The sequence below is a fragment of the Tenacibaculum ovolyticum DSM 18103 genome (genome assembly GCF_000430545.1).
GTDB classification, from domain to species: domain Bacteria; phylum Bacteroidota; class Bacteroidia; order Flavobacteriales; family Flavobacteriaceae; genus Polaribacter; species Polaribacter ovolyticus.
In genome coordinates this window covers 57,672-112,755 of sequence record NZ_AUMF01000017.1, presented here as the reverse complement: position 1 = coordinate 112,755, position 55,084 = coordinate 57,672, and the positions used below count along the sequence as shown (strand labels likewise).

Below are 55,084 nucleotides of genomic sequence, written 5' to 3'. Positions count from 1 at the left end.
CTGATCAAGGTTGGCAATATCAAATGAAACAGTATCAATATTTATTAAAAGAAAAAGGAATTAAACAAAGTATGTCAAGAAAAGGAAATTGTTTAGATAATGCAATTATTGAAAATTTCTTTGGAATACTAAAATCAGAATTATTCTATTTGAAAAAATACAAGTCAATTGAACAGTTAAAAAAAGAAATTAGTGAGTATATAATCTATTATAATAACGAAAGAATAAAATCTAATTTAAACAAAATGAGTCCGATAAAATATCGAACTCATCATTATCAAAATTAATTATAAATTTGTCTAAACTTTTGGGTGCACTCTATTTTGCTCAGGTTTTTTTTTATTTAAGAAATTGATTTATTAAATCAATTTTTATCCTTTTAAACTAGCTTTCATAAACTCGGTATTCATACGAGCAATGTTTTCTAATGAAATTCCTTTCGGGCATTCAACTTCACAAGCTCCTGTATTTGTACAGTTTCCAAAACCTTCAGCATCCATTTGAGCTACCATGTTTAAAACACGATCTGTAGCTTCAACTTGTCCTTGTGGTAATAAAGCATACTGAGATACTTTAGCTCCTACAAATAACATTGCAGAAGAATTTTTACAAGTAGCAACACAAGCACCACAACCAATACAAGTAGCAGCATCCATTGCTTTATCTGCAGCTTCTTTAGAAATAGGAATTGAGTTTGCATCTTGTGTATTACCTGAAGTATTTACAGAAATATATCCACCAGATTGTTGAATTCTTTCAAAAGAAGTTCTATCAACAACTAAATCTTTAATTACAGGAAATGCTGCTGCTCTAAATGGCTCAATCGTAATTGTATCACCATCTTTAAATGAACGCATGTGCAATTGACATGTTGTTACACCTCTATCTGGTCCGTGAGCTTCACCATTAATATACATTGAACACATACCGCAAATTCCTTCACGACAGTCATGATCAAAAGCAACAGGCTCATCACCTAAATTAATTATTTGCTCGTTAAGCACATCCATCATTTCTAAGAAAGACATATGCTCAGAAATGTCGGCTACTTGGTAATCGACCATTTTTCCTTTATCACTTGCGTTTTTTTGACGCCAAACTTTTAAAGTAAGATTCATAATACTTTCTTATTTATATGAACGTTGTTTCAATTCAATATCGTTAAACTCTAATTCTTCTTTATGTAAAACTGCATCTGCAGGTTCTCCTTTATATTCCCAAGCAGAAACATAAGCATAATCTTTATCATTACGTTTTGCTTCCCCTTTTTGAGGCCCATCTGTTTCTGCAGATTCTTCTCTAAAGTGACCACCACAAGATTCGTTTCTATCTAATGCATCCTTTGCAAATAATTCTCCTAATTCTAAGAAGTCAGCTACTCTTCCAGCTTTTTCTAATTCAGGGTTCATTTCGTTTGCATCACCAGGAACAGTTACGTTTTTCCAGAAATCTTCACGTAAAGCCTTAATTTCAGCCATAGCTTCTTTTAAACCTTGTTCGTTACGAGCCATTCCACATTTTTCCCACATGATTTTACCTAATTTCTTATGGTAAAAATCTACAGAATGTTCTCCTTTGTTATTAATGAAGAAATTGATACGTTCTGTAACTTCCTTTTCTGCTTCAGCAAACTCTTTAGTATCTGTAGGTATTTTACCTGTACGAATATCGTTAGATAAATAATCTCCAATAGTATAAGGTAATACGAAATATCCATCAGCTAATCCTTGCATTAAAGCAGAAGCTCCTAAACGGTTAGCACCATGATCAGAGAAGTTTGCTTCACCAATACAATACAATCCGTCAACTGTTGTCATTAAGTTATAATCAACCCAAACACCACCCATTGTATAGTGTGTTGCAGGATAAATCATCATTGGAGTTTCATATGGATTATCATCCACAATTTTCTCATACATCTGAAATAAGTTACCGTATTTAGCCTCTACAATAGCTTGCCCTAATTCATACACTTTTGCTTCAGAAGGGTTTGAAATATTCTGAATTTTTGCTTGTTCTGTACCGTAACGACTAATCGCAGATTTAAAATCTAAGTAAACAGCTTCACCAGTTGCATTCACTCCATAACCAGCATCACAACGTTCTTTTGCTGCACGAGAGGCAACATCACGAGGTACTAAGTTACCAAATGCAGGGTATCTTCTTTCTAAGTAATAATCTCTTTCATCTTCAGTCAATTCAGTTGGTTTTTTACGACCTTCACGAATTGCCATCACATCTTCCATGTTTTTTGGTACCCAAATACGACCATCGTTACGTAATGATTCAGACATTAACGTTAACTTAGATTGGTAATCACCTGAACGAGGAATACAAGTTGGGTGAATTTGTGTATAACAAGGATTTGCGAAAAATGCTCCTTTTTTATGAATTTTCCATGCGGCAGTAGCATTAGATCCCATTGCGTTGGTTGATAAGAAATATACATTCCCATAACCTCCTGTTGCAATTACAACAGCGTGCGCTGAATGACGTTCTATTTCACCAGTAATTAAATTACGGGCAATAATACCACGAGCTTTTCCATCTACTTTTACAACATCTAACATCTCATGACGATTGAACATTTCAATCTTACCACGAGCAATTTGACGGTTCATAGCAGAATATGCACCTAATAATAATTGTTGTCCTGTTTGTCCTTTTGCATAAAAAGTTCTAGAAACTAAAACTCCACCAAATGAACGGTTGTCTAATAAACCACCATAATCACGAGCAAAAGGAACTCCTTGTGCTACACATTGATCGATAATGTTTGCAGAAACCTCAGCTAAACGATAAACGTTTGCTTCACGAGAACGGTAATCTCCACCTTTTACGGTATCGTAAAATAATCGGTAAAAAGAATCACCATCACCTTGATAGTTTTTTGCTGCATTAATTCCTCCTTGTGCTGCAATTGAGTGTGCTCTACGAGGAGAATCTTGATAAGCAAATGCTTTAACATTGTATCCTAATTCAGCTAAAGTTGCTGAAGCAGAACCACCTGCTAAACCTGTTCCAACTACAATAACATCAATGTTACGTTTGTTGGCAGGATTTACTAAATCAATATGATTTTTATAATCTGTCCATTTATCTTTAATTGGACCCTTTGGTACTTTTGAATCTAAAGCCATACTTGTTTCGTATTAATGATTGAAATGGTGAAATAATGCAATAATGATAAATCCAATAGGTAAACCAATTGCATAAATCTTACTGAAAGTTTTCAATCCTTTAGTGTATTTGTTATTTGCTCCAACTGATTGGAACGCAGATGTAAAACCGTGTAATAAGTGCATTGCTAAAAATACAAATGCAATAATATAAGCTCCAACTCTAATTGGGTTTACAAACTTAAGTTGTAATTCATGGAAATATCTTAACTCACCGTTATGCATTCCACTCCAATCACCTTGAATAAATTTGGTGTTAATTTCTGGAAACCAAAAATCGATAAAGTGTAATAAAACAAATGCTAAAATTGCTGCACCAGACCAAATCATGTTTCTACTCATCCAAGTAGAATTTGCTGCTCCGTTGTTTTTAGCATAACTTACTTTCTGTGCACTTTTGTTTTTTAATTCTAAGACGAATCCCATTACAAAGTGAAAAACTACCCCAAAGATTAAGACAGGTTGCATAGCGTATTGTATTAACGGGTTGGTTCCCATAAAATGAGATAACTTGTTAAACGTTGCTCCATTGTCTGGAAAAAGTGAGGTGATGTTTATTGCAAAATGTTGTAATAAAAAGAACATCAAGAAGAAAGCCGAAAGTGCCATGGCGAATTTTCTTCCAATAGAAGATTTTAATAATCCCATTATTTTTTTGTTTATTAAAGTATAATAATACAAATTTAAGCGGTACGAGGTAGTTGCACAAACTTTAGGAATTTTTTTATTAAATATTTAGAATGGGTTTAAATAGGGGAGGCTAGCTTTAGGTAGTTTTTTTGTTTAAGAATGCGCCTCAAGAAGTATCAAATTATTCAAAAATAGAATAAGTATCGAACTCGAATTTTTGATTTTGCAATTGTATTTTTAAAAGGAATATCCAAAAATTGAATTATAAAGAATAACTGTTCCTTGTACCTTAGGGTAAAGTAACTTTTGTTGGTGTTTAATAATGGGGAGTTAGGCTACAACAAAAGTTACTTTTAATTTATGGGGATTAGGTAGTTGTTAAGTTTAAAACAAATGTTTTAGAATGATATTTTGTAACTTATATTAGGAATTAATAAAGCTTCTCTGTGTTCTTCTACTTTATTATTTTTAAGATTATAACGATGTCCTTGGTATTCTTTAAAGTTTGTTGCATTAAGAATTTTTAATGATAGTCTTTGTGTTGTTTTCTTTTTGTACCATTCATAATTAACAGTAAAATGTGATATGAATCCAGCGCTAGTTTGTTCAGTAAATGGTGTTGTTTCATTGTAAATGGCATCTTTTTTATCTAAAGAAGCGGCATTATCAATAATAGAATGTCTATCACCACCTTGATAACTTAATTTAAAATTTACACCAAGTAAATTTTGTTTATGCTTTCCGATTCTAAACTCTTTACCAACCAAAGCATTAAATAAGTAGTTTTTATTGTAACGAGTGTTATACCATTTTTCAGAATCCGTTTTGTATTTAGAATTAAAAACAGAACCAGATATTAAATAGTAAAAACCATTGTTAATATATTGTTCTAGCGTTAAATCTAGCCCGTAATTCTTCCCTTTTCCTGAATTAATATAAGTATCATTAATAAACCAATCGCTTTGTAAGTTTAAAAGTGAGGTTGTACTATTTTCAATAATAGGAATGTTATAGAGATGTTGATAATATGGTTCGATTTTTAAATGTAACTTTTCTGTAATGTTCCAATCGTATGCCAATACAAAATGATGTGCTTTTGAAAAATCTAAGTCTTTGTTAGCTTGTAAAGAGGTTGAGTTTATTGTATTTGCAAAATAGATATTCAAGGCTTCAATTCTACTGTGTAGTCCGTAACCAAAACTTAATTTATTATTTTCGTTTAATTGATAACTTAAACCAAGGCGAGGTTCAATTGTAAAATTATTATTTAACGTAAATAATTGCGTGTTTATACCAGCGTTTATTTTCCATTTTTTTAAGGAAAAAGAAGAGTTTGTATAGGCAGAGGCTAAAGAGGTAAAACCATTTTCTGAAACTATGGATTTTAGATTGTTTGTGCTATCATCAGTTTCTTTTAAATCTATATTATAACCTAAACCTCTTATGGTAACACCTGTTTTGTTTGTGTGTTTTGAACTAAATTTTTTATTAAGGAAAGATTTAAAAGTAATATTATAATTACTATTATCTATTTTGTTTTTGGGTTGTAATATTGATGCATTGTCAAGTCTATCGGTTTTTAAGTTTAGACCATTTGTTGATACTGCTAAAGTCGTATTTAAATAAGCCAAATTTTTAAATACAACTTTATGATTTATTCCAAACGCACCCATATATTGTTTTGCTTTTTGTTTTTCAATATCTGTATAATAGTTACGTTCATTTACTTTAGTTTTTGGTGAACTTCCCGATTTATCTAGCAAGCCAATTCCCCAAACAGAAAATTTACCAGATTTTTTGGTGTGAAAGTTTAATTTAAAAGATAAGTCTTGGTAGTTTGTTCCTTTGGCATCTTCTGGAAGTAGCGATGACATTAACGCTAGTGTAGAATATCTGTAATTTACTAAGTAAGAAGAGTTATTGCTTTTTGTTAAGGGGCCTTCTGATGCAAAATCGATTCCAATGGCACCAACCTCTATACTGTGTTCATGTTTTGAATTATTCCCTTTTCGCATTCTAATATCAAAAACACCAGATAACGCATTGTTGTATTCTGCAGGAAAAGCACCTGTGTAAAAATCAGAATTTGCTAACAAATTACTACTTAAAGCTGTTAGTCCACCACCACCAAAAACACCTAAGTTTGCAAAATGATTAGGGTTTGGTATTTCTATTCCTTCAATTTTCCATTGTAAAAATTTTGGAGCATTACCTCTTATTACAATAGCGTTATTACCAACGCTACTAGAAACACCCGGAAAAGAAGAGGCTAAGCGAGCAGGGTCGTCAAACCCTCCTGCGTATCTATTTGCTTCTTCAACACTTAGCATTCGAGCACTAACTGTTGCCATTTTATTAATTGGTTTTTCTTTAACAACTCTTGGCTTTAAGACTACCTCATCTAGTGAGTAGGCGTTTTCGGTAAGCCCAATTGATAATATAACCTCTTTAGATGATGTAACAACAACCTCTGGTTTTATAATTGCTTCATAGCCTATGTGAGATATTTCTAAATCATATCGACCAATGGGAACGTTTTTAATTGTAAAGTCTCCATCAAAATCAGAAACAACTCCTATGGCTGGATCTGTATTAAGAAGTACTATTGATACACCTGGAATTGGTTGTTGAGAAGAAGTGTCTACTATTTTTCCTTTAATATTTTGTGTTAAACTTTGGGCATTTAAAATAAGTGATAAAAACAAAAAGAAGGGCACTGAAATATACTTATGCATTCTGAGTCGTAATTTATGTGAGTTACAAAATTAGTACGACTGCTAGTTTTTTATGTTCTGAGTTATCTAATCGAACCAATTTTTAAATAAAACTCAAACGTTTGTTTTTAAGGTGTTTGTTGTTTGTTTATGGTGCGTGTTTATAAAGAAGAACTACTTTTTTTGAATTCAGAAGGTGTTTGAGCGCTAATTTTTTTAAAGGTAGTATTGAATGAAGTTTTAGAGTTGAAACCAGATTCATAAGCAATGCCAAGAATAGATATATGGTTGTAGTCTTTGTTTAAAAGCAGTTCTTTTACTCTTTGAACTCTGTATCTATTAACGAACCAAAAGAAATTTTCATTGAACCCTACGTTAATTACATATGAAAGTTGATGAGGAGTAATTTTTATCAATTTAGCTAAGCTTACCAGCGTTAATTCTGTATCGAGATAAGGTTTTTTATTTTCCATAACATCAATAAGTTTAGATTTGGTAAGTACTAAATTTTCATCTGAAATAATTTTCCTTTTTTTGGGTGTGGGTTGTTGTTCGGTTTTAATAATAAGATTTCTTTCTTTTTCATTTAAAAGAAAAATTTCTTTTTGCTTAAGTGTATTAGAGGCAACAAAAAATATAATTAGTATCGATACAATATTGGCCATTACATTTAAATATTCTCCATTAAAAGCTAAATTGTAAATCCCGATAAAAATACTAAGTAAAAATATAGCAATAATAATATACTCTATCCATTTAAGATCTACTTCGTTTGTATTAGATGAGAATAAGCGAATACTCTTTTTGTGATGTTGAATCTTTATGTAAGAATATATAGTGAAATATAGTGCCTGAATAATAATGAGTATACTTAATAAAGAAGGTATTAAGGTGTTGTGTTTGTTGTAATTTTGAAAAATTAAACCAATAAGGAATGTGAAAGGTAAGATAGTGTATATGAGTTCCTTTTTTTTGAATTTAAAATCTGGATTTGAATAATATTCGATGCTAAAATAAAAGACCAAAGGTGTTAGAAACTGAAAGAATCGAAGCGGTATTAAGGGTATATTATTAAGTGGATTAAAACTTGTTAGAATAAATATTTCCTCAAGCCAAAAAGTAGACCATAAAAAAAGAAATACGCCGAACCATAAATTTGCTTTTTTATTAACTTTTAATGGATTTATGATTAATAGAAATGAAAGCAAAATTAGAGCACCGTATATAATAATTAGTATGAATGAATTTATTCCGCTCATTAATATCTTTTGTTAGCTATGTTCTATGGTTTATGTAAGGAATAACGAAGTTATTAGAAAAAAATTGAAAATCAAATTAAACTTAGCAAGGTGGCAAGCTCTTTTGGTTTTTCTAGAGGAATCATATGTCCACAATTTTTAATAAAAAGATACTTTCCTTTGTGTATTTTATTAGCGAATTCTTTTAAAATTGTAGCAGAAGCAAATAGATCGTTTTCAGCAGCAATGAATACTATAGGTGTATGTAGTTCAGAAACTTGTTTAGCTATGTTTAATCTAGAAGATGTGGTTTTTAATTGACGAATTAAAACGGATTTACCTAAATCAGTATCCATTTTTTTTATAACTGATATAATTGTTTCGTTTTTGTGATTACGAGGGTGTAAAAATTGTTGAATTCTTTGTTTTGATATCCCTTTATAGGTGTGTTTTTCTAAAAAATCAATAGTGCTTTTTCGTAATTTAATTTCCTTTTCATTTAATCCGTTTACATTTGCGGCAATAATTACTAGTCTCTTTATCTTTTCGGGATAATGAACTGCAAAGTTTAATGCAGAAAACCCACCTAAAGAAAACCCTACAATTATAGCAGGGGCATTAATTTTGGAAAGAATTATTTTATTTATTTCATCAAAAGATGTTGCAGAAGTAATATCAATGTGAACAGGTGTTACGTTTTTTAAATTAGGAAAAACGAATTGCCATAAATCAATAGTGCACATGGTGCCAGAAATAAAATATACTTTTTGCATCTATTTTTTATAATTAGAATTTACTAAGCATTTATTATTTTCCCATTTTCCTTTTAAAGACTCTTGTAAGATGGGTGAGTTTTTACAAGTTAAGAAATTACCATTATTGTCTTTTTTAATTACTTTTAATTTCCCAGAATGAATAGCATTTATAACCTTGTAAATTAAACCATTTTTGGCTGCTTTAGTGTTTTTTCTACTTAAGGTGAGCCCAGCTTCGTTGTTAAACAAATCCATAGTTGTGGCTATTTTGTCAGGAACAGTACCGTCTTCCAATTTATTTTTTTTATAGGTTTTGTAATTTTCCTTCTCATGTGCTTTACCTAAAGAGCGAGCTGCGTTTTTACCTATTTCTTGCCGCAAGCTAGCCATCCAAAAGGCATGACGAAAAGCATCTACTTGACCGCCATTGCTATCACCATCTAATAAAGGAGAGTTTTTAATAGAGTCGGCGACTCTGTAGGCTTCTTCTGAAATAATTTGTGCTTTTTTCGCTTTTAAAGGATGAAATAACACCCACATTCTTTTAGATGGAGATAGTTTTTTAAATTTTTGCCAATTAGATTGAGAAAAGCACGAAGTACTTATGAGGATAAATAAGAGTACAAGTTTTTTTAACATGTAAGCACTAGTTTTTATTATTAACTTGCTCTTGTAATTCTACTAATTTACTTTCTAAGTCGTGTAGCCTATCATAAACGTCAACAGGTTCAGGCATTTGTTTAGAAGCAAACATAGTAACATACCAAACTTCCATAATTTCCTCAGCATTTATAGTATACATAGGGTAATTGCCATCTTTATTATCACTTTTTAAAATAAGTTTACCTCTTTCTTTAATTCTATTAATAACACGTTTTAGTACTATCCCGTCATTTTTAGTAACAATAATGTATACACGGCCATCTTTTATGTCGCTAAGGCTTTCTACGTATTTACCAAAAACAAGATCACCATCAAAAAAAGTGCGTACCATAGAGTTTCCTTGTACTTCAAAACAACGAAAAGTACCATTGTTTAAATGGGGCATGTTAAAAGATGGTAGCTGTTCTATGTAATTTGAATCTCCATAGCCAGTTAAATAACCAGCTCTAGCTTGTATAGGTACGTATATTATATTTTCATTCCCTGTGTTATTTACTGCAACAACTTGTGGGACTCCCGAATATGTTGGATTATTTTTTACGTCAGAAGTTAGCATTACTTCACTTTTTCCGAATAAATAATCAGGATTAATATTAAATTCATTAATAATAGCCGTAAGTACATCATACCCAGGTTTGGTCTTTTTTCTACTTCCGTCTGCCTGTGGTCTCCCGTTAATTATGCTGTCTACAGTGGTTCCTGTAACGCCAATTCGTTTTGAAAAAGAAAAATTATTTAAATTAAAAGTGTCTCTAATTGTTGTTATTTTTTCTGAGATTTCCATGCCTGCTATATTTCAAGATAAGTTAAACAATTTACAAAATAAATCAAACTTTTGTTTTGTTGTTTTTGTAAAATGTGTTATATTTGCAATGTAATTAATCGCAAATATACGTAAAAACTTTAAAAATCAAACATTTGTGTAGTTTTAGCGATTGTTTTTTAAGATTTCAACTTGATTTTCTTCACTTTTTTGAAATCTATACTCGTTTATTCAAACATTCTTTTGAATAAAATCCACATCAAGAAAAAAGAACTGTTAGGAAAGCAACTAAGCAGGGCTCTTTTTGAGCTTGATTAAAAATTAATTAAAAATTTTAAAAAATGAGTAAAAAACCAATCAAGTCAAACCTATTTAGGTTTGTAACATTACGTAGTCCACAATTAATTGAAGACAAAAAAATAGGGTTTGTTTCTTTTCCTGAAGGCCAAGGTTTAAATAACAAGGCGCTTGCAGCAGTTAAAGAAACAACAACGGTAGCGGCCAGAAATACAGCTTTAAAAGGTGCTTATCGTACAGGGTTTACTCCAGTGGCAGGTAGGAAAGAAATTAGAAACGAGCATAAACATTTGTATGAGTTTACAAGTTGGTTAATGCGTAATAAATCGTATTTATCTTATGCTAGTATAGAGGCTAATTTATTTGGAGCTAACGTACTTAGTGTAGAAGAAGAACTTGTTGTTTGGGATAATTTGTTTTACCAAACAATACATAAAAAATCAATATCAGTTCGAGAGCGATTAATTCAATTATTAATCACGAATCAATTTTTAAAAGCTTTTATTGCTTTTAGAGATAGTTTTTCTTCAGAACAGGGTGGGGAAATTGTGTTTACAGATGAAAATGAAAAAGAATTTGTACGTAGAGCTAATGCGAGTGTTATTATTCCTAAAGAGGTAATTATTTCTACGCAACAACAATCAAAAAAAGCTGTTGCAAAACCTTCTTTAGAGGCATCAAATTATATGCAGGCTAATTTAGAGGTAGCCTTAGCTAAAGATAGAATTAGGCAGCAAGAAGCATCGTTAAAAGAAATAGTACAAGTAGAAGTTGCTTATAAAAAAGCAGAAAAATTAAGATATGATGCAGCATTAAAGATTTATGAAACAACTATAGATCAAATTCAGCAAGATGCGGTGCCAGAAGTACAGACAATAGTAGATTCAAAAACAGGTTTTCAAAAGCGGTTAAAAACGTATCCAGAATTACAATTACCAAAATTTGAATTTGAAAAAGAGACAGAACTGGTTAAGAGTGATGGAGCAGTTTTTTCAGCAAAAACATTAGAATTGTTAAATTCTGATGAGCTGAAGGTGTATGATACTTTTTCAGAGGTAAAAGCGGTTTTGAAGAGTAATGTAAAGAAGGAATATCAATTAGTGTATCAAAAAACACCACAAGATATTAAGGAAGTCGCTGTAAGAGGAGCAAAAATACCTATTGATCCAATGAAAGGAGGGCAATTGTATTCTTTTACAGGTATGGTAATGCCTTTTAGAGTAGGGAATAAGAGTGCTATGTCTATGAGTTTAAATGCAGGCTATGCTAATGCGTCTGTTACAGGTGTTACTTACGAGCTGAAAAAAACAGATGGGACGTTAGTTGCTTCTGGTACCGAGGTTAGGGTATTTACAGGTTCAAGTAATTTAGTTAACCTAAGTTTTTTTTCCGATGGAGAAAATTTAACTTCAGGAATGCGTGTTTTTTCTGGTGAGCTAATGTTAAGTAATGGTGTAGCGTTAGAATTTAATGCAGTATTATTTGTAGATACGTTAGGTAATTCAAGATCTACTGAAGGTCGTGGGTTTATGGGAGATTACTCTGGTGTTGCTACAAAAGTTGTGGCTGGTGAAGGTGATGCGAGTACAGGTGGTGATATTCCTGCAGGTGATGCTTTAGAAGATGTAGGAGATGGTGTTTTATATGGTATATCGCAATTAGGGATTGCAGATTTTAGACGTGTAGAGCAAGAGGTGTGTTGTTATGTGCCAGGTGAAGTGTCGCATATCGAAAATATTATGGCGCGTGAGTATAAAGAACGCTCTACAAGAAATTTAACATCTGCTGAGCAAACTACAGAAAAGAGTTCAGAAAAGGAGGTTGAAAATTTAACCGATACTAGTTCTACTGAGCGTAACGAGCTGCAGAGCGAAACATCATCTATTGTAAATAGTGATAATGCAACTAGTTTCGGAGCAAATGCAAGTGTGACATCTGAGTTGGGTTTTGGTACGCTTAGTACAGGTGCTAATTTTAATTCATCATCATCTAATTCAGCCTCAAACTCTAATTTAGAAGCGCAAACCTATGCGCAAGAAGTTACAGAGCGTGCTTTAGAGCGTGTGGTACAAAAAGTAAGTACAAAGCGAACTTCTAGGGTTTTAAAAGAGTTTGAAGAAAATAATACACATGGTTTTGATAATCGTAAAGGAGATAAGCATGTTACGGGAGTATATCGTTGGGTTGATAAGATTTATAAAAATAAGTTAATTAACTACGGTAAGCGCTTAATGTATGAATTTGCACTACCTGAACCAGCTAAGTTTTTTATTAAATCATACTTAGATGTAGGTGGTAATGATGACAAAACTCCTGAAGGGTTGATTATTCCAAAAAAACCAATTCATCCTAGTAAGTTAACAACTGGGATAAAAAATGCTGGAGAGTTAAGAGAAAATAATTATCAAAGATTAGCAGCTGAATATAATGCAGAGGTACCTACTTTTTTAGAGGAGGATATAAAGGTAAATAAATCATTTAAGGTTAATTATAAAAAAACTACTGGAAGTGGTGCGCAAGAAGGAGATTCAATTAGCGATAAAATAGATTTACCTAAAGGATATGTTCTTGAAGAATATATAATTTCTGGAGGTTTTTTCTCTGATGGGGCAGGGGATGTGAATGGAGGTGAAGTATATATCTCTGTGGGAGGAGAAACGTATTATACAAAAGGAAATAAAGTTTTTAATTTTGAATCAAAAAAATACTCATTGTTCAGTAAGGGGATTAAAGATTCTTTAGCTGTGTCAGCTGCTACGTGGGATATGTTTTCTATTAGTTTTAATGTTGAGGCTAAATGTAAGGTTTCAGATGAGGCTAATCAACAATGGCAAAACGAAACTTATAAAGCGATTATAGATGCTTATAATGAGCGTTTACAAGAGTATAATGAGTTTATTGTAAATCAAAATATAGGAAAAGAGCCTAGTGAAAAGAAAAAGGAATTAAGCTCTCAAATTAATCGTGGTATTGAAAAACGTGAATTAAAACGTATTGCGATTGATTTAATAGCTAAAGCGCATAGTGTTGAGGTTTCTCGAGATAATTACAGAGATGATAAGGGTATTATAAGCAATAAGTATGTGGCTAGGTCTTCAGATTTTGATGAGCATGCCAGAACTGTGAAGTTCTTTGAGCAAGCGTTCGATTGGGAAATTATGGCGTATACATTCTATCCGTATTTTTATGGAGCAGAAGGTAATTGGGATGCTAATTTTGAATATAACGAAGGTAGCGACCCTATTTTTCAAGCTTTTTTACAAAGTGGTATGGCGCGTAGTGTGGTGCCAGTACGCCCTGGTTTTGAGGAAGCAGTAAACTGGTATATGAAAACTGGTGAAATTTGGAACGGACAAGGTATGGTTACCGATACCGATGATGATTTATATGTTTCAGTTGCTGAGGAAATGCAAACGATTGAAGGTGAAGTTGAAGGTGTTTGGGAAACACGTGTGCCTACTTCTTTAACTGTTTTGCAAGCAGATTCTGTTGCCTTAAACGAGGGAGGTTTACCATGTAATCCAGATTGTGGAGAAGGAGGTATGTTTGATTCTGTAAAAACATCACCCGACGGTGTTGATTTTGATATTGTTGGTCAAAATAACAATGTAGCATAAGTACAGAAAGAGGCTATCTGAATAATGAGTAACAAGAGTTCGGAATAAGAAAAAGGTGTCAGTTCGAGTGAAATTCTAGAAGAATTTGGTATCGAGAACAGCATTTTTTCGTTTTTAAATTATACATCTAGATACAGTTTTCTAAGGGAAACCACTCGAAGTGATAATTTAAAAATCAGAATTTTTATATCGAACTCACGTTAATCAGTAAGCGTTATTAAGAAAGAGGAATGATTGAAGTAATCTTATGATTAGATTTCTTTTAAAATGACAATATTTTAGATAGCCTTTTCTGTGTAAACAATCGCAAGCCCTACCTGTAAAAAAAATAACAAAACTTATAATGGTTATTAATTCCTTTCTCTCTTTGTAGAGAGGAAGGTTGGGTGTGGCTTGTTTTTTAATCGCAGGGCGATAACCAAGGGGTTAATTTCTGGAGGTTTGCCTCGAAATTGAAAAGATAAAATTCTTATAGATGCCTCGTGCCCTTGGGGCGAGGAAATTCATTAATAAAAAAAACAAAAAATATGCATGCTCATGAATATGGATCCAAGCATTTTAAACATAAAACCAATTTTAAAGATTTGGTGGTGTTTTCAGATGTTCAGCAAAATAAAATAAAAGAAACAACAGTACCAAGCCCTAGTATGTATGTTGAAATAGAAAAAGGAGTGAAAAGTCCAGGTGTGTGGTTTTTACACATTAATAGTACACTTTCGGGCGAATATGGCGATTTCTTTTTACAAGAAAATCCAACACCATTAGGTGAGGTAATGGGGAGTTTTGATTATGGTATAAGCCCAGAAAATACGGCTTTTATAGAGTCGTTTTATGATTTTACTTTAGGTAGTTTTTCATACTATAAAATAAATAAAAAATATTATATAAAAATTTGGGGAGATATAGTAAAAAGTGATGCCTTTTTTGATATTCAAAACAGCTCTAAATCAAAGTCAAAAGAAGAAATAAGTATCGAATACAATGCTTTTGCAACCGTGTTTATTTCTGAAGACGGAGCGCAGCTTTTGCAAGCTTATGAAGCTGTTAAAAAAGTAGCAGCGCACGAGGTAGTTATTTTTATAGAGCGCAGCTCGGGAAGTAATTTATTTGGTACCGTATTTAGAATAAAAAAAGGAAAAAATGTAAATACACTTTTAGAAACGAATAGAATTCGCATTGCGGAAATTGCCAGAGCGTATGGTGTGGATATTATTGCGAATAAGTTGAGTAAAATGATAGAGCAGGAGCTTAATAAAACCAAGGAAAGTAATTTTTACTTGGTGTTGGCTACTGGAGGAAGAATGGTGCGTTGGGGAGCTGATGTAACTTTTAGTAATTCGTCAAAATTCTTAAAAAGTACAGGAGAAGAAATTGGAAAATTAAAGCTGGGAGATAATTATTGGAAAACAGAAATAGAAGGGAAAGAAAACTCAAAGTACAATCCATTACTGCCAAAGCTTAAAATCAACGAAAGTTTTTCATCCGAAAAAATAGCAAATTCAATATACAAAACCTATGTAACTCCGTTAGAAGGAGTTGTTACATCGTTTGCAGAGCGTTTTAATAAGCATTGGTTGTTTAAAGAGTTGATGCCTTTTAAGGTAGATTATATTACCAAGTTGCTTCAATACATTCCTAGTGTGGTTAAGGAGTTTTTAGATGGAGTGAAAGAACATTTGCAAAACAACTACGATTTTATTAATGGCTTACTTGTGGGGCTTATTAATAGTATTATCGATTTTTTTAAATCTTTTTTTGATATTTTAGCTATCTTAATCGATGTTTTAAATGGTGTCGTTCAGGCAGGAAAGTTCTTTGAAAAACCAGGGCATTACCTACGTTTATTAGCAGAAGGTTTTGAAAATTTATTAGATTTAGTAGCAAGCGTTTTTACGGTAGAAAACTTAAAAGCACTAGGGCAATTTTTAATAAGTATGCCAATAGTAACAGCAAAGTTATTGCTTGGGTTGTTTACAAAAGCGTCAAATGCAAAAATAACAATAGATCCGGGTGCTATAGGATATTATCTAGGATTTTTAGTTGGTTTTATAGCTTCTGAAGTGGTAATGTTTTTTGCTACTGGTGGTACAGGTACTATCGCAAAAGGGGTAAAAGCAGTATTTAAATCGTATAAAGAATTGCTGAAGATGGCCACCAGAACTCTAGTAAAAACAGCTAAAATAACGGTTAATACGTTTTTAACGATAATTCAAAAACTAAAAGAGTTTATTAAAAACCTGCCAAAACACCTAAATACTCTAAAAGGATGGATTGATGAGTTTGTTGATAAATTGGTTAAAGTAACCAGAGCTTTTTCAGATGATGCTTATGTTCTTTTTGAAAAACTTGGTGTTACTGTAAAAAAAGTACCTCAGCAACCTGTTTTGGCAAGTGGAGTTCCTATTCCTATTGGAGATAATTTATATGCTTTAGTAAAAGATGGAAAAGAAATTTTTAGAGGTACAAAAAAAGAGGTAGATGAATTAGTTAAAAAACTAGACGAACTAAGTGATCTTGATGCTAAAAAGTATTTGGATGAGGTAAGTGGTTTAAAGAATTTAAGAAAAGTAGCTTTAGAAAAGTATCTTAATAAATTTGATATAAATTTGTTTAATCATATTTCAGGAGATGTTGCTATTGAAACAATAAAGATTGTGTTTAGAGATGTTTCTTATGTCGGGACAGCTGGTCAAGGGGGGCATTGGGTTAATAAATTCTTAGAGATAACAAAAGTAACTCATCCGTCTGGGGTTGTGAAATTAGCAGATTTACTAAATGATATTCCTTTTAAAGCAAAAATAAAGATAAAGAGTTTAAGGGGTAGGAAGTTTCCAAAACGAGCGGAATCAACTATGTTTCCAAAAAATTGGAATGAACAGAGAATAAAAGAAGAAATAGCTTATGTTTATGAAAATACATTTGTAAAAAGTTTGGGGAAGAAAGTAAGGTTAATTACTGATAAATTTGATAAGTTTGAAGGGGTTACGACTGCAGGGTTTAGTGTAAGGATAGAAGTAGATGGGCTTGGAAATGTTATGAATGCTTATCCATTAATTTAAAAAATAGAAGAATGAAATATAAATTTTATAAAGAAGAGATAGCGGGTTTAATCACATTGGGTGCATTACCTGAAGAAGAAAAATTTAATGCTATATTTAGATTGAGTAGTCATGATTGGACGCCAAAAAAAAACCAAGTTATAGTCGATGAAATAGAGAGGAGTAAGACGAAGAAAAAAGAGGAAGAATATATTTGGGCAAATGAAGATGTAACTTTATATGCAAATGAGCATGGTGTATTTTTAATTGATGAGATTGCTATAAGACATGGAGAGAAAAATTCTGAAAAATTAGGTTTAGAGCTAACGCATGAAGAATTTATAAGTTTCATGAACGATTTTAAGAAGTTTATTGAAGAAAATAAATAGTTGTTGAAAATAATAGAAGTGCTTTGATTTTAATTAAGCTATTGTATATTTTTTAATAAACATTATAAAAATATACAATTTAAAATCGCTCCTAATAAGAGCGATTTTTCTTTGTTAAAGAAGACCGTTGCAAAACCCGATAAAGGTTGATTTAGATCTAGATGATATTCCTTTAGTAAAAGAAAAAATAAGTTTAAATGAGATTTTTAAAATAAAATAATTACGAAGAAAAAAGCTTTAGAATTAGCAATAAGTGTTTTAAAAAAAAGAAATATAGAGTATTCTGGTATTGATGATGAAATTGGTGTAAGATTTAGGTCTAAAGATGAGATGTTGTACCCAGTACCTATAGGGAAATACAAGAAAAAAAAATTGATTTGTATATAGTTTCGTATGGTGAATATTGGGGGTTAGATGAGAGAAGTATGTTTATTGATATAAATGCTGAAACAGGAGAAGTTTTATATATTACGACACCTCATGATTTTTTAGAATTATAATGGAATGTGCTTTATAGTTTTTTTAATCATGAATTAAAAAGATCTGCTAACTAGGGTTTATAACTCATGACGAGGCGTGTAAAAAAGGCTGTTATTAAATCAATTCTTTGTTTTCTTGGATAAATTTGAAATTGGTACAGTGTTGGTGGTGGTGATAAATAACGAAATAGAATCACTAATGGAAAATAAAAATATTTTAATCATACCTATCTGGATCTTATATGATGAGGAATCAATAGGTAAAATTAAATTTGATGAAATACTAGCTGAAAATATAAAAGAATATAGTTTGAAAGATAGAAAAAATCTTTACGCTACAATAGAATCCATTGAGAAGGATTTTGATTTCGCTGAAGTTTTAAGAAATTCACCTAATAATAAAATAATAAAATTTTCAAATCAAGAAATTTTAGATTACTTATCACTATTTAAGGGGTTTATGGAGAATGATGAGTTTGGTTTGTTAACAGAAGAAAGTCTTCCTAGAGAGTATTGATTAAGAATAAAAAAATCGTCTAAAGTTACTTTAGGTGATTTTTTTTAAAGCAGCACTAAGCGTTTAAGTACTTTAAAAAGATGGTTCTTCTTGATGAGATTGAGGGATTGTTATTCAAAAATTCAGAAACAACCATTACTGTTCTTAAAGAGTTAGATCTTTTATCTATAGAATGGATCAGTTCAGCATTTGAAAAAGTGTCTTATGAATTACAGAGTAAAGATTTTATTAATTGTTTAGAAGAGTTATTAGAAAAATTCTCGCCAGATATTAATGGTTTTAAAAATGATGTTAAAGAAGCAAGAGAAGCTTATTATGGTAACTGACTTTAAAGAATTGTAACTTTATAATTGAATATTTATGGTAAGAATCGTCTAGAATTAATTTTCTAGGCGTTTTTTTTTGTTAAAAAAGGTTATGAGTTACAAAATTTATGTTTTTGACTTACAAATTCTAATGAAAAAGTAACGAATTCTTATTTTAATAAAAAAATGTAATTATTTAAAACATATGTTTGTGTTTTGTGTGAAAAAAATATGGGAATTACAAAGATAGACTATGAACGATTGTTTAAAATAACAAGAATACAAAATACGATTAGCCTGTCTGGCTCTATGTCGTTTGTAAATGGAGAATCCTCAGAAGAAAATTTCGAAAATGAGGTATTTCAGGTAACATTTTTCACTCACATACAAGGTGTGTTAAAGGAATTTAATTTGCTTGTTGTTGCTAATGAGTGTATTGGTAAAGGGGAAAAGGTGGGTTTGCACAGAAAGCTGGGTATTGCAATAGAAGGTGATGGAATGTGTTTTAAAATATGTGCTTACAAGCAAGCCTTTAATATGCAGTTTCATACCTTAAATAGCGCTTTTTTAAACACTCCTTCGGTTAAAAACGGACTAGTATTCTATGGTGAGAACAATTGCTTTAAACATTTTGCAAAATAAAATGTAATCTGTTTTGTTTTAACCTGTAATATGTTGTATATTTGTCTTGCTTTTCTAATAGTTCATTATTTATTAACCTTTAATGTTACGCAGAAACTAAAAAATGGGATTAAGCTATATCCGGTTAAGGAGAAAAAGAAAAAGAATCTAAAGTTTAATAGTTTTTATCTGCTAGCATTAACATAAAAAAACAAAAAAATGTATGAATAGTTTAATGTCAACAGCGTTATCGCAATACGGAGTAAAAGAAGTAAAAGGTGCTAAAGATCATCCTCAAATTATAAATTACTTCGTTTCATTAGGGTATGATCGATCAAAATTTAAAGATGAAACCGCTTGGTGTAGTGCCTTTGCAAATTGGGTAGCAAAACAAGCAGGTTATGAAAATTCAAACAGGTTAACAGCACGTAGCTGGTTAACAGTAGGTACCTCTACTATGGCTCCAGAACAAGGAGATTTAGTCGTGTTATGGAGAGATCATCCAAATAGTTGGAAAGGGCATGTAGGTTTTTTAGTTAAAGAAACTAATAGATATGTGTACTTGCTAGGAGGTAATCAAGGAGATAGTGTAAGTATAAAGGCATATCCAAAAAAAAGAGTATTAGATTTTAGAAAATTAAAAAAGAATGGATAAGTTTTCATATCTCATTTTTTGGCTTTTAGCTTTATTATCGCCTTTAAATGGAGTGTTAACTACCATGGTATTACTAATAATAGTTGATTTTATTACAGGATCGTATGCAGCAATTAAAAATAATTTTCCTATTCGTAGCATACGGTTTGGGCATACGGTTTCTAAGTTTTTTATATATAACCTAGTAATCATATCTGCTTATTTTTTAGAAAAACACATTGTAAACGAAGTGCCGTTTTTAAAAATAATAGCAGGCTTTATTGCTGTAACTGAAATTAAATCAATTTTAGAAAATTATAATAAAATTTATGGAGTAAACCCTTTTAAAGCATTGCATAATTTGTTAAAACAAACAGGTTTGCAAAGTACTTTAGAGCCATTATCTAAAAAACAAAAAAAGAAAGAAAAAGTTTAGTCGCTAACAATAGTTTTTAGCGCCTCTTTTTTATCAAAAAAATAATTTAAAACCGATAAAAAAGAACAAAATGAAACAAAACAAAGAAACATTAAAAGAATATTTTGAAACTGGTGATAAACCAACACAGCAACAATTTACTGATTTAATTGATAGTTTAAACACCCCTTTTATTGGAGAGATTAAAACGGTATCTTTTCAAGGTGTTCCAAATGGATGGGGAAAATGTGAAGGTCAATCACTAAATATTGTTGAATATCAAGAATTGTTTAATGTTATAGGGAAAACCTATGGAGGCGATGGGATTTTAACTTTTGCATTGCCAGATTTAAGAGGGCGAATTCCTTTAGGTGTAGGAAATAATACTGAATTATCAAACTATACATTAGGTCAAAAAGGAGGTGAGGAAACCCATGTTTTAACAGAGGGTGAAATGCCTTCGCATAATCACGGAATCACAAATACTGAACAGCATGTTCAATTAAGTACTGATTCAGCTGTTAGAGAAACTCCTGATATTGGAGATGTTTCTGCAGTTTGTAATTACGCAGATGGATTGGCTACAAAAAAAGTAAAAACTTTTGGTTTACCAACAAATCTTGTAGATGGACAAGCTGTAAATATCAATATGACAATTTTAAATAAAGGAGAAAATAACCCCCACAACAATATCCAGCCTTATTTAGCTGTAAATTATATTATTGCCTTAAAAGGAAGAGTTCCTTTTGTTAATAGCAATTAGAAACAAAAAGTTTAGTCGCTAGCAATAGTTTTTAGCGTCTCTTTTTTATGTAAATCAAAAAATACTGAAACAACAGAAATACAAAAGGAAATTGCACCTCATAAAAAGTTGTTTTTGGTAATATTAAAAATTATAGTAAAACATAAAAAAGTAAAATATGAAACAAAATAAAGAAACATTAAAAGAACATTTCGAAACTGGTGACAAGCCAACACAACAACAATTTGCTGATTTAATAGATAGCTATGTAGATAGCAAACAATCTAATGGGGAAGCGAACAGGAGATTTGTGATTGATGAAATGGGTGAAGTGAGTATTACTTCAGAAAAAATAGCACCAGTATATACTTTGTCAGATATTGTTGCTAATAAACTGTCATTATTAAAAGATGGTGAGGTGGTTAAAGAAATAGATTTAACAACATATGTTGATGATACTAATTTGTCAAGATTGGTTAGTGGTGTATATAATGCAACTACTAAATCAGCGACTTTTACTAGAGATGATAATACAACTTTTGATTTAGATTTAAGTTCTTTAGGGTTAGGGTTAACTTTTGCAGATGAAGAAGGTAATGTAAAATATTCATCAAGTATAGATAAAAGAACTGGTTATTATGATGTAATTAATAAAGTATACTACCCTGATATAATAGAAGTTCAAGCAAATAAAAAATACAGAATACAACAGCCAGTTGATAGTCATTTTTTTGTATCAACAAATAACATAGCTATAAAATTACCGTCGAATATAGGGGTTATTTCTTTTGATATTGATATTTACAACAGAACAGGTATAGCTAATCAGGAAGAGTCGGTAAAAGTACATATCAAAGGTGAGATACAAAACAATACTTGGATTACCTATAATAACCCATCCGTAAATGCTATTAAGCAAAATTATAATTATAATTTTCATTTTTGTAGGAAAAACGGTGAGTTTTATGTTTTTGTAGAAAGCTTAAATAGTAACATAAGTTTAGTTGAATGCTATGTTAGTAATTTATTTGTTTATAATAGATTTTTATCACTAACAAACCCTTTAGATTGGTATTCTGGATGGAATTTTGATATTAGTAATTTATCAACATATATTATAGATTACACGATAAGTAATGTTGATTCTATACCCGTGGGTAAAATAGATATTTATGATTCAGTAGGAGCGTTACAAGACGCCACCAATGAAATTCATATAGGAGAGAACTTAAAATATAATAAAACTACTAAAACTTTAGATCAAGTTTACTTACCTGCAATAGTTAATATAGGAAATAAATTCTTAAGGTATGGTGAAGACCCTACAAGCATAGGTGCAAATGCCTTTCACTTAGCCTTCAATAGTATAGGGGCTGGAGCAACAGGGCAGTTTTCTTTTACTACAGGGTTTAACGCTCAGGCAGGAGGAAGAGGGGCTATTGCTATGGGAGAAAGTGTGAATGCATTAAGGAAAAATTCAGTAGTTATAGCTTCAAGTAGTGAAGCTTATGCTGATTATGCAGTTTCTTTAGCAGTAGGAGGTAAGCCTTACGCTTTTGGTAGTATTTATGTAGGATGTTATCCAACAGTTGATATCACACAAAATAAAGATATAGTAGATTTAAATAACGTTGCTCTTAAGGTAGGAGCAGGAACAGATTCATCTAATAGAAAAGATTGTTTAACAGTATTTAAAAATGGAGCTGTAAAGTATGAACCTGTTATAATAAGTACAATAATAGCACCAGAAGAGGGGATGATTGCTTTTAATGATGCTACAAAAAAACACCAAGGTTATGATGGAACTCAATGGAATGATTTGTATTAATAGTACAGATACTTTTTATTAGGAAGTTATTTAATAATCGCTTTTTCCTATTTAAAAAACATTGTGTTTTGTATCATTCTGATGATGTAATAATAGAAAGTGTATACTTGTTTACCACATTTTTGGAATGACAAACACTTTTTAAACCTAAAAAACAACGTGAATTTTATTATAATACTTTTATGTATCGACCTGTTCTCAAAAAAACAAATAAAACAACGATTGTAAAAGACATTATTTTTTATAAAAAATTATAGAGTTAGTATTGATGACTCGGAAAACATTGTAACGTCCCATATCATATAAAAATAGTCCTTATTAGTTAGGTAAAAAGTTTAGTCGCTAGCAATAGTTTTTAGCGACTCTTTTTTATCAAAAAAAAAAATTAAAACCGATAAAAAAGAACAAAAATGAAACAAAATAAAGAAACATTAAAAAAACATTTCGAAACTGGTGATAAGCCAACTCAAGAACAATACTCAGATTTAATTGATAGTTATGTAGATAGTAAACAATCTGAGGGAGAAGCAAATCGTAGGTTTGTAATTGATGAAAAGGGTGAAGTGAGTGTGGCTTTAGAAAAAACAACACCAGTATATACTTTGTCAGATATTGTTGCTAATAAACTGTCATTATTAAAAGACGGAGAGGTTGTTAAAGAAGTTAGTTTAATTTCATCATCAAATGAGCCTTTAATAACAAAAGAGTATGCTGATGCTAACTATTCAAGAAAAATAATAACTGAAAAGGTAACAATAACTAATCCTGTATTCACTGCAGGAGTTTCAAAGAATACATTAATATTAGCTAAAGGAGTTAACAAATTAATATATTGTCATAATATTGTTATAAGAGGTAATGTAACGGTTGCATATGATTCTACTTCAGAATTTTCTTTTAATTTAAAACCTGTTGGAGGTAGTGAACAAATGATTAACACAGATGTTGTTTCTGATAAAATATATGCAGGTAGAGGTATATACTTTGACACAGAATTATCTGTTGTAGAGAATCAACCATTTGAAGTTACAATAAATCATGGTTATGGAACACAGCCAACAACTGGTGCTGGTGTATTTACATTTTGGGTTACTTATGAAATTTTAAATTTATAAAACAATATTATGATATAGTAACAAAGTTGGAAGGCTGTAGTTGAATTTCCGTTTTGAATGAATTAGCGTATGCTTTTGTAATAAACTTTAAATTTTAACCGCTAACAATAGCTTTTAGTCCCCTACTTCCCCCTTTAGTACTTCGTGTTTTTTTGTCATTCTGATGAGGTTCTATACTTGTTTACCACATTTTTGGAATGACAAACACTTTTTAAACCTAAAAAACAACATGAATTTTTTAAATAATAAAACCGATAGATTTCTATTGGGTGTCATTATAGTGCTTTTATGTATCAATCTATTTTCAAAAAGAACAAATAAAACAGCGATTGAAAAACCTAAAATCACGGTAATAAAAGATACTATCTGGCAAACTAAAATAGATACATTTAAAATACAAACAGTAAAATATAAAAAAGTATATGTTCATAAAAACGATGTAACTAAGATAATAAAAGACACCCTTTTTATAAAAGATACCACAAATTTTATAGCAGCCAAAATATACCGAGATACTCTAAATAATACCGATGTAGAAATTTATAGTTACAATTTGGTAAAAGGGAAATTACTAGGTAGCCAATTAGCCTATAAATTGAAAGTACCTAGAGAAATTACCATTACTAAAACTATTGAACACCCTAAGACGTATCGTAGCGGACTATATCTGTTTTCTGAAGTTGGTGGCAATACTCAAACATTCGATAACCTAACCTTTGGGCTGCAATACAATCGAAAAGGAAAGTGGTTTGCGAGCTATGGAGTAAACTTTGCAAATAGACAACTTACACATAATGTAGGAATAGGGTGGAGATTGTTTGATTAAAAAAAGAAAAAGAAATGATTACAAGGATTAACGATTTAATAAAATATTTAAGTATTCCCAGTTTCAAGGGAAAAGAAAGCAGCGAAGTTGAGGTAAGAAAAATTACGCAAGAAGGGGTTGCTGAAGCAGAAACAATCTCTAAAACTACCTTGTCTCAGCAATATAGAGAAATAGAGCTAAACGCTACATTATTTTTAAATAGTAGTGGGCAAGCATATTATTTAGGCTTTAGTAATAACAATATTAACTACTATAAGCCTATAGTGTATGAAGGGGGTGATACCTATATTCTAGAAGATTATTTGCCAGAGCCAATAGTGAAAATAGTATTGCCAAACGAAATACATAATAATGTAGCCTATAGTTTTTATATAAACCAGCAAAATCAATTAATAACTTCCATAGAGTTTACCGTTACAAATAATAGTATAAACTATATTAATTATAATTACAATGATTTCAATTACTTAAAAGTTACACAGCCAAAACTAAAATATTATTACAATAATGTATACGGAACCACCTCTAATGAAGAAATTTTAATACAAAATACAGCCGTTACCGATACTGTACATCGCTTTCCGAGACTCCATAAATTATGGGGAGGCGATTATAAATATTCGTTATCATATTATTATATAAAGCACGATAAAGAAGCCATTAATGCAACTCCTACAAGTGATGATGCTAAGTTTATAGCGATACGAATTTACTTTAAAAAATTAAGTACAGTACTTAGCTTTTTAAACCAAACTATTTTTAACTATTACAGTGATTATAACGCCTTTTTATCGAGTTGGCGCTACCGTTTTTTAGAAAGTGTAACAAACAATACAATTAACTATTACAATAGTAGCTCAAGTAACTCGCATAGGTTATCCGTTATTTACCATATGCCTACACCGTTATATATTATGATAGATAATGGTAGACCAAACGGAAACTCGTTATGGGTTATGTTAGTTGATTTAGCGAAAGGGAATGTAGCCAATGCAGGAGGTATTAATGAAGAAGATCTTATTTTAAAGCTATTAAAAATTATTTATCATAAGCAGAATAATAGGTTAAAAGGATTTCTTGTAGAAAAAGGAGAGAGACAAGAGGAAGTATATGTGGGAAGTATAAAAAACAACAATACTTTTATTACAAGATTAATTACCGAAAAAGCAGGCGGAGAAATTTTATTACATAAACTAATAAAGGGTTTAGATGGTAAGCAATTTAAAGATGTTGTATACTTTATATGGAATATATGGAAAAACAGTGACTATAGTAAAATAGATCCAGAACAAAACAAATTAATAAAGGAAGCTGTAGAGAAAAACCAAAAAGAACTAAGCCCTTTACTGATAGATTACCGCTCTGATCAAAAACTAGGTTTTTATACAGATAATGCTACCATAAACTGGGAAGGGAAACAACCTATTATTGATGTTTCTGTTAGTGTAAAAACAGGAGAGTTTGAAGAAATAATTACAAGAACAGCCGATGGGAATGAAAAAAAATTGATAGAAAAACAAGAAGAGCACAACTATCAATACCATCCCTTTGCCCCAATAGTTTTAATTGATAGCGATAACCCGAAATTTATATTAAAAGATGAAGACAATACCAATCAGTTATTTACTGTGCTTCCTGCATTTATGCTGTATGCAAATAATGAAACCGCGTTTTGGAAAAATATTATTACAGCGGGTGAATATGCAGTAGATATTGTTACGACCATTTCTGGAGTAGGAAATATTTTAAAAGCAGGGCGTTTATTTAAAATTTTAAAAGGAGGAAAAACCATATTCTTTAAAACACGTAAAGCAGTAAAAGTAATTGCTACGGCAAAAGCAGTTTTAGGAGGGATGGAAGTTAGTGAAGCCTCAGTAAATGCTTTAATAAAATTAACCAACAATGCCGATACTGACTTAGGACGTACAATCACAAAGTACCTTTTTTGGTTAGAAATGGCAAGTTTAAGTATTGATGTAAGCGATTTACTAGCTACTAAAATTAGAAAAACAGCAAAAGAAATAATAACTCATGAAGATGTTTTAAAAAAACAATTAAGAAAAGACACAGGAGATAACATTTCAAAACTTAATCATAAAGATAAAAACTACAAACAAAATGTTAAAAATCTTATAGAGCAAGAAAGAAAAGTACTAAAAGAGATAAAGAAAATTGCACAAGTAGAAACAAATCAAATACATTTAGATGATTTTATACAATTCAGGGCAAAATACTTTAATACTCCAACGAAGCAATTTAGTCAGTTATTTAAACAATCTATACAATCAATTCCTATTCAAAAAATGGAGTTACTAAATTTATTCAAGAAACGTTTAGATGATTACCCTGGTTTAGTAAGAGGACATAACCAAGCAGAATTTAAAATTAATTTTTTACATGATGGTAAAGTTTTTGATAAGGTGGAAGAGTTTTCTTTGTCAGGGGATATAGATAAAATTATTAAAACATTTGGTAAACCACCTAAGCTCCCAGAGAACACTATTGATATTTTTAAAAATTATGATGAATATGAGAAATTTGCAACAGGAGCATTTGATTTACACGGGCGTTCTAGAAAATATGATAGTGAAATAAAATTCATTTATAATTTCTTAAAAAACCATATTGATAAAGCAGATGAATTTATTATTGAAACATCTAACATTTTTAAAACCTGCGGTAGCTGCGAAAAAGAATTTGTACTTTTAAAACAAATGCTAGAAGCAAGAGGAAAGAAGATTAAATTTGTAGTGAAAACAGATGTTGAAGTAAAAGGTTTTAAGGAATTGACAAAGAAATACCCTGATTTAAAGGAAATAAAAAAGAGATACGAAAAGTTATATAGAAAACAAAAAGGAAATAATAATGGAAATTAAGTATATGAAAAAACTTGAAGCTGAAAAACAAGTAGGAAAGATAGCTCCAAGAGAACCAATGGAATTAAAAGAAATAAAACAAGTGGAAGAAAAATTTAATTCTGGTAAAATTTTTCCTCTCGCATTTAGAGAGTATCTTTTCCTAGCAGGAAAATGGGGAGGAGAAGGAATTGTTGACCCTGATTTTGATGACGTCCGAGAAGATTGTGAAGAAGATTTAGAATATTGTGGGTACAGTATGGAGCGTCCATATTTTGTTTTTGATATATTAGACGGGCAATCAAGTATTTTTTATTTAGATGAAGAAGATGAAGACCCACAAATTCATATACTAGATCCCTATGGTAAAAAAAGAGGAGAATTTCCTTTAGTTCGTCCAAACTTTATGGGTACATTTTCAAAACTAATTAATGAAGCGATACATAGAATTAAAAAAGATATTTCTTTTTAAAACAGAATAACCAGTATTATAGTATCAAAACCACCTTTCTGGAAAGGTGGTTTTTTTATGGTAGTTAGTGTACAAATTTATTTATGATTTACATGGAGGTTCTAGAAAATATGATAGTGAAATAAAATTCATTTATAATTACTTATTGAAATGGCTAATGTTTTCAGTTTTTATGTCAGTAATTTTAATTTTTTCGACCAAGAATAAAACTATGTAAGAAATGGCTATTCAAGATATAAAAACTTATAAATACCAAGATGTTTTTTCGTTGCAAACTGTACAGTTTGAAAAGGCATGCGTAGTAAATAAGCCAGAACAAATAGATACTTATAAAATTTTTTGGATAAAAGAAGGTAAGGGAACTTATCATATCGATTTTGAAAGCTACTCATTTAATGGTGGAATTTTGTTTTTTTTATCACCAGGGCAAATTTTTTCTGTAGACTCTGAAAAAATTAAAGAAGCATATCAATTAAGCTTTGTACAAGATTTTTATTGCATACAGGCTCATGATGCTGAGGTTGCTTGTAACGGAGTTTTGTTTAACAATATTTATGAGACTCCATTTGTAAAACCATGTGAAAAAGATATTCAGAAACTAAGTTTTATAATTGAAAGTTTAGTAGATGAATTCGAAAATACAGAAACTGCTCAATATGATATGTTACAAGCCTATTTAAAACAGTTTATTATACATGCAGTTCGTATAAAAAAAGAACACCACGTTATAAAAGAGGCGGTTGAAACGAAACTATTTAAAGATTTTAGTTTATTAGTGGAGTTAAACTTTAAAAAACTACACAGTGTTACTGATTATGCAGGTCGTTTAGGAATTTCACCCAAGTCATTAACAAAACATTTTAATAAAATAGGCGTTAAAAGTCCGAGTGATTTTATTAAAAATAGAATTATAATAGAAGCCAAACGTAAATTATTGTACTCTACAAAAACGATAAAATATATTGCGTTTGATTTAGGATTTAATGATCCTGCTTACTTTTCTCGCTTTTTTACAAAAGCAACAGGGCATTCGCCAAAACAATTTCAAAAAGAACAAAGAGAGTTCTAATGCTAATTCGGATATAAAGTAAATGTATTTTACCGATTATGTTATGTCCGAATTGGTATAATTCTTTTAAGAGTAAAAAAAACTCGTAACACACAAAGGGCTACGAGTATAAGGGGGTATATTATTAAGGGGGAATAACATACGGGGATATGCTATGTGTAATAATACTGCAAATATAAAGCTACTCTTTAACTAATTTGTTTACATAGGTTAAGAAATCATTTTATTATTAATATGAGTTTTTGTTTGGAATTACTGTGAAATAATGACTTTATAATAGTTCTTTTAAGTTAGAACTGGTATAAGTCCAAGCTTAAGGAACTTTTGTCCAATTTTAAAACCCTATTCTCATCGCATCTTTGTACTAGAATTTTTAGCCAATAGTTTTTCGGTTAAATAAAATGCAAAAAAGATGAAAGCAACACAAAATAATCAATGCCCTAACTGTTGGGGTTATCAAGAGTATGACGAACAATTTCCTGATAGAGAAATGTGTAATTGTGAAGAATCTAAATAATAATATTAAAACATAAAAATATGAGTACTAGAATTAAAACATTAAATCCAGAAACGACTACAGGAAAATCAAAAGAATTATTTGATGCTGTACAAAACAAATTAGGTTTTATACCTAATCTAATAAAAGTATTTGGTAATTCACCAGCTACATTACAAACTTACTTAAGTTTAGGTGATTTAACTGCAAGCGGAAATTTTTCTAATAAGTTTAGAGAACAACTAGCATTAGCAATTGCTGAAGAGAACGAATGTGATTACTGTTTATCTGCACATACAGCAATAGGTAAAATGAATGGCTTAACAGATGCTGAAACAGAACAAAATAGACAAGGTTTGGCAGCTGATGAAAAGGTACAAGCAGGTTTAAATTTAGCTCAGAGCATTACTAAAAATAGAGGAAATATAAGTTCTGATGAAATTGCAGCAGCAAAAGTAGCAGGATATAATGATAGTGACATCTTAGAAATTGTTTTAAATGTAGTTTCTAACACATTAACAAACTATGTAAATCATATTGCAAAAACTGAGGTTGACTTTCCGAAAGTAGAAGCAGGGAAGTTTACTGTAAATTCTTAATAAAACCTTGAACAATTATTTATAGCAGAAAGCTATTGTAAAAGTTCATTCTTTAAATAAATTTTTTAATTATAATATCCAATAAAATGAAACGTATTATCGCAATTTTAGTATTAGTATTAAGTGTTAGTTTTCAAGCAAACGCACAAGAAGCAAAAACAGTATCTTTAGAACAAACAAAAGGTGAGTTTACTCAAAAAGGATTAACTTTAAGTGAAGGAACATATATTTTTGAAATTTCTAATAAAGAAGTAGGTCATGATGTCGGTTTTGTATTAGCTCCTAAAGGAAAGGTAGAGGCAGAAAATCATATTAAAAATGCATATGTAACATCTGTAGTTAAAAATAATTCGAAGTCTACTTCTAAAAAAGTAACTTTAAAGAAAGGTGAATATGTATATTTTTGTCCTTTAAATCCAACTCCTCAATATACTTTAACTGTTGAATAATTTTTTATTTAACTTATAGTAAAAGAAAATCCCGCAATTTTGCGGGATTTTCTTCTACTGAATTTTTTAGAAAGATAAAACTATTATTTATTCATAATATCTTCAATTTCGTCTGCATCTATTGGTATGTTGCGCATTAGGTTAAAAGGGTTTCCTTTTTCTTGAATTACGACATCATCTTCTAAACGAATACCAAAACCTTCATTTGGTATATAAATACCTGGCTCTACAGTAAAAACCATGTTAGCTTCCATAGGTTGGTGTAACAATCCGTAATCATGAGTATCTAAGCCCATGTGGTGCGAAGTACCGTGCATAAAGTATTTTTTGTATGCTGGCCAATTAGGATCTTCATTTTGTACATCGGCTTTATCTAATAAACCTAAACCTAATAATTCAGAAGTCATTAATTTACCAACTTCAATATGATAATCAGCCCAAATAGTTCCTGGAACCAATAATTTCGTTGCATCGTTTTTTACACGATTTACCGCGTTGTACACTGCTTTTTGTCTGTCAGAAAAACGACCAGAAACAGGTATTGTACGAGTCATATCTGAAGAGTAATTAGCGTACTCAGCACCAACATCCATTAATATTAATTCACCAGCTTTACATTGTTGGTTGTTTTCAATATAATGTAAAACATTTGCGTTGTTACCTGAAGCAATAATAGGTGTATAAGCGAATTTTTTAGAACGATTTCTAATAAATTCATGAATAAACTCTGCTTCAATTTCATATTCCCAAACACCAGGTTTTACAAAATCTAACACACGTCTAAATCCTTTTTCGGTGATATCACAGGCTTGCTGTAATAAATCTAATTCTATCGGATCTTTTAAAGAACGTAAACGTTGTAAAATAGGATTACTCTTTGCAACAGAGTGCGCAGGGTATTTATTTAGTAACCATTTGGTAAAACGAGCTTCACGAGTTTCGGTTTCAACAGAAGCACGATAATGTTCATTGGTATTTATATAAACAGTTTCGGCAAGTGCCATCATTTCTGCTAATACTTTTTCTAAATCTTGTAACCAGAAAACAGTTTTTATTCCACTAGTTGCTAATGCTTTTTCTTTTGTTAATTTTTCACCTTCCCAAACAGCAATATGTTCGTTTGTTTCACGTAAAAATAAAACTTCACGTAAATTCTCTTTTGGGCAATTAGGAAATAATAGTAGAATACTTTCTTCCTGATCTACACCGCTTAAAAAGAAAATATCACGGTGTTGTTCAAAAGGAAGTGCGCTATCTGCACTTACTGGATATACGTCATTAGAGTTAAAAACGGCTAAACTATTTGGCTTCATTTGCGCCATAAAGTTTTTACGATTTTTTATAAATAAGTCACGATTTATTGGGTTGTATTTCATAATGCTAACAATTAAATATTGTCAAAAATAAATAAAAGATAGCTTTAACTATGTAGCCATTTGGCACTATTTTATGTTTTTACGAATTCTACTCATGTGTCTGGTAGAAATTCCCAAAAAAGAAGCTAAATAATGTAGTGGAACCTTGTTTGATAAATTAGGTTCGTTAAGAAGTAGTTTTTTATAACGATCTTCAGGTGTTAGTGTTAACAGGTCTATTCTATAGTCATCAATTAAAAATATTTGATTTTCAATTAAAGTATAATAGAATTGATGAAAAGCTTTGTTAGTTTTTAATAAGTGTTTAAAATCGTCAACTAAAATTACTTGTAATTCACAATCACTTAAAGCTTTAATGTTTTTACGGGATGGTGTTTTTTGTAAGTAGCTTTTTAAAGCGGCTGTACAAGAGTTTTTTAAGGCTAAATACGTTGTTTTTTCTTCTTCGGATACGGTAATAGAATGTTGTAAAATACCACTTTCTATAAAACAGAAATATTCACATATTTTTCCTTTTTCAACCAGAAAATTATTTTTAGATAGTTTTAAGGGGGTGAAAAAATGTAAAATCTCAGAAATTTGGTTTCCAAACTCCTGAGATTCTAATATGTTTTCTATGTAATTAGAAAAAATCATTTATAGGTTTATCGCCTTCTGCTTTTTCTAGAAGAACTATCATTGTTATTTGGGCGATTACTAGGGCGTTGTCTTTTAGGTTTTTTAATCCCTTCAGCAGCACCTCTGTGTGTAGCGCCTACTCCTTTTTTCTTTCCTCCTCCAGATTTTTTATTTTGGGTAGCCGCTCTTTTAGGACCCGCAGTATCTGTAGGCTCATAGCCAGGAATAACTTCTGTTTTTAATTTTTGCTTTAGTATTTTTTCTATTTCTCTTTGGTATTCGGTTTCTTCACTGCAAACTAAAGAAATAGCTTCTCCTTTTGCGCCTGCTCTACCAGTTCTACCAATTCTATGTACATAATCTTCTGGTACGTTGGGTAATTCGAAATTTATAACGTGTGGTAGTAAAGGAATATCAATACCACGAGCGGCAATATCAGTAGCTACCAAAACACGAATAGTATTACCTTTAAAACTAGCCAAAGCTTTTGTTCTTGCTGCTTGACTTTTATTTCCGTGAATAGCTGCTGCTGTTACACCAGAACCAATTAACTTTTTAGTTAATTTATTAGCACCATGTTTTGTTCTTGTAAAAATTAAAACTTGGTTCCAATTACCATCTTTAATTAAATTAGTAACAACTTCTGTTTTTTTACCCTTATCTACTGTATAAACTTTCTGAGAAACTTTATCGGCAGTAGAGTTTTGTGGAGCCGCTTCTACAGATACAGGGTTTTTTAAAATACCTTCAGCAAGTTTTTTAATATCTTTTGAAAACGTAGCAGAAAACATTAAATTCTGACGTTTTGTAGGCATAAAACTAATGATTTTGTTAATATCTCTAACAAACCCCATGTCTAACATTCTATCAGCCTCATCTAAAATAAGTACATCAATTCTTTTAAAAGATACTGCTTTTTGGTCGTGCAAATCTAATAATCGACCAGGAGTAGCTACTAATATATCTACTCCTTGCCTTAATGTTTTTATTTGACTAGCCGCTTTAACGCCACCAAAAACTACAGTAGATCTAATATCTAAATAGGTACTGTATTCTCTTACGTTGTCGTAAACTTGAGCAGCAAGTTCTCTTGTAGGTGTTAATACTAAGGCTCTTACTGGACGGTATTTAGGGTGTTTTGTTTCAGCTAAATATTGTAAAACAGGTAATGTAAAACCAGCAGTTTTACCTGTTCCTGTTTGAGCAGAAGCTAATACATCTTTTCCTTCTAAAATAAGAGGTATTGCTTTTGCTTGTATTGGTGATGGAGTATCATATCCTTTTTCTTTGATAGCTTTTAGTAAAGCATCAGATAATCCTAAAGATTTAAATGTCATATATATTATTTTAGAAACACTCTAAAATAAGTATCTCTCTGAACCTGCAAAGGTACTGCTATTTTATTAGGAAGTACTTTAAATAAAAAAAGACGTCTAATGCAAGACGTCTTGTTAGTTTAATATTTAAAAATTTATTTTTTTATTATGCTTTTAATAAGGCCAATAATAACCATTAAAGCACCGCCTCCAATACCACTACCAGCAATGTTACCAATAATACCACTAATATCAATGCCTAACATGCCTAGTAATTGAGCTCCAAGACCACCACCAAGAATACCTATAACAGAATTCCAAAGTGTACCCATTGAAAACTTTTTTAGTAAGGCACCAGCAATATTACCACCAACAGCACCACTTAATAAGCTAATAATTAATTCCATAATTTTGTTTTTAATTGGTTAATTGATTCTAAAGAAAGGTAAAATTATTTTATAAAGCAAATTAAATCAAGTAGTTATGTTTTTCCGAAATGAAATAAAGCGTCTCCCATGTTTACAACAGGGAAATTGTTTTTTGAGATAATATAACCATCAGTAGGAGCTTTTACTGCAAAATTTGTTTTACCGTAAGTATCCATAATGTGACCTAAAACTTCTCCTTTTTTAACACTAGCTCCATTTTTAACTTTAGGATTAAATAAGCCAGCAACTTTAGCACGAATCCATTTTCGTTTATAGAGTTGAATGGATGTTGAGTTTTGATGAATGTCAACATCTTTATGAATCATTCTAAAATGTTTTAAAATACGTAAAGTACCATCTATTCCTTGTTGAATCGCATTTTCGTCTAAACGTAACGATTCTCCACCTTCATATACTATTACAGGTATATTGTTTTTATAACATTGGTTTCTAAAAGATTTAGGTATAAGTTTAGAACCAAAAAATAATGGAGCATTAAACAATTTAGCGAGTTCAAAACCTCGATTATCTTCAGGAGTATATCTTATTTGAGGAAAATTATTTCGTTGGGCACCACCAGTATGATAATCAATAGCAAAATCAACATTGTTTACAAGTTCTTTCATTAAATAATGTGCCATTCTACTTGCTAATGAACCATTTTTAGAACCAGGAAAGCTTCGGTTTACATCTTTACCATGCATGTTACGTGATAAGTTTAAAAAGCCAAAAACATTTAAAAGCGGTACAACAATAACGCAGCCTCTATGAATTTTATACGTTTTATCTATTAAAAGTCTGCGAACAAGTTCAACACTATTTACTTCATCCCCATGAAGACCACCTTGTAGTAAAACGGTAGGACCAAGTTCATCTCCATTAAAAATATATACCGGAATTTCGATAAGCGTGCCAGTAGGTAATCTATCTACAGGGATTTTAATTAATTTAGATTCTCCTAAGTTAATTTTTTCTCCGCGTATTTCTATGATTTTATTTTTAAACTCTTGTTTGAACATTCCTCTTCTAAAAATTTAATAATTGATTTAGCAATATTATCTTTTGTGTATGCTTCTATTCCTTGTAAACCAGGTGTTGAATTAACTTCTATTAAAAGTGAACCTCTTTTAGAGCGAATTAGGTCAACTCCTGTTATGGGCAGGTTTAAATGTTGAGCTGCTTTTATAGCTATTTTTTCTTCTTCAGGCGATAAATCAATTTTAAAGCCACTACCACCTTGGTGTATATTAGAACGAAAATCATCATCTGAGCCTTTTCGTTTCATAGATGAAACTACTTTATTACCGACCACAAAAGCTCGAACATCTTCACTATTACTTTCTTCAATAAATTCTTGTAATAAAATACTAGTATTTGTGTTGTAAAGGGTGTCGATAATTGATTTTGCTGATTTTTTACTTTCTGCTAAAATAACTCCAGAACCATGAGTACCTTCTTGTAGTTTTATTATAATAGGAGTACCTCCTAACAAATCTATTTGTTCACTAATATCTTCTGGATTTACAGAAAATACAGTGTTAGGAATAGGAATGTTCTTTCTATTCATTATTTGTAAAGTACAAGCTTTATTTTGTGATTGTAAAATCCCTGAAGAACTAGCCGTCGTATACACTCCGTTCATTTCAAACTCTTTAACGATTGCAGCACCATGGCGAGTAGCAGAAGCGCCAATACGAGGTATAATTATATCTGGAATATCGATAATATTTTTACCATTGTAAATTATTTCTGATTTCCCGTTAGTTAGTTTTATAGAACATTTTAAGTGGTTAATAATGCTAACTTTATGTTCACGGCGATTGGCTTCTTTGTATATTCTTTGGGTAGAATATATTTGATCGCTAACAGAAAGAATAAAAATGTTCATAAGTTTTGTTTGTTCAGATTACACAAAGCTAACATTTTTTTTGCAGCAAAAAAGCGATTTTTTAAAGGCTAATAAAACTAATGTTTTGTTAATTTTTTTGATATCAAATATACATCAAGTAATTTCATCGGTTCTAAACCAAACATAATGAAAACGATTACTAAAGTCTTTATAGCATTTTTACCATATGCTTTAATAGCACAACAAGCTACTTCGCCTAAGAAAATTGAAGAAGCATTATTACAAAAAGAGGCATTAACAAAAACATCGTTAGTTAAAAATATACCTTTTAAAAATATAGGGCCAACGGTAATGAGTGGTCGTGTAGTTGATATTGATGTGAATCCAGAAAATACAACAGAATTTTATGTAGGGTATGCTTCTGGAGGGTTATGGTATACAAATAATAACGGAACAACATTTACACCCGTTTTAGATAATTCTCCTACACAGAATGTTGGTGATATTGCTGTAGATTGGAAGAATGGCACAATATGGGTGGGAACAGGAGAAAACAATTCTTCTCGTTCATCGTATGCTGGTATCGGAATTTTAAAATCGACTGATAAAGGTAAAACTTGGGTGAATGTTGGGTTAACCGATTCTCATCATATTGGTAGAATTTTAATTAATCCTAAAAATCCTGATGAGGTTGTTATTGGAGTTATTGGTCATTTATATTCTTCAAATACTGAAAGAGGAATTTTTAAAACAACTGATGGCGGAAAAACATGGAATAAAACCCTGTTTGTTAATGATAATACAGGTATTATAGATGTGCAACCAGCGCCTGATAACTTTAGGGTATTGTATGCAGCAGCATGGGAGCGAGATCGTAAAGCATGGAGTTTTAAAGGTGATGGGGAGAATTCTGCAATTTATAAATCTACAGATGCAGGTAATTCTTGGGTTAAAATTTCTGAGAATAAAGGGTTTCCAAAAGGTAAAAATATTGGTAGAATTGGGTTAGCTGTTTTTAATGAAAATACGGTGTATGCTTTTCATGATAGTCAATTTAGAAGAAAGGATAAAAAGAAAAAAGTAACCTCTAATGCATTGACTAAAGATGATTTTAAAACAATGCAAGTTTCAGAATTTTTAAAATTAAAAGATAAAAAACTGAACACCTATTTAAAAATGAATGGTTTTCAGGAAAAATATCGTGCTGAAAATGTAAAGCAAATGGTACGTGCAGGTTCTGTTAAGCCAGCTGATTTAGCTAAATATTTAGAGAACGCAAACACTTTATTATTTGATACGCCTGTTGTTGGAGCTGAGGTTTTTAAAACAACGAATGGAGGTAAAAGTTGGAAAAAAACGCATAAAGATTACTTAGACGATTTGTATTATTCTTATGGATATTATTTTGGTGAAATTAGAGTTGATCCACAAGATGAAAATGGAATTTATGTATTGGGGGTTCCTATTTTAAAATCGAAAGATGGTGGGAAAACTTTTACATCTATTAGTAAAGAAAACGTACATGCCGATCATCAAGCATTATGGGTAGATCCTAAAAAGAAAGGGCATTTAGTAGAAGGAAATGATGGAGGATTAAATATTTCGTATGATGATGGAGAAAGTTGGATAAAAGCAAATCAACCAGCAGTTGGTCAGTTTTATACGGTATATGCTGATAATCAAAAGAATTATAAAGTGTATGGAGGTTTACAGGATAATGGGGTTTGGGTAGCAAACAATAGTGCAAAAATTAATAAACGTTGGAAACAAACAGGTAAAAACCCGTATGAAAGTTTAATGGGTGGAGACGGAATGCAAGTTGCCGTTGATGACAGAAATCCAAATATTGTATATACAGGTTATCAGTTTGGTAATTATTATCGTATTGATAGAAAAACAGGGAGCCAAAGATATATTCAGCCAAAACATACATTAGGAGAAACACCATATCGTTTTAATTGGCAAACACCAATTCAACTGTCAAAACACAATCAAGATATCTTATACTTAGGAGGAAATAAATTACACAGATCTTTAGATAATGGAGATACTTGGGAAACTATTTCTAGTGATTTAACGAAAGGAGGTAAAAAAGGAAATGTTGCTTATGGTACTTTAACAACAATTTCTGAAAGCCCGTTTCAATTTGGATTACTTTATGTGGGATCAGATGACGGTTTGGTGCATGTCTCTAAAGATGGAGGTGGAAGTTGGAGTAAGATATCTGATTCTTTTCCACAAGATTTATGGGTAACTCGTGTAATTGCTTCAAAACATAAAAAAGAGAGCGTATACGTTACTTTAAACGGGTATAGATTTGATGATTTTACAACTTATATCTATAAGTCTGATGATTACGGTAAAACATGGAAAAATATTAGTAGTAATATTCCTGCATCGCCAGTAAATGTAATTAAAGAAGACCCGAAAAAAGAAACGATTTTATATGTAGGTACTGATAATGGATTGTATACTTCTTTAAATAAAGGGGGGAGTTGGCAACCATTTAAAAAAGGATTACCAAATGTAGCGGTTCATGATTTAGTAATACAGCCTACAGCAAAACACTTAATAGTGGCAACTCATGGGCGTAGTTTGTATAAGGCAAATGTAGCTCCGTTACAAGAGTTTAATAATGAGGAAGCGTTATTTTCTATCAAAAACATTAGGAAAAGTAATTTTTGGGGAAGCTCTTGGAGTAAATGGTTAGAAGCAAATACACCTAAACTAGCTATTCCGTTTTATGTAAACGAAAATAAAGAAGTTACGATAGATATTTATTCAGGTGAAGTTTTGGTGAATTCATTAAAGGTATCTGGAAAAAAAGGATTTAATGAAGCAATTTATGATGTTTCTTTTTCTGATAAAGGAAGAAAAAAATATATAAAGAAACACAAAGATACTGTAATAAAAGAAGCTAAAAACGGGAGCTATTATTTACCTAAAGGAGAGTACACCGTTGAAATAAATAATAAAAAACAAGTATTTGAAATAAAATAAGTACGCTTTTAATAAAAACTCCATTTAATTTAAATGGAGTTTTTGTTGATTAATCTATTTTTAAAGATGTCATGCTTATTCTAGGATTTTGCAAAGAGTCATTAAATAACTTAATAGTATCTTTTTTTTCCTTTAACCCTAAAGTGTAAATTAACGGAAAATAATGATCTGGGGTAGGAATGGCTAGTTGTACTTCTTTTCCTAATTTTTTATAGTCTAATAAAGGTTTAAAATTACCATCTAAAATTAACTTATTCAATTTTTCTCTAGCTTCATTTCCCCAATCGTATTTAGAGGTGTTTTTATCTAATCGTTTTAAATTATGAACAATGTTTCCACTACCAATAATTAAAACTCCTTTACGACGAAGTTTAGCGAGTTTTTTTGCTAATTCAAAATGATATTCAGCAGATTTATAATAATCTATACTTAATTGTAAAACAGGAATGTCAGCATTAGGGTATAAATGTTTTAATACAGACCATGTTCCGTGATCTAACCCCCATTCATGATCTAATTCTATTTTATTATCAGGTAAAAATAATTTCTGTGTTTCTTTTGCTAATTCATTATTCCCTTTTGCAGGATAATTTACATCGTGTAATTCCTGTGGAAAACCTCCAAAATCATGAATTGTTCTAGGGTTTTCCATGGCAGTAATTTTCGTTCCTCTGGTTAACCAGTGAGCAGAAACGCAAATTATAGCATTAGGTTTGGGTAGATTTTTAGCTACTTTTTTAAAACCTAAAGTATACTCATTCTCTTCAATAGCATTCATAGGTGTACCATGACCTAAAAAAAGAACAGGCATTTTTGGTGTGTTCTTAAAAGCACTCATCATCTTTTCAAGATTTGAAATAGGTTTCATAGCCATTGAAATTGATGATAAACCTGCCAATTGTAAAAAATGTTTTCTATCCAAAATGTTTTTTCCTTATTGTGTTTAAGACCAAAAATACAATATATATCTTTGCATATATGGGAATAATACGCGTAAACAACATCCGACTATTCACAAATCACGGATGTTTAGAAGAAGAAGCTAAAATTGGCTCTGAATATAGAGTTGATATAGAAGTGAAAGCAGATTTACAAAAATCAGCAAAAACAGATGAACTAGTTGATACTGTTGACTATGTGCACTTAAATCATATTATTAAAGAAGAAATGGCAATTCGATCTAAATTATTAGAGCATGTTGCGCAACGTATTTTAGATAGAGTGTTTAAAGAAATACAATTAGTTGAGGAAGCGGAAGTTAGCGTTTCAAAAATTAATCCCCCAATAGGAGGTAATGTAGCTGAGGTGGTAATTGTTTTAAAAGAAGTGCGTAAAAGTTAAAAAAAACTTGCATTAAAGGATAAAAGATGTAAATTTGCAGTCTTTATTACCAAAGGGTGTCTTGGCCGAGTGGCTAGGCAATGGTTTGCAAAACCATGTACAGCGGTTCGAATCCGCTAGACACCTCAAGAAAAGCAACTCAATTTTGAGTTGCTTTTTTGTTTTTATTAACAAAAAGTTTCGTTAAAAATCTGCATCTTTGTAGGTATGCAAATTTATCCAATAGAAACAGGGAATTTTAAATTAGATGGTGGCGCTATGTTTGGCGTAGTACCGAAAAGTATTTGGGAAAAAACAAACCCAGCAGACGATAAAAACATGATTTCAATGGGCATGCGTTGTATGCTTATTGAAGAAGGAGATAAACTTACGTTAATTGACACAGGAGTTGGGAATAAGCAATCAGATAAATTCTTTGGATATTATTACCTGTTTGGAGATTTTTCATTAGACATTTCACTTGCCAAATATGGTTTTCATAGAGATGATATTACCGATGTTTTTTTAACACATTTGCATTTTGATCACTGCGGAGGTGTAATTAAATGGAACAAAGATAAAACAGGGTATATGCCTGCTTTTAAAAATGCAAAAGTTTGGAGTAATGAAAATCATTGGAATTGGGCTGTAGCGCCTAATGCTCGCGAAAAAGCCTCATTTTTAAAAGAAAATATACAGCCGATAAAAGAAAACGGACAATTAAATTTTATTGATAAAAACATTGAAAACCAAGTAGGTTTTGATGTGTTGTTTATGGATGGGCATACTGAAAAACAAATGTTACCTAAAATTAATTACCAAGGTAAAACAATTGTTTTTATGGCTGATTTATTACCAACAGCAGGACACATACCATTACCTTATGTAATGGGATATGATACGAGACCATTACTTACCTTAGAAGAAAAAAGAATTTTTTTAAACGAAGCAGCAGATAATGATTTTTACTTGTTTTTAGAGCACGATGCTTACAACGAGTTAATTACAGTGAAGCACACAGAAAAAGGAGTACGTTTAAAAGAGAGTTATAAATTTACAGATATATTTAATTAAGATAAACATTATGAGAGTTTTGAAACCATTATTTTACTCAGCAATTGCAATTACTACATTAGTAGGTTGTTCATCAGTAAGTAAAGTGGCAGTACCAACAGGAAGTAATACTGTGGTAAGTATTTCAGCAAAGAAAGCTGAATTAACAGATTACGAAAAAGATAACTGGCAACATTTAGATTTGGCAACTGACACAATTCCTGGAATGAGTGTTAATAAAGCATATGATTTCTTAAAAGGAAAGAAAAGCACAACAATTATTGTTGGAGTTGTAGATTCTGGTACCGATTTAAAACATGAAGATTTAGTAGATGTTGCTTGGGTAAATACTAAAGAAATTGCAGGTAACGGAATTGATGATGATAAAAATGGATATGTTGATGATATTAATGGATGGAACTTTTTAGGGAAGTCATATAAAGAACACTTAGAATACGAACGTATTTTAATGAATCCATCAGTTGCTGATGCTAAAACTTTGGCAGAAGTAAAAGCATACCAAGCTAAAAAAGTAGAAGGAGCAAAAAAGACAAAAGAGAGTTACGAAAAAATGTTAAGTGGAGTAACAAAAGCAGATGTTGTTTTTAAAAAATATTTTGGAAAAGCTGATTATACAGTTAAAGAAATAGATGCGATTAATACTACAGATGAAAAATTAAAAAAGGCAATTAATACAGCAGAGTTTGCTAAGAGAAATGGACTTACTTTATCTGGTATCTCAAAAGCTTTAAAAGGAGAAGTTAAGAAAGCTAATGCAACTATTTCTGGTGAAAACTTAAAAACTGATTATCGTACAGTTGTAGGTGATAATGCTTATGATATTAATGATAAACCAGGTTCAGGAGATGGAAACATAGGGCACTCTAAAAAAGGAGAAGCACATGGTTCTCATGTTTCTGGTATTATTGGTGCAACTCGTAATAATGATAAAGGAATGAATGGTGTTGCCAATAATGTAAAAATGATGGCAGTACGTTCGGTATCTGACGGAGATGAATATGATAAAGATGTAGCTTTAGGTATTCGTTATGCTGTTGACAACGGAGCTAAAGTAATTAATACTAGTTTTGGGAAAGCTTTTTCACCAAATAAAGAATGGGTTTATAAAGCTTTAAAATATGCAGCCTCTAAAGATGTGTTAATTGTAAATGCAGCAGGAAATGATGGAAAGAATATTGATGTAGAAAAAACATTTCCTAATGATGCACCAGACTTAATAAACGAAGTATCAGATAATGTATTAACATTAGGAGCTATGAGCGCAAAGTATACTGAAGAATTACCAGCTGCTTTTTCTAATTATGGTAAAATAAATGTAGATGTTTTTGCACCAGGAGTACAAGTACATTCAACAACACCAGATGGTGAGTATAAAAAATTCAGCGGTACTTCAATGGCAGCACCTTCAGCTGCAGGTGTAGCTGCTTTAGTTCGTTCTTATTACCCAGAATTATCTGCAAGTCAAGTAAAGCATATTTTAATGAACTCTGGAACTAAGATAAACTTACAAGTAAATAAGCCAGGAACAGGAGGAAGATATGGGAAACCAGTAGAATTAGTTCCTTTTGCAAGTTTATCAGTATCAGGTCGTGTTGTAAACGCTTACAATGCTGTTAGAATGGCTGACAGAATGGTAAACGGTAAAAAATAAAAAAGTAATATAGAAAACAAAAAAAAGAGCATTATTTTGATGCTCTTTTTTTGTTATAAATAGAATTTATGCAGTTAGAGTTTAATAAGGAAAAAGAGCAAATAACCATTAAAGACGATGTACCAACACATTCTTGGTTAATTATGGTATTAATGTTAGTTAATATACTTAATATGAGTGTTCAGTTATTTTCTATGAGTTATCATAAGAATGAATTACTTTTTGTTTTTATGACATTACTAGCTGCAATATCAATAGCAGTAATGCTTTTTTACCTGTTAAAAAGATCTTGGAAAACTACCTATCAACTTTCTAAGATAAAAGGAGTAGAAACAAAGAAGGTGTTTGGTAGAGATCGTACTTTTTTAAAATTAGTTAACGGAAAAAAAAGAAGTTTTTCTATATTGAAAAACGAAAACGAATTAAACAACCTAAAAAATACACTAACCTCAATAGGAATTAAAACAATTTAAAATGAAAAAAATAATTTTAGGACTTTCATTATTGTCGGTTATTTCTTGCGCATCTACAAACGCAACAAATAATCATGAAGTTAAAGTACCAGTAAAAAAATCAACAAGTCAAAATTATTGGCAACAACACGTTGATTATACGATGGATATTGATATGAACGTAAAAACATATCAATATAAAGGAATACAAAAATTAGTGTATACAAATAATTCACCAGATGTATTAAACAAGGTATTTTATCATTTATACTTTAATGCGTTTCAACCAAACTCTCAAATGGATATCCGTTCGAGAAATATAAAAGACCCAGATAAAAGAGTTGGAGATAGAATTAGTAAGTTATCACCATCTGAAATTGGGTTTATTAAAATAGGTTCATTAAAACAAAACGGATCAGTTGTTAAACATGAAACAGTAGGTACAATTTTAGAAGTTACTTTAAATGAAGCAATCCAACCAGGAGAAAGTGTAACTTTCGATATGATTTTTGACGCTCAAGTACCAAAACAAATTCGTCGTTCAGGAAGAAATAATAAAGAAGGAGTTGCTTTATCTATGGCACAATGGTATCCTAAAATGGCTGAATATGACTTCGAAGGATGGCATACACCACCATATTTAGGACGTGAATTTCATGGAGTTTGGGGTAATTTTAATGTAACACTTCATATTGATAAAAACTATGTTGTTGGTGGTAGTGGATATGTTGAAAACCCACAAGAAGTAGGTCATGGTTATGAAGATAAAACAGCTGCATTAAATATTCCAGCAGGAAAAAAATTAACATGGAAATTTAAAGCGCCAAACGTACATGATTTTACATGGGCAGCAGATCCTGAATATATTCATGATACATTTAAGATGGATAACGGTATCGATTTACATTTTTTATATAAAAATACATTAAGCGATTTTTATAAAGAAAATTGGAAAAAACTACAGCCTAAAACAGCTGAGTTAATGACTTATTTTAGCAAGCATATTGGGCAATATCCTTACAAACAATATTCTGTTATACAAGGAGGAGATGGTGGTATGGAGTATGCAATGTGTACTTTAATTACAGGTAAACGTAAGTTTGGAAGTTTATTTGGTGTTACTGCTCATGAATTAGCACACACATGGTTTCAATTTTTGTTAGCAACTAATGAGAGTAAGCATTCTTGGATGGATGAGGGATTTACAACTTATATATCTAACAAAGCAGAAAATGAAATTTCAGGTAGAAATAAAGAGAATCCACATTCAGGTTCTTATAGAGGTTATAATTACGTTGTAACAAGTAAGTTAGAAGAGCCATTATCTACACATGCAGATAGGTTTCATACCAATACAGCTTATGGTATTGCAAGTTATTCAAAAGGAAATATTTTCTTATCACAATTAGAGTATATTATAGGTAAAGAAAATGTAGCAAAAACGTTAGAAAAATACTTTACAGATTTTTCATTTAAACATCCAGCTCCAAATGATATAAAGCGTACGGCAGAGAAAGTTTCAGGTATTCATTTAGATTGGTATTTAAACGAGTGGACTCAAACTACACATACAATTGATTACGGAGTAAAATCTGTAAACGGAAAAGAAGTTACATTAGAAAGAATAGGGCAAATGCCAATGCCTATAGATGTTACTGTGGTTTATACAGATGGTTCAAAAGAGTCATTTAACATTCCTTTACGTATGATGCGTGGCGAAAAACCAACAAGTGCAACAACGATTGAAGATTGGACATTCGCACATCCTACATATACATTTACAACATCAAAAACTGTAAAATCAGTAGAAATAGATCCGTCTAAATTAATGGCAGATATTAATCAAACGAATAATAGTTTTACTCAAGAATAGATATAAACTAAGCAATAATAAAAAAGGTTGAGAATTTTTCTCAACCTTTTTTTATTGAGTCAATAATTTTTTTTGAAGTTCTGATGGGGTTAATCCTGTTTGTTTTTTTACAAAAAGGCTAAAGTTAGAAGGACTATCGAAATTATAGTTATAAGCAATCTCTTTATAACTTAATTCTTTAAAAGCTAAGTCACGTTTAATATTAAGAATTAAAACATCGTGTATATGTTTTAAAGGTGTAGTATTTAATTCTTTTTTTACAATTTGAGTTAGTTTTTTACTTGATATATTTAATAGTTCAGCATATTCATTAATGCTTTTTTCAGTAATAAATTCATCAACTAATTCAGTAAACCCAGTAACTTTTTCAGTTATAGTATTTGCTCTGGTATTTTGGTTGTTAATATTTTCTTCTAATGAATATAAAAGAGTTGACAATAAGTGAATAGATTTCTCTTTAAAATAAGTTGATTTACTTTTCTGGATGTCAAGAATACGTTTTAATAAAATAAAAAAATCTTTGGTTTGGTTTTGATTTTCTTCATAAACTACAGAGGATTTTGAATAGCTTTTTAATAAAGAAAAGGTATTGGTAAAAAGCATTTCATTAGTAAACTGAATTAATAAGCCATCAGCTTCAATAAATCTTTTTACTAAATGTACTTGTTTGGGTTTTACAATATAACAACTATTATCTTTTATAGGTATGTTGTTAAAGTCGATAAGTTGATGACCACCACCTTTTTCAAAAAACAAAATTTCAAAATAATTATGTTTATGAATTGCATTAAAATCATATCCATTATTATAAGAAATAGGAGTTATATTAATATTGTAAGAAGTTTCTATATTATGAATAGGGATTTTCATAGGGGCAAATTCATAAGTTGTTTGCTGTTTTTAATAAGTTATATAAAGGTAGCGGGCTTTACTTTTGCTTCAAATTTTAAAACTTAAAAATAATGAAAAAATTAATTCTAGCATTTATATTATTAGTAACATTAAATATAAACGCACAAACTACATGGAAAGTAGATAAAGCACATTCTTCAATTATATTTTCAGTATCACATTTTATGATTTCTGAAGTAACAGGAAATTTTGGGAAATTTGATATTACTGCAAGTGCAAACGAAAAATTTGAAGCACCTAGTTTTGAGGTAACAATAGATGCAGCAACAATAAATACAAACCAATCAGGAAGAGATAATCATTTAAAATCTGCTGATTTTTTTGATGTTGCAAAGCATGCAAGTATTGTGTTTAAGAGTTCATCTTTTAAAAGCTTAGAAGGAAAAGAATTTGAAACTACAGGAAGTATTACCATTAAGGGAATTACTAAAGAAGTAGTTTTTAAAGGTAAATTAAATGGAGTAATTGATACTAAAAGCGGGAAAAAGAAAGCAGGTTTAAAGTTAGCTTCAGTAATTAAAAGAGAAGATTTTAATGTGGGAAAAGGAATGAATCCTGTAGGAAAAGAAGTGAATGTTACCATTAACATTGAAATGAATCAACAATAATCCCCGTTTTAAGGAAGTATTTGTATATACTTTTGTAGAGGCCAAAACTAATATAGTTTTTGGCCTTTTTTTTATTTAATGATTGTATTTTTAAAAAATGGAACAAGAAGTACTAGACTTTAACTTACTAACGATACTAGATGTATTATCAATAGCTACAGCTTTTATGTTGGGGTTACTTTTTATGACCTCTAAAACAAATAATAGAAAGGCAAATGTTTTTTTAGGTATGTTTTTATGGTCTTTATCTATTGAGGTACTTGATTCATTTATTCAAATTATAGATAATCTAGAAGTAAATTTATTACAGACTTCGTTATTTACAATTCCTTTCCTGTTCTTATATATAAACCAAACATTAAACAAAAAAAATACTTGGTATTTTTTATTGTTTTTTGTGCCAGGAATTTTTTTAAATAGTATTTCTTACGATGTCGATGCTTTTAAATATTTTGAATATCTATTCAATATTATCATATTGTTTTATGTTCTTAGAGTTTTAAAAAAACATAAAGAGAAAATTAACGATTTTTATTCTGAGATAGAAAATAAAACTTTGTCTTGGATTAAGGCAATTGTATATGTTTTTCTTTTTTTTCACTTACTATGGATTGTTGAGGATTTGGTTGGACTACAAAATGAAGAATTTATTCAGTATTTTGCATATGCATCTAATATTCTTACTTTTTTTATGATTTATTGGATTGGGTATAATGGGTTTTCACAGTCAGAAATGTTTATATCATCTTTATTTTTGGTAAAAGAAAAAGAAGAAGAAATTTCGGAGATTGGTATTTCTGAAACTTCAACACAGTTTTTAGAAATATCAGCAGCAATTCAACAGCGAAAATTATTCACAAAACCTAATTTAAATTTACGATCTCTCTCGGTTCAATTAAATATAAAAGAAAAAGAACTATCTAAGTTGATAAATTTACATACTCAAAATAACTTTTATCATTTTATAAATCAGTTTAAGGTAGATGAGTTTAAAAACTTACTATTATCAGAAAAAGCTACAAAACTGTCTCTTTTAGGAGTGGCAGAAGAAGCTGGTTTCTATTCGAAATCAACATTTTACACGGTGTTTAAAGCTGTTGAAGGAATGACTCCAAAACAATATCAAAATTTATTAAAAAAGTCCGAATAACCGCAGTCGGACTCTTCAATACGCATAATTAATAAGGGTGGCCGTTAATTTGCTGTTATCAATTTGTATAATGGTAAATAGCTTTTTTAACCCTTAAGTATTATGAAAGAAATAAAATCAGGAATAATTGTATTAGTTATAATGGCAATTACATGTTGCTCTACTAATACAGAGATTGTACCCAGTACATTTTCATTAGAAACATATTTAAAAGATAATGCTGATTATGTACATAACATTAACGGATTCTATATTGTAGGAAGTGCCGTGAGCCCAACGTCTAATGAAACTACTCCTGGAACAACTGCAAAAAATATCTTTGATCATAGTGTTCGTTTATTTAGTAGTTTTTTAGATCAAGATAATAACGGTGTTGTTGATGATGATAAAAAAGAATTAAATAAACAGCTTGCCGAAAAAACACTGTTTATTTCTGGTCCATTAAATATGGTTAACAAAATATCTGAAGCAAGTCAATTATCAAAAAAAGGGTTGTACGGTATGAGTATGCAAACAGATAATTGGCCTTATATAAAAAATTATAATGGAAAAGGTTGGACTGTTAATAAATTAAATTCATCCACTTGGAGGCCTGACGATTTTAATGCTTTATGGGAAGAAGTATTTCATACAATTACAGAAGCAATAAGTAGATCGGATAATAGTTTTGCTTTTACGGCTGGTAAAAAATTACGCGAACTTATGGATGCAGATATTGCAGCAAGTACTTATGATATTTCTGTACAAAATGCTGAAGAAAATGGGAACTACGATAAAATTACTGCAGTAAATGAATACATACATCAAATCTGGGCAATTAATTTTGCAAATCAGAACGTGGCATTAAATGCACACCAAAAAGAAGCATTACAATTTATGAAAGATAAAAAAGTACCAATGCAAGTAAATGCAGATTATGATAAAATAATAGGGACAAAAATTAAATAATAACATATAAATATGAAAAGATTAATGAATTTAGGAGCTATACTTATTAGTATAGTAACAATGAGTTGTGTGTCATGTTCAAATAATGATAATTCAATAGTTATTGATGGAGGAGTGATTAGTCAAGGAAATGATCCAAATTTTAAAATTGTAGTAAATAATGATGCAGATTTAACCAATTTCAATAGAAAAGTAGTCGTTTTTGGAATAGATATTTATGCGGCAAGTGGTGTTCAAGATAGCAAGTTATTACACGCAGCGAATGTAATGGCACAATATTTAGATAACAATGAGGATGGGGCTGTTGATAATCAATTAGTAATTGATAAAATGATAGAAAATAAAGCATTTTTGTTTTTGTGGAAAACTCAAAACGATATGCCGTCAAGTCCACCTTCAGGAAGATTAGGACAAGACTTAGGAGATGATGAAACTATTCCAGGTTTTGTTTCAGGAGGAAAAACAGGGCGTTTTGACGCTTCGTTAGAAGAGGTTTGGCATATAATTACACATGCAGGATATTCAAAAGCATATCCAAATATTTTTGGAGAAAATGCAGGTACATCATTAACAAATGCAATGGATGTTGCAAGAGGTGGTAATTTTACAACAATTCCAAGTTCTTATCCAGTAAATTCTTGGTATACTTATGATGATACAACCTGTACATACGATTGTCAAGCAACAGAATACTTTTATTGGGTAATGAGTTCTATTTTAGGAGGTCAAGTGAATAGATTAAGTGAAATTCAGCAAGAATGGAAATTAAATAATAAAATTAAAGTTCAAACTACCGATGCGGCGGTTTATGGTTTGTTAACAGACACTCAATATAAATTCCCAACAGTTTTACCAGACGGAACCTATAAGAGGTAATTTAATTACTAAAAGTAGGGTGTAAATAAAATAACTTGTTTTATTTATGTATTAAGTTTTTTAAAAATTACATTTCATCACTGAAGAAGAAATTGGAAATGTAATTTAAAACATTGTGTTCAAAGCACATACTTCGGTAGTTTCCTTAAAAAGGCAATTACAAAGTATGTGCTTTTTTATTTTATAAAATTAATTAAATCAAGAAAAAGATGAGAACAAAAAAAACATTATTAGTAATAATACTATTAACAATATTCATTGGTTGTAGTAATAACGATTCAAATATAAAAGATACACAAATTACTTTTGGAATTTTTAAAGTTTCGAGTAATAAAGAAACAGTAGAAATGAATGGAACCATCGGTAGTTCATCATTAGTGAATTTTGATAAACTATATTCTAAATACCCAAGTGTAAAAACAATAAATATTAAAAATTGCGATGGATCATCAGATGACGAAATAAATTTAAGGCTGTCTAAAAAAGTGTATGATTTAAATATAGACATTCATTTATTAGATAAAGCAGAAATTGCTTCTGGTGGCGTTGATTTTTTCTTAGCTGGAAAAAAACGAACTAGAGGTAATAATATAAAAATTGGAGTTCATTCTTGGGCTGGTGATAATGTAACAGCTACAGATTTTCCTGTAGGGCACACAAATCACTTACCATATATAAACTACTATAAATCTATTGGATTTACCGATGCGGAAGCTAAAGATTTCTACTACTTTACAATTAACGCAGCTTCTTCAACTAGCATTCATTGGATGACTGAAGAGGAAATTAAAACCTATAAGATGTTTTAGTTATAAATGATTAGAGAAGATCATAAAACCCTTTTTATTTATTTTGAAAGGGTTTCTTTTTATATATAAATCACGTCAACAATTTTGCTTAATTTTGCTGTTCAATTTCAACAGAAGATGTCAGAAGAAAAAAAATCACTTAATTTTTTAGAGCAAATTATTGAAGAGGATTTGGCAAACGGAATGCCAAAAGAAAATTTACGTTTTCGTTTTCCTCCAGAGCCTAACGGATATTTACATATCGGTCATACAAAAGCTATTGGAATTAGCTTTGGTTTAGGGCAAAAATACAATGCGCCAGTAAATTTGCGTTTTGATGATACAAATCCTGCTAAAGAAGAGCAAGAATATGTAGATGCGATAAAAAAAGATGTTACTTGGTTGGGGTATAAGTGGGAAAAAGAACTGTATTCATCTGATTATTTTCAACAATTATATGACTGGGCTGTTTTATTAATAAAAGACGGTAAGGCATATGTAGATAGTCAATCTTCTGAAGAAATGCGTGCTCAAAAAGGAACACCAACGCAAGTAGGAACAGATAGTCCTTTTAGAAATAGATCTGTAGAGGAAAACTTGGAATTATTCCAAGGAATGAAAGACGGAAAGTTTAAAGAAGGAGAGCACACTTTACGAGCAAAAATTGACATGGCAGATGACAACATGTTAATGAGAGATCCTTTAATGTATAGAATTATGTTTAAATCTCATCATAGAACAGGTTCAGATTGGTGTATTTATCCGATGTATGATTGGACACATGGTGAGAGTGATTATTTAGAGCAAATATCACATTCATTATGTTCGTTAGAGTTTAAACCTCACAGAAAATTATACAATTGGTTTCGTGATAACGTTTACGAGTACAGTAAATCAGAATTTGTAAATCCACCAAAACAAAGAGAGTTTTCTCGATTAAACTTAAGCTATACTATTATGAGTAAGCGTAAGTTATTAAAGTTGGTTGAAGAAGGTGTTGTAAATGGATGGGATGACCCGAGAATGCCAACAATTTCTGGATTAAGAAGACGAGGATATACACCAGCGTCAATTCGTAATTTTATAGAAACAGTTGGGGTATCTAAAAGAGAAAATATTATTGATGTTTCTTTATTGGAATTTAAAATTCGTGAAGATTTAAATAAAACAGCTAACAGAGTAATGGGAGTTTTAGATCCTGTTAAAGTAATTATTGATAATTATCCTGAAGACAGAGAAGAAATTTTAATAGCTGAAAATAATCCTGAAGATGAAAATTCAGGTACAAGAATAGTTCCGTTTTCAAGAGAAATTTATATTGAGCGAGAAGACTTTAGAGAGGAAGCAAATAAAAAATTCTTCCGATTGAAATTAGGAAAAGAAGTTCGTTTAAAAAATGCCTACTTTATTACGGCAACGAGTTGTGAAAAAGATGAAAACGGAGAAATAACTGTAATTCATTGTACATACGACCCGTTAACAAAATCTGGAAGTAATACTGAAGAAAGTAAACGTAAAGTAAAAGGAACTTTGCATTGGGTTTCTGTAAAACATGCGGTGAAAGCTGAGGTAAGAGCGTATGATAGATTGTTTTTAGATGAAGCTCCAGATTCACATAAAGAGAAAGACTATATGGATTTTGTAAATCCAAATTCTTTAGAGAAAATCACTGCTTTTGTAGAACCAAGTTTACAAACAGCAAAAGTAGGAGAGCAATTTCAGTTTCAACGTTTAGGTTATTTTAATGTTGATGACGATTCAACTTCAGAAAATTTAGTATTTAATAAAACTGTTGGGTTAAGAGATAATTGGGCAAAAAAGAACTAAAATAAAATAGTAAAAACTTTAATTTTAACACCTCATAATTTATGAAATTATGAGGTGTTTTTTTATAACAAAAATCCATTTTCCATTTTCGATAGATTATGTATCTTTACTGATTAAGTAAAGTTATGATGAAAAAGTTTATCTAACTGAAAATCAATAATAAAAAATGTTTTTTGATACTGGGATAAATCAGATTTAAAAAATGTTTTAAAAAATATACTATTTTATGAGTTGTAACAGTTGTTCAACTAGCAAAGACGGGGTTCCTGGAGGTTGCAAAAGCAATGGGAATTGTGCGTCAGGTACCTGTGGAAGTGGAAATAAACTTGCTGTTTTTGATTGGTTATCGAATATGACTTTACCTACGGGTGAAGCACCATTTAATATTTTTGAAGTCCGATTTAAAAACGGACGAAAACATTTTTATAAAAATACCGAAAAGTTAACCATTTCTATGGGTGATGTAATTGCTGTAGAAGGATCTTCTGGGCATGATATTGGTATTGTTGCATTAGCAGGAGAACTTGTGAAAGTTCAAATGAAGAAACGAAAAGTTGCAGCAGATAGTGAGGATGTAAAAAAAATTTACAGAAAGGCAACACAAAAAGATATTGATATTTGGCATGCAGCCAGAGATAAAGAACAAGAAACACAACGGAAAGGAAGAGAAATTATTAGTCGATTAGAACTAAAAATGAAACTTTCAGATGTAGAGTATCAAGGAGATGGAACAAAAGCTACTTTTTATTATACGGCAGATGAACGTGTAGATTTTCGTCAGTTAATTAGAGATTTAGCAGGAACTTTTTCTATACGAGTAGAAATGCGTCAAGTAGGTATGCGTCAAGAAGCAGCACGTTTAGGAGGTGTTGGGTCATGTGGTAGAGAATTGTGTTGTTCAACTTGGTTAACCGATTTTAGAAAAGTAAATACAGCAGCAGCTCGTTATCAACAGTTGTCATTAAATCCATTAAAATTAGCAGGACAATGTGGTAAATTAAAATGCTGTTTAAACTTTGAGTTAGATACTTATTTAGATGCACTACAGAGTTTTCCGAAACAAGATAAAATACTTAAAACAGAAAAAGGGGATGCCGTTTTTGTTAAAATGGACATCTTTAAAAAGATACTTTGGTATACTTACAAAGAAGAAAGTTTTAAGTGGTTTCGAATATCATTAGAGCAGGTTCAAGAAATTATTGAATTAAATAAAAACAATGAACTAGCTTTACCATTAGATGAGTATGAATTAGAAGCAGTTTTAGAACCAATTGTTGATTTTGAAAATGTTGTAGGTCAAGATAGTTTAACCCGTTTTGATGCACCAAAAAAATCACGAAATAATAATAGAAGGAAATCTAGAAAACCAGTAAATAAAATAGAAGGAAATCAACTTTCAGAAGCAAAATCAAATAGAAAGCCGCAAAGAAAGCCAGTAAATAAAAAGGAAGATAATAAACCTGCTGTTAGAAAACCTCAAAGAAAACCGGTAAATAAAAAAGAAGGAAATAAACCTTCAGAAGCAAAACCGATTAGAAAGCCTCAAAGGAAGCCAGTAAATAAAAAAGAAGGAAATCAGCCATCAGAAACAAAACCAAATAGAAGGCCTCAAAGGAAGCCTCAGAATAAGGAGGTAAATAAAAATTCTGAAACTAAAAATGTTGAGAATAAGAAGCCAAAACCTAGGCCTAACCCTAGAGCAAATAAACCAAAACCTCAAAAAGAAGTAAAAGAGAACAATGCTCAGTCTCAAAATAAACAAACAAATAGCCCGAAAAAGAATAATAACCAACGAAGAAAAAAACCAAATACAAACAAACCCAAGGATACAAAAAATGAAAAGGAGTAGTATATTTATACTTTTTTTAACAATTTTTATGATTGTTTCATGCGATTCTGGCAGAATATATGATGAATATATTACGTTGCCTAAAAGTTCATGGAGCAAGAGGAATGTAGTTACATTTACTTTCCCTATAAAAGATTCTATTAAAAAGAAAAACCTTTTTATAAATCTTAGAAACAATAAAAATTATAATTACAGTAATTTGTTTTTAATAACTCAAATGAATTTTCCAGATGGTCAAATTATTGTTGATACTTTAGAATATAACATGACGGATGTTACAGGTAAGTTTTTAGGAAAAGGAATTACTGATGTTAAAGAAAATAAACTTTTTTATAAAGAAAACATAACATTCCCGAGTAAAGGAAATTATACCTTAAAAATTCGACAAGCCATGAGAAAAAATGGTAATGTAGATGGAATTGAGGAACTTGAAGGTGTTTCTCACGTTGGATTTAGAATTGAAA

Annotated in this window: 49 protein-coding genes and 1 tRNA gene (1 of these 50 running past the window's edge); 34 read left to right on the top strand and 16 right to left on the bottom strand. The window is 30.7% G+C overall.

Annotated features, from left to right (window positions below; genetic code table 11):
- Positions 1 to 287 (top strand): IS3 family transposase (locus tag H518_RS0106660; protein ID WP_028888334.1); only part of this gene is annotated, 287 nt, incomplete at its 5' end.
- Positions 288 to 371: 84 nt separating this feature from the next.
- Here the strand turns inward: H518_RS0106660 and H518_RS0106655 are convergent.
- From H518_RS0106655 to H518_RS0106620, 8 genes are all read right to left on the bottom strand, one after another.
- Positions 372 to 1,118 (bottom strand): succinate dehydrogenase/fumarate reductase iron-sulfur subunit, encoded by a 747-nt coding sequence (locus tag H518_RS0106655; protein ID WP_028888333.1) that lies wholly within the window; start codon positions 1,116 to 1,118, stop codon positions 372 to 374.
- Positions 1,119 to 1,127: 9 nt separating this feature from the next.
- The gene (locus H518_RS0106650) at positions 1,128 to 3,140 is read right to left on the bottom strand and encodes a fumarate reductase/succinate dehydrogenase flavoprotein subunit (RefSeq protein WP_028888332.1); all 2,013 of its coding nucleotides are present in this window, start codon (positions 3,138 to 3,140) and stop codon (positions 1,128 to 1,130) included.
- Between the two features lie 12 nt (positions 3,141 to 3,152).
- Positions 3,153 to 3,830 carry a succinate dehydrogenase cytochrome b subunit gene (locus H518_RS0106645; protein WP_028888331.1) on the bottom strand — a complete coding sequence of 226 codons (678 nt, stop codon included), beginning with the start codon at positions 3,828 to 3,830 and terminating at the stop codon, positions 3,153 to 3,155.
- 377 nt (positions 3,831 to 4,207) lie between these two features.
- Positions 4,208 to 6,544 (bottom strand): TonB-dependent receptor, encoded by a 2,337-nt coding sequence (locus tag H518_RS0106640; protein ID WP_028888330.1) that lies wholly within the window; start codon positions 6,542 to 6,544, stop codon positions 4,208 to 4,210.
- A 140-nt stretch (positions 6,545 to 6,684) separates the two neighbouring features.
- Positions 6,685 to 7,782: a helix-turn-helix domain-containing protein gene (locus tag H518_RS0106635; RefSeq protein ID WP_043706642.1), complete on the bottom strand. Its 1,098-nt coding sequence runs from the start codon at positions 7,780 to 7,782 to the stop codon at positions 6,685 to 6,687.
- Between the two features lie 71 nt (positions 7,783 to 7,853).
- Positions 7,854 to 8,534, bottom strand: a complete 681-nt coding sequence (locus H518_RS0106630; protein ID WP_028888328.1) for an alpha/beta fold hydrolase — start codon at positions 8,532 to 8,534, stop codon at positions 7,854 to 7,856.
- The gene (locus H518_RS0106625; protein WP_028888327.1) at positions 8,535 to 9,155 is read right to left on the bottom strand and encodes a DUF6973 domain-containing protein; all 621 of its coding nucleotides are present in this window, start codon (positions 9,153 to 9,155) and stop codon (positions 8,535 to 8,537) included. It abuts the gene before it with no gap.
- A gap of 7 nt (positions 9,156 to 9,162) precedes the next feature.
- Positions 9,163 to 9,963, bottom strand: coding sequence for a LexA family transcriptional regulator (locus H518_RS0106620; RefSeq protein ID WP_028888326.1), 801 nt, complete (start codon positions 9,961 to 9,963; stop codon positions 9,163 to 9,165).
- Positions 9,964 to 10,283: 320 nt separating this feature from the next.
- Here H518_RS0106620 and H518_RS20440 point away from each other — a divergent pair, with 320 nt between their 5' ends.
- The 18 genes from H518_RS20440 (at position 10,284) to H518_RS0106520 (ending at position 30,705) form a co-directional block, all read left to right on the top strand.
- Entirely contained in the window at positions 10,284 to 13,856 is a 3,573-nt protein-coding gene (locus H518_RS20440) for a hypothetical protein (RefSeq protein WP_051263694.1), read from the top strand.
- Between the two features lie 527 nt (positions 13,857 to 14,383).
- A complete protein-coding gene (locus H518_RS21410; protein ID WP_240472497.1) occupies positions 14,384 to 16,915 on the top strand; it encodes an EndoU domain-containing protein in 2,532 nt (843 codons plus the stop codon).
- Positions 16,916 to 16,926: 11 nt separating this feature from the next.
- A complete protein-coding gene (locus H518_RS0106600) occupies positions 16,927 to 17,283 on the top strand; it encodes a hypothetical protein (protein ID WP_028888324.1) in 357 nt (118 codons plus the stop codon).
- A gap of 377 nt (positions 17,284 to 17,660) precedes the next feature.
- The gene (locus H518_RS21485; protein ID WP_262509210.1) at positions 17,661 to 17,783 is read left to right on the top strand and encodes a hypothetical protein; all 123 of its coding nucleotides are present in this window, start codon (positions 17,661 to 17,663) and stop codon (positions 17,781 to 17,783) included.
- Between the two features lie 115 nt (positions 17,784 to 17,898).
- Positions 17,899 to 18,279: a hypothetical protein gene (locus H518_RS0106590; RefSeq protein ID WP_028888323.1), complete on the top strand. Its 381-nt coding sequence runs from the start codon at positions 17,899 to 17,901 to the stop codon at positions 18,277 to 18,279.
- Positions 18,280 to 18,359: 80 nt separating this feature from the next.
- Positions 18,360 to 18,605, top strand: coding sequence for a hypothetical protein (locus H518_RS19405; protein WP_051263692.1), 246 nt, complete (start codon positions 18,360 to 18,362; stop codon positions 18,603 to 18,605).
- A gap of 210 nt (positions 18,606 to 18,815) precedes the next feature.
- Positions 18,816 to 19,226 carry a hypothetical protein gene (locus tag H518_RS0106580; protein WP_028888322.1) on the top strand — a complete coding sequence of 137 codons (411 nt, stop codon included), beginning with the start codon at positions 18,816 to 18,818 and terminating at the stop codon, positions 19,224 to 19,226.
- A 202-nt stretch (positions 19,227 to 19,428) separates the two neighbouring features.
- On the top strand, positions 19,429 to 19,860 hold the full coding sequence (locus H518_RS0106575) for a TIGR02594 family protein (protein WP_028888321.1): 432 nt from the start codon (positions 19,429 to 19,431) through the stop codon (positions 19,858 to 19,860).
- Entirely contained in the window at positions 19,853 to 20,275 is a 423-nt protein-coding gene (locus tag H518_RS0106570; RefSeq protein WP_028888320.1) for a phage holin family protein, read from the top strand. Before H518_RS0106575 ends, H518_RS0106570 begins: the two co-directional genes overlap by 8 nt.
- Before the next feature lie 70 nt (positions 20,276 to 20,345).
- On the top strand, positions 20,346 to 21,017 hold the full coding sequence (locus tag H518_RS0106565) for a phage tail protein (protein ID WP_051263691.1): 672 nt from the start codon (positions 20,346 to 20,348) through the stop codon (positions 21,015 to 21,017).
- Between the two features lie 157 nt (positions 21,018 to 21,174).
- Positions 21,175 to 22,824, top strand: coding sequence for a hypothetical protein (locus H518_RS0106560; RefSeq protein WP_028888318.1), 1,650 nt, complete (start codon positions 21,175 to 21,177; stop codon positions 22,822 to 22,824).
- 410 nt (positions 22,825 to 23,234) lie between these two features.
- Positions 23,235 to 23,939 carry a hypothetical protein gene (locus H518_RS0106555; protein WP_028888317.1) on the top strand — a complete coding sequence of 235 codons (705 nt, stop codon included), beginning with the start codon at positions 23,235 to 23,237 and terminating at the stop codon, positions 23,937 to 23,939.
- A 229-nt stretch (positions 23,940 to 24,168) separates the two neighbouring features.
- Positions 24,169 to 24,765 carry a hypothetical protein gene (locus H518_RS0106550; protein ID WP_028888316.1) on the top strand — a complete coding sequence of 199 codons (597 nt, stop codon included), beginning with the start codon at positions 24,169 to 24,171 and terminating at the stop codon, positions 24,763 to 24,765.
- A gap of 14 nt (positions 24,766 to 24,779) precedes the next feature.
- Entirely contained in the window at positions 24,780 to 27,641 is a 2,862-nt protein-coding gene (locus tag H518_RS0106545; protein WP_028888315.1) for a hypothetical protein, read from the top strand.
- The gene (locus H518_RS0106540; protein ID WP_028888314.1) at positions 27,631 to 28,092 is read left to right on the top strand and encodes a hypothetical protein; all 462 of its coding nucleotides are present in this window, start codon (positions 27,631 to 27,633) and stop codon (positions 28,090 to 28,092) included. Before H518_RS0106545 ends, H518_RS0106540 begins: the two co-directional genes overlap by 11 nt.
- Before the next feature lie 220 nt (positions 28,093 to 28,312).
- The gene (locus tag H518_RS0106535) at positions 28,313 to 29,161 is read left to right on the top strand and encodes a helix-turn-helix domain-containing protein (RefSeq protein ID WP_028888313.1); all 849 of its coding nucleotides are present in this window, start codon (positions 28,313 to 28,315) and stop codon (positions 29,159 to 29,161) included.
- A gap of 537 nt (positions 29,162 to 29,698) precedes the next feature.
- On the top strand, positions 29,699 to 30,256 hold the full coding sequence (locus H518_RS0106525; protein WP_028888312.1) for a carboxymuconolactone decarboxylase family protein: 558 nt from the start codon (positions 29,699 to 29,701) through the stop codon (positions 30,254 to 30,256).
- Between the two features lie 86 nt (positions 30,257 to 30,342).
- Complete coding sequence (locus tag H518_RS0106520) at positions 30,343 to 30,705, top strand: cupredoxin domain-containing protein (protein WP_028888311.1); 363 nt, start codon at positions 30,343 to 30,345, stop codon at positions 30,703 to 30,705.
- Between the two features lie 83 nt (positions 30,706 to 30,788).
- On the opposite strand, the gene H518_RS0106515 is transcribed toward H518_RS0106520, so the two are convergent.
- From H518_RS0106515 to H518_RS0106490, 6 genes are all read right to left on the bottom strand, one after another.
- On the bottom strand, positions 30,789 to 32,081 hold the full coding sequence (locus tag H518_RS0106515; RefSeq protein WP_028888310.1) for an aminopeptidase P family protein: 1,293 nt from the start codon (positions 32,079 to 32,081) through the stop codon (positions 30,789 to 30,791).
- 66 nt (positions 32,082 to 32,147) lie between these two features.
- Entirely contained in the window at positions 32,148 to 32,717 is a 570-nt protein-coding gene (locus H518_RS0106510) for a Crp/Fnr family transcriptional regulator (RefSeq protein ID WP_043706639.1), read from the bottom strand.
- 8 nt (positions 32,718 to 32,725) lie between these two features.
- Positions 32,726 to 34,036 (bottom strand): DEAD/DEAH box helicase, encoded by a 1,311-nt coding sequence (locus tag H518_RS0106505; RefSeq protein ID WP_028888308.1) that lies wholly within the window; start codon positions 34,034 to 34,036, stop codon positions 32,726 to 32,728.
- A gap of 134 nt (positions 34,037 to 34,170) precedes the next feature.
- Positions 34,171 to 34,422, bottom strand: a complete 252-nt coding sequence (locus H518_RS0106500; RefSeq protein ID WP_028888307.1) for a hypothetical protein — start codon at positions 34,420 to 34,422, stop codon at positions 34,171 to 34,173.
- 74 nt (positions 34,423 to 34,496) lie between these two features.
- Positions 34,497 to 35,462 carry a succinylglutamate desuccinylase/aspartoacylase family protein gene (locus H518_RS0106495; protein ID WP_028888306.1) on the bottom strand — a complete coding sequence of 322 codons (966 nt, stop codon included), beginning with the start codon at positions 35,460 to 35,462 and terminating at the stop codon, positions 34,497 to 34,499.
- Complete coding sequence (locus tag H518_RS0106490; protein WP_028888305.1) at positions 35,429 to 36,331, bottom strand: RimK family alpha-L-glutamate ligase; 903 nt, start codon at positions 36,329 to 36,331, stop codon at positions 35,429 to 35,431. The genes H518_RS0106495 and H518_RS0106490 overlap by 34 nt, the downstream gene beginning before the upstream one ends.
- 147 nt (positions 36,332 to 36,478) lie before the next feature.
- Between H518_RS0106490 and H518_RS0106480 the strand changes: the two genes are divergently transcribed.
- The gene (locus H518_RS0106480; protein WP_028888304.1) at positions 36,479 to 39,292 is read left to right on the top strand and encodes a VPS10 domain-containing protein; all 2,814 of its coding nucleotides are present in this window, start codon (positions 36,479 to 36,481) and stop codon (positions 39,290 to 39,292) included.
- Between the two features lie 49 nt (positions 39,293 to 39,341).
- On the opposite strand, the gene ygiD is transcribed toward H518_RS0106480, so the two are convergent.
- A complete protein-coding gene (gene ygiD / locus H518_RS0106475) occupies positions 39,342 to 40,160 on the bottom strand; it encodes a 4,5-DOPA-extradiol-dioxygenase (protein WP_028888303.1) in 819 nt (272 codons plus the stop codon).
- A gap of 110 nt (positions 40,161 to 40,270) precedes the next feature.
- Here ygiD and folB point away from each other — a divergent pair, with 110 nt between their 5' ends.
- The 6 genes from folB to H518_RS0106445 all read left to right on the top strand — a co-directional run bounded on the left by folB (position 40,271) and on the right by H518_RS0106445 (position 45,662).
- Positions 40,271 to 40,633 (top strand): dihydroneopterin aldolase, encoded by a 363-nt coding sequence (gene folB / locus H518_RS0106470; RefSeq protein WP_028888302.1) that lies wholly within the window; start codon positions 40,271 to 40,273, stop codon positions 40,631 to 40,633.
- A gap of 55 nt (positions 40,634 to 40,688) precedes the next feature.
- A tRNA-Cys gene (locus tag H518_RS0106465) sits at positions 40,689 to 40,759 on the top strand.
- An 81-nt stretch (positions 40,760 to 40,840) separates the two neighbouring features.
- Positions 40,841 to 41,686: an MBL fold metallo-hydrolase gene (locus tag H518_RS0106460; protein ID WP_028888301.1), complete on the top strand. Its 846-nt coding sequence runs from the start codon at positions 40,841 to 40,843 to the stop codon at positions 41,684 to 41,686.
- A 10-nt stretch (positions 41,687 to 41,696) separates the two neighbouring features.
- Positions 41,697 to 43,337 (top strand): S8 family serine peptidase, encoded by a 1,641-nt coding sequence (locus tag H518_RS0106455; protein ID WP_028888300.1) that lies wholly within the window; start codon positions 41,697 to 41,699, stop codon positions 43,335 to 43,337.
- Positions 43,338 to 43,405: 68 nt separating this feature from the next.
- Positions 43,406 to 43,810 carry a hypothetical protein gene (locus tag H518_RS0106450; protein WP_028888299.1) on the top strand — a complete coding sequence of 135 codons (405 nt, stop codon included), beginning with the start codon at positions 43,406 to 43,408 and terminating at the stop codon, positions 43,808 to 43,810.
- 1 nt (position 43,811) lies between these two features.
- A complete protein-coding gene (locus H518_RS0106445; protein WP_028888298.1) occupies positions 43,812 to 45,662 on the top strand; it encodes a M1 family metallopeptidase in 1,851 nt (616 codons plus the stop codon).
- A gap of 51 nt (positions 45,663 to 45,713) precedes the next feature.
- Here H518_RS0106445 and H518_RS20430 read toward each other — a convergent pair whose 3' ends face one another.
- Entirely contained in the window at positions 45,714 to 46,532 is an 819-nt protein-coding gene (locus H518_RS20430) for a helix-turn-helix domain-containing protein (protein WP_028888297.1), read from the bottom strand.
- A gap of 92 nt (positions 46,533 to 46,624) precedes the next feature.
- Between H518_RS20430 and H518_RS0106435 the strand changes: the two genes are divergently transcribed.
- The 8 genes from H518_RS0106435 to H518_RS0106400 form a co-directional block, all read left to right on the top strand.
- Positions 46,625 to 47,182 carry a YceI family protein gene (locus tag H518_RS0106435; RefSeq protein ID WP_028888296.1) on the top strand — a complete coding sequence of 186 codons (558 nt, stop codon included), beginning with the start codon at positions 46,625 to 46,627 and terminating at the stop codon, positions 47,180 to 47,182.
- 97 nt (positions 47,183 to 47,279) lie between these two features.
- Positions 47,280 to 48,332, top strand: coding sequence for a helix-turn-helix domain-containing protein (locus H518_RS0106430; protein WP_028888295.1), 1,053 nt, complete (start codon positions 47,280 to 47,282; stop codon positions 48,330 to 48,332).
- Between the two features lie 102 nt (positions 48,333 to 48,434).
- Complete coding sequence (locus tag H518_RS0106425; RefSeq protein WP_028888294.1) at positions 48,435 to 49,280, top strand: hypothetical protein; 846 nt, start codon at positions 48,435 to 48,437, stop codon at positions 49,278 to 49,280.
- A 12-nt stretch (positions 49,281 to 49,292) separates the two neighbouring features.
- Complete coding sequence (locus H518_RS19395) at positions 49,293 to 50,156, top strand: hypothetical protein (RefSeq protein ID WP_043706637.1); 864 nt, start codon at positions 49,293 to 49,295, stop codon at positions 50,154 to 50,156.
- A gap of 209 nt (positions 50,157 to 50,365) precedes the next feature.
- Complete coding sequence (locus tag H518_RS19390) at positions 50,366 to 50,965, top strand: hypothetical protein (protein ID WP_051263690.1); 600 nt, start codon at positions 50,366 to 50,368, stop codon at positions 50,963 to 50,965.
- Between the two features lie 117 nt (positions 50,966 to 51,082).
- The gene (locus H518_RS0106410; protein ID WP_028888293.1) at positions 51,083 to 52,771 is read left to right on the top strand and encodes a glutamine--tRNA ligase/YqeY domain fusion protein; all 1,689 of its coding nucleotides are present in this window, start codon (positions 51,083 to 51,085) and stop codon (positions 52,769 to 52,771) included.
- A 226-nt stretch (positions 52,772 to 52,997) separates the two neighbouring features.
- Positions 52,998 to 54,620 carry a regulatory iron-sulfur-containing complex subunit RicT gene (gene ricT, locus H518_RS0106405; protein ID WP_028888292.1) on the top strand — a complete coding sequence of 541 codons (1,623 nt, stop codon included), beginning with the start codon at positions 52,998 to 53,000 and terminating at the stop codon, positions 54,618 to 54,620.
- A protein-coding gene (locus H518_RS0106400; RefSeq protein ID WP_081411158.1) for a gliding motility lipoprotein GldH crosses the window boundary here: on the top strand, positions 54,607 to 55,084 show its 5' portion. Its footprint extends 14 nt past the window's final position; the window shows 478 of its 492 coding nt (coding positions 1-478); its start codon is at positions 54,607 to 54,609; its stop codon lies beyond the right edge, outside the window. Before ricT ends, H518_RS0106400 begins: the two co-directional genes overlap by 14 nt.

Excerpts from the sequence above, each read along its gene's own strand:
- H518_RS0106655 (WP_028888333.1), bottom strand. The coding sequence starts at position 1,118 with ATGAATCTTACTTTAAAAGTTTGGCGTCAAAAAAACGCAAGTGATAAA.
- H518_RS0106650 (WP_028888332.1), bottom strand. The coding sequence starts at position 3,140 with ATGGCTTTAGATTCAAAAGTACCAAAGGGTCCAATTAAAGATAAATGG.
- H518_RS0106640 (WP_028888330.1), bottom strand. The coding sequence starts at position 6,544 with ATGCATAAGTATATTTCAGTGCCCTTCTTTTTGTTTTTATCACTTATT.
- H518_RS0106635 (WP_043706642.1), bottom strand. The coding sequence starts at position 7,782 with ATGAGCGGAATAAATTCATTCATACTAATTATTATATACGGTGCTCTA.
- H518_RS0106630 (WP_028888328.1), bottom strand. The coding sequence starts at position 8,534 with ATGCAAAAAGTATATTTTATTTCTGGCACCATGTGCACTATTGATTTA.
- H518_RS0106625 (WP_028888327.1), bottom strand. The coding sequence starts at position 9,155 with ATGTTAAAAAAACTTGTACTCTTATTTATCCTCATAAGTACTTCGTGC.
- H518_RS0106620 (WP_028888326.1), bottom strand. The coding sequence starts at position 9,963 with ATGGAAATCTCAGAAAAAATAACAACAATTAGAGACACTTTTAATTTA.
- H518_RS20440 (WP_051263694.1), top strand. The coding sequence starts at position 10,284 with ATGAGTAAAAAACCAATCAAGTCAAACCTATTTAGGTTTGTAACATTA.
- H518_RS21410 (WP_240472497.1), top strand. The coding sequence starts at position 14,384 with ATGCATGCTCATGAATATGGATCCAAGCATTTTAAACATAAAACCAAT.
- H518_RS0106600 (WP_028888324.1), top strand. The coding sequence starts at position 16,927 with ATGAAATATAAATTTTATAAAGAAGAGATAGCGGGTTTAATCACATTG.
- H518_RS19405 (WP_051263692.1), top strand. The coding sequence starts at position 18,360 with ATGGTTCTTCTTGATGAGATTGAGGGATTGTTATTCAAAAATTCAGAA.
- H518_RS0106580 (WP_028888322.1), top strand. The coding sequence starts at position 18,816 with ATGGGAATTACAAAGATAGACTATGAACGATTGTTTAAAATAACAAGA.
- H518_RS0106575 (WP_028888321.1), top strand. The coding sequence starts at position 19,429 with ATGAATAGTTTAATGTCAACAGCGTTATCGCAATACGGAGTAAAAGAA.
- H518_RS0106570 (WP_028888320.1), top strand. The coding sequence starts at position 19,853 with ATGGATAAGTTTTCATATCTCATTTTTTGGCTTTTAGCTTTATTATCG.
- H518_RS0106565 (WP_051263691.1), top strand. The coding sequence starts at position 20,346 with ATGAAACAAAACAAAGAAACATTAAAAGAATATTTTGAAACTGGTGAT.
- H518_RS0106560 (WP_028888318.1), top strand. The coding sequence starts at position 21,175 with ATGAAACAAAATAAAGAAACATTAAAAGAACATTTCGAAACTGGTGAC.
- H518_RS0106555 (WP_028888317.1), top strand. The coding sequence starts at position 23,235 with ATGAAACAAAATAAAGAAACATTAAAAAAACATTTCGAAACTGGTGAT.
- H518_RS0106550 (WP_028888316.1), top strand. The coding sequence starts at position 24,169 with ATGAATTTTTTAAATAATAAAACCGATAGATTTCTATTGGGTGTCATT.
- H518_RS0106545 (WP_028888315.1), top strand. The coding sequence starts at position 24,780 with ATGATTACAAGGATTAACGATTTAATAAAATATTTAAGTATTCCCAGT.
- H518_RS0106540 (WP_028888314.1), top strand. The coding sequence starts at position 27,631 with ATGGAAATTAAGTATATGAAAAAACTTGAAGCTGAAAAACAAGTAGGA.
- H518_RS0106535 (WP_028888313.1), top strand. The coding sequence starts at position 28,313 with ATGGCTATTCAAGATATAAAAACTTATAAATACCAAGATGTTTTTTCG.
- H518_RS0106525 (WP_028888312.1), top strand. The coding sequence starts at position 29,699 with ATGAGTACTAGAATTAAAACATTAAATCCAGAAACGACTACAGGAAAA.
- H518_RS0106520 (WP_028888311.1), top strand. The coding sequence starts at position 30,343 with ATGAAACGTATTATCGCAATTTTAGTATTAGTATTAAGTGTTAGTTTT.
- H518_RS0106515 (WP_028888310.1), bottom strand. The coding sequence starts at position 32,081 with ATGAAATACAACCCAATAAATCGTGACTTATTTATAAAAAATCGTAAA.
- H518_RS0106510 (WP_043706639.1), bottom strand. The coding sequence starts at position 32,717 with ATGATTTTTTCTAATTACATAGAAAACATATTAGAATCTCAGGAGTTT.
- H518_RS0106505 (WP_028888308.1), bottom strand. The coding sequence starts at position 34,036 with ATGACATTTAAATCTTTAGGATTATCTGATGCTTTACTAAAAGCTATC.
- H518_RS0106500 (WP_028888307.1), bottom strand. The coding sequence starts at position 34,422 with ATGGAATTAATTATTAGCTTATTAAGTGGTGCTGTTGGTGGTAATATT.
- H518_RS0106495 (WP_028888306.1), bottom strand. The coding sequence starts at position 35,462 with ATGTTCAAACAAGAGTTTAAAAATAAAATCATAGAAATACGCGGAGAA.
- H518_RS0106490 (WP_028888305.1), bottom strand. The coding sequence starts at position 36,331 with ATGAACATTTTTATTCTTTCTGTTAGCGATCAAATATATTCTACCCAA.
- H518_RS0106480 (WP_028888304.1), top strand. The coding sequence starts at position 36,479 with ATGAAAACGATTACTAAAGTCTTTATAGCATTTTTACCATATGCTTTA.
- ygiD (WP_028888303.1), bottom strand. The coding sequence starts at position 40,160 with ATGAAACCTATTTCAAATCTTGAAAAGATGATGAGTGCTTTTAAGAAC.
- folB (WP_028888302.1), top strand. The coding sequence starts at position 40,271 with ATGGGAATAATACGCGTAAACAACATCCGACTATTCACAAATCACGGA.
- H518_RS0106460 (WP_028888301.1), top strand. The coding sequence starts at position 40,841 with ATGCAAATTTATCCAATAGAAACAGGGAATTTTAAATTAGATGGTGGC.
- H518_RS0106455 (WP_028888300.1), top strand. The coding sequence starts at position 41,697 with ATGAGAGTTTTGAAACCATTATTTTACTCAGCAATTGCAATTACTACA.
- H518_RS0106450 (WP_028888299.1), top strand. The coding sequence starts at position 43,406 with ATGCAGTTAGAGTTTAATAAGGAAAAAGAGCAAATAACCATTAAAGAC.
- H518_RS0106445 (WP_028888298.1), top strand. The coding sequence starts at position 43,812 with ATGAAAAAAATAATTTTAGGACTTTCATTATTGTCGGTTATTTCTTGC.
- H518_RS20430 (WP_028888297.1), bottom strand. The coding sequence starts at position 46,532 with ATGAAAATCCCTATTCATAATATAGAAACTTCTTACAATATTAATATA.
- H518_RS0106435 (WP_028888296.1), top strand. The coding sequence starts at position 46,625 with ATGAAAAAATTAATTCTAGCATTTATATTATTAGTAACATTAAATATA.
- H518_RS0106430 (WP_028888295.1), top strand. The coding sequence starts at position 47,280 with ATGGAACAAGAAGTACTAGACTTTAACTTACTAACGATACTAGATGTA.
- H518_RS0106425 (WP_028888294.1), top strand. The coding sequence starts at position 48,435 with ATGAAAGAAATAAAATCAGGAATAATTGTATTAGTTATAATGGCAATT.
- H518_RS19395 (WP_043706637.1), top strand. The coding sequence starts at position 49,293 with ATGAAAAGATTAATGAATTTAGGAGCTATACTTATTAGTATAGTAACA.
- H518_RS19390 (WP_051263690.1), top strand. The coding sequence starts at position 50,366 with ATGAGAACAAAAAAAACATTATTAGTAATAATACTATTAACAATATTC.
- H518_RS0106410 (WP_028888293.1), top strand. The coding sequence starts at position 51,083 with ATGTCAGAAGAAAAAAAATCACTTAATTTTTTAGAGCAAATTATTGAA.
- ricT (WP_028888292.1), top strand. The coding sequence starts at position 52,998 with ATGAGTTGTAACAGTTGTTCAACTAGCAAAGACGGGGTTCCTGGAGGT.